The 55,680-nt window shown below is 66.0% G+C and carries 53 protein-coding genes and 2 tRNA genes (1 of these 55 cut by a window edge); 43 read left to right on the forward strand and 12 right to left on the reverse strand.

Going from position 1 to position 55,680, the window contains the following annotated elements:
- The 6 genes from AC3A4T_RS05930 to AC3A4T_RS05955 all read left to right on the forward strand — a co-directional run.
- On the forward strand, positions 1-121 hold the end of the coding sequence (locus tag AC3A4T_RS05930; protein WP_487674554.1) for an NAD-dependent epimerase/dehydratase family protein. It extends 896 nt beyond the left edge of the window; the window shows 121 of its 1,017 coding nt (coding positions 897-1,017); its start codon lies beyond the left edge, outside the window; its stop codon occupies positions 119-121.
- A gap of 83 nt (positions 122-204) precedes the next feature.
- Complete coding sequence (locus tag AC3A4T_RS05935) at positions 205-1,029, forward strand: MBL fold metallo-hydrolase (protein WP_487674555.1); 825 nt, start codon at positions 205-207, stop codon at positions 1,027-1,029.
- 120 nt (positions 1,030-1,149) lie between these two features.
- On the forward strand, positions 1,150-1,833 hold the full coding sequence (locus AC3A4T_RS05940; protein WP_487674556.1) for a TetR/AcrR family transcriptional regulator: 684 nt from the start codon (positions 1,150-1,152) through the stop codon (positions 1,831-1,833).
- Positions 1,834-1,850: 17 nt separating this feature from the next.
- Positions 1,851-2,879 (forward strand): HlyD family secretion protein, encoded by a 1,029-nt coding sequence (locus AC3A4T_RS05945; protein WP_487674557.1) that lies wholly within the window; start codon positions 1,851-1,853, stop codon positions 2,877-2,879.
- A 71-nt stretch (positions 2,880-2,950) separates the two neighbouring features.
- Entirely contained in the window at positions 2,951-3,883 is a 933-nt protein-coding gene (locus tag AC3A4T_RS05950) for an ABC transporter ATP-binding protein (RefSeq protein WP_487674854.1), read from the forward strand.
- Positions 3,880-4,968 (forward strand): ABC transporter permease, encoded by a 1,089-nt coding sequence (locus AC3A4T_RS05955; protein ID WP_487674558.1) that lies wholly within the window; start codon positions 3,880-3,882, stop codon positions 4,966-4,968. Before AC3A4T_RS05950 ends, AC3A4T_RS05955 begins: the two co-directional genes overlap by 4 nt.
- Positions 4,969-5,043: 75 nt before the next feature.
- Here the strand turns inward: AC3A4T_RS05955 and AC3A4T_RS05960 are convergent, their stop codons facing one another.
- The gene (locus AC3A4T_RS05960; protein WP_487674559.1) at positions 5,044-5,487 is read right to left on the reverse strand and encodes a hypothetical protein; all 444 of its coding nucleotides are present in this window, start codon (positions 5,485-5,487) and stop codon (positions 5,044-5,046) included.
- Between the two features lie 192 nt (positions 5,488-5,679).
- Between AC3A4T_RS05960 and AC3A4T_RS05965 the strand changes: the two genes are divergently transcribed.
- The 3 genes from AC3A4T_RS05965 (at position 5,680) to AC3A4T_RS05975 (ending at position 9,494) form a co-directional block, all read left to right on the forward strand.
- The gene (locus AC3A4T_RS05965) at positions 5,680-6,087 is read left to right on the forward strand and encodes a hypothetical protein (RefSeq protein WP_487674560.1); all 408 of its coding nucleotides are present in this window, start codon (positions 5,680-5,682) and stop codon (positions 6,085-6,087) included.
- Positions 6,088-6,259: 172 nt separating this feature from the next.
- Positions 6,260-8,077, forward strand: coding sequence for a DUF1800 domain-containing protein (locus AC3A4T_RS05970; protein ID WP_487674561.1), 1,818 nt, complete (start codon positions 6,260-6,262; stop codon positions 8,075-8,077).
- 22 nt (positions 8,078-8,099) lie between these two features.
- The gene (locus tag AC3A4T_RS05975) at positions 8,100-9,494 is read left to right on the forward strand and encodes a DUF1501 domain-containing protein (protein WP_487674562.1); all 1,395 of its coding nucleotides are present in this window, start codon (positions 8,100-8,102) and stop codon (positions 9,492-9,494) included.
- Positions 9,495-9,793: 299 nt separating this feature from the next.
- Here AC3A4T_RS05975 and AC3A4T_RS05980 read toward each other — a convergent pair whose 3' ends face one another.
- Positions 9,794-10,324 (reverse strand): N-acetyltransferase family protein, encoded by a 531-nt coding sequence (locus AC3A4T_RS05980; protein WP_487674563.1) that lies wholly within the window; start codon positions 10,322-10,324, stop codon positions 9,794-9,796.
- A 35-nt stretch (positions 10,325-10,359) separates the two neighbouring features.
- Positions 10,360-11,772: a tRNA (N6-isopentenyl adenosine(37)-C2)-methylthiotransferase MiaB gene (miaB, locus tag AC3A4T_RS05985; protein ID WP_487674564.1), complete on the reverse strand. Its 1,413-nt coding sequence runs from the start codon at positions 11,770-11,772 to the stop codon at positions 10,360-10,362.
- 169 nt (positions 11,773-11,941) lie between these two features.
- Here miaB and AC3A4T_RS05990 point away from each other — a divergent pair, with 169 nt between their 5' ends.
- From AC3A4T_RS05990 to AC3A4T_RS06015, 6 genes are all read left to right on the forward strand, one after another.
- Positions 11,942-12,961 carry a lytic transglycosylase domain-containing protein gene (locus AC3A4T_RS05990; protein WP_487674565.1) on the forward strand — a complete coding sequence of 340 codons (1,020 nt, stop codon included), beginning with the start codon at positions 11,942-11,944 and terminating at the stop codon, positions 12,959-12,961.
- Positions 12,962-13,377: 416 nt separating this feature from the next.
- Entirely contained in the window at positions 13,378-13,998 is a 621-nt protein-coding gene (gene petA / locus AC3A4T_RS05995; RefSeq protein WP_487674566.1) for a ubiquinol-cytochrome c reductase iron-sulfur subunit, read from the forward strand.
- 3 nt (positions 13,999-14,001) lie between these two features.
- Positions 14,002-15,261 (forward strand): cytochrome b, encoded by a 1,260-nt coding sequence (locus AC3A4T_RS06000; RefSeq protein ID WP_487674567.1) that lies wholly within the window; start codon positions 14,002-14,004, stop codon positions 15,259-15,261.
- A gap of 160 nt (positions 15,262-15,421) precedes the next feature.
- Positions 15,422-16,081, forward strand: coding sequence for a cytochrome c1 (locus AC3A4T_RS06005; protein WP_487674855.1), 660 nt, complete (start codon positions 15,422-15,424; stop codon positions 16,079-16,081).
- 174 nt (positions 16,082-16,255) lie between these two features.
- Entirely contained in the window at positions 16,256-16,891 is a 636-nt protein-coding gene (locus tag AC3A4T_RS06010) for a glutathione S-transferase N-terminal domain-containing protein (protein WP_487674568.1), read from the forward strand.
- Positions 16,892-17,225: 334 nt separating this feature from the next.
- Positions 17,226-17,717 (forward strand): ClpXP protease specificity-enhancing factor, encoded by a 492-nt coding sequence (locus tag AC3A4T_RS06015; protein WP_487674569.1) that lies wholly within the window; start codon positions 17,226-17,228, stop codon positions 17,715-17,717.
- Between the two features lie 285 nt (positions 17,718-18,002).
- Here the strand turns inward: AC3A4T_RS06015 and AC3A4T_RS06020 are convergent, their stop codons facing one another.
- From AC3A4T_RS06020 to AC3A4T_RS06030, 3 genes are read right to left on the reverse strand one after another with little or no spacing between them, the layout of a single operon-like run.
- Positions 18,003-18,326 (reverse strand): DUF3301 domain-containing protein, encoded by a 324-nt coding sequence (locus tag AC3A4T_RS06020; protein WP_487674570.1) that lies wholly within the window; start codon positions 18,324-18,326, stop codon positions 18,003-18,005.
- 40 nt (positions 18,327-18,366) lie between these two features.
- A complete protein-coding gene (gene nadC, locus AC3A4T_RS06025) occupies positions 18,367-19,245 on the reverse strand; it encodes a carboxylating nicotinate-nucleotide diphosphorylase (RefSeq protein WP_487674571.1) in 879 nt (292 codons plus the stop codon).
- The gene (locus tag AC3A4T_RS06030; protein WP_036101886.1) at positions 19,242-19,511 is read right to left on the reverse strand and encodes a Trm112 family protein; all 270 of its coding nucleotides are present in this window, start codon (positions 19,509-19,511) and stop codon (positions 19,242-19,244) included. The genes nadC and AC3A4T_RS06030 overlap by 4 nt, the downstream gene beginning before the upstream one ends.
- A 64-nt stretch (positions 19,512-19,575) precedes the next feature.
- Here AC3A4T_RS06030 and purE point away from each other — a divergent pair, with 64 nt between their 5' ends.
- The 3 genes from purE to AC3A4T_RS06045 are packed head-to-tail and all read left to right on the forward strand — an operon-like array spanning position 19,576 to position 21,823.
- Positions 19,576-20,115: a 5-(carboxyamino)imidazole ribonucleotide mutase gene (gene purE, locus AC3A4T_RS06035; RefSeq protein ID WP_487674572.1), complete on the forward strand. Its 540-nt coding sequence runs from the start codon at positions 19,576-19,578 to the stop codon at positions 20,113-20,115.
- Positions 20,112-21,251: a 5-(carboxyamino)imidazole ribonucleotide synthase gene (locus AC3A4T_RS06040; protein ID WP_487674573.1), complete on the forward strand. Its 1,140-nt coding sequence runs from the start codon at positions 20,112-20,114 to the stop codon at positions 21,249-21,251. The genes purE and AC3A4T_RS06040 overlap by 4 nt, the downstream gene beginning before the upstream one ends.
- A complete protein-coding gene (locus AC3A4T_RS06045; protein ID WP_487674574.1) occupies positions 21,248-21,823 on the forward strand; it encodes a hypothetical protein in 576 nt (191 codons plus the stop codon). Before AC3A4T_RS06040 ends, AC3A4T_RS06045 begins: the two co-directional genes overlap by 4 nt.
- A gap of 59 nt (positions 21,824-21,882) precedes the next feature.
- On the opposite strand, the gene AC3A4T_RS06050 is transcribed toward AC3A4T_RS06045, so the two are convergent.
- A complete protein-coding gene (locus tag AC3A4T_RS06050) occupies positions 21,883-22,050 on the reverse strand; it encodes a hypothetical protein (protein ID WP_487674575.1) in 168 nt (55 codons plus the stop codon).
- A 236-nt stretch (positions 22,051-22,286) separates the two neighbouring features.
- Positions 22,287-22,865, reverse strand: coding sequence for a superoxide dismutase (locus AC3A4T_RS06055; RefSeq protein WP_036101893.1), 579 nt, complete (start codon positions 22,863-22,865; stop codon positions 22,287-22,289).
- A 192-nt stretch (positions 22,866-23,057) separates the two neighbouring features.
- On the opposite strand from AC3A4T_RS06055, the gene grxD reads away from it, so the two are divergent.
- The 7 genes from grxD (at position 23,058) to AC3A4T_RS06090 (ending at position 31,450) form a co-directional block, all read left to right on the forward strand.
- Complete coding sequence (grxD, locus tag AC3A4T_RS06060) at positions 23,058-23,378, forward strand: Grx4 family monothiol glutaredoxin (protein ID WP_487674576.1); 321 nt, start codon at positions 23,058-23,060, stop codon at positions 23,376-23,378.
- Entirely contained in the window at positions 23,375-24,133 is a 759-nt protein-coding gene (locus AC3A4T_RS06065) for an SDR family NAD(P)-dependent oxidoreductase (RefSeq protein ID WP_487674577.1), read from the forward strand. Before grxD ends, AC3A4T_RS06065 begins: the two co-directional genes overlap by 4 nt.
- A gap of 28 nt (positions 24,134-24,161) precedes the next feature.
- Entirely contained in the window at positions 24,162-24,755 is a 594-nt protein-coding gene (locus tag AC3A4T_RS06070; RefSeq protein ID WP_036101900.1) for a MarC family protein, read from the forward strand.
- Between the two features lie 449 nt (positions 24,756-25,204).
- A complete protein-coding gene (locus tag AC3A4T_RS06075) occupies positions 25,205-28,492 on the forward strand; it encodes a TonB-dependent receptor (protein WP_487674578.1) in 3,288 nt (1,095 codons plus the stop codon).
- Positions 28,493-28,695: 203 nt separating this feature from the next.
- A complete protein-coding gene (gene ppnN / locus AC3A4T_RS06080) occupies positions 28,696-30,078 on the forward strand; it encodes a nucleotide 5'-monophosphate nucleosidase PpnN (RefSeq protein WP_046655992.1) in 1,383 nt (460 codons plus the stop codon).
- Positions 30,079-30,166: 88 nt separating this feature from the next.
- Positions 30,167-30,243 (forward strand) — tRNA-Asn (locus AC3A4T_RS06085).
- A gap of 550 nt (positions 30,244-30,793) precedes the next feature.
- Positions 30,794-31,450 carry a hypothetical protein gene (locus AC3A4T_RS06090; RefSeq protein WP_487674579.1) on the forward strand — a complete coding sequence of 219 codons (657 nt, stop codon included), beginning with the start codon at positions 30,794-30,796 and terminating at the stop codon, positions 31,448-31,450.
- Between the two features lie 545 nt (positions 31,451-31,995).
- Here the strand turns inward: AC3A4T_RS06090 and AC3A4T_RS06095 are convergent.
- The gene (locus AC3A4T_RS06095; RefSeq protein ID WP_487674580.1) at positions 31,996-32,529 is read right to left on the reverse strand and encodes a GspH/FimT family pseudopilin; all 534 of its coding nucleotides are present in this window, start codon (positions 32,527-32,529) and stop codon (positions 31,996-31,998) included.
- Positions 32,530-32,754: 225 nt separating this feature from the next.
- Here AC3A4T_RS06095 and AC3A4T_RS06100 point away from each other — a divergent pair, with 225 nt between their 5' ends.
- From AC3A4T_RS06100 to AC3A4T_RS06135, 8 genes are all read left to right on the forward strand, one after another.
- Positions 32,755-33,273 (forward strand): GspH/FimT family pseudopilin, encoded by a 519-nt coding sequence (locus AC3A4T_RS06100; protein WP_487674581.1) that lies wholly within the window; start codon positions 32,755-32,757, stop codon positions 33,271-33,273.
- A gap of 44 nt (positions 33,274-33,317) precedes the next feature.
- Positions 33,318-33,755 carry a type IV pilus modification protein PilV gene (gene pilV / locus AC3A4T_RS06105; protein WP_487674582.1) on the forward strand — a complete coding sequence of 146 codons (438 nt, stop codon included), beginning with the start codon at positions 33,318-33,320 and terminating at the stop codon, positions 33,753-33,755.
- Positions 33,752-34,978 (forward strand): PilW family protein, encoded by a 1,227-nt coding sequence (locus AC3A4T_RS06110; RefSeq protein ID WP_487674583.1) that lies wholly within the window; start codon positions 33,752-33,754, stop codon positions 34,976-34,978. Before pilV ends, AC3A4T_RS06110 begins: the two co-directional genes overlap by 4 nt.
- A gap of 8 nt (positions 34,979-34,986) precedes the next feature.
- The gene (locus AC3A4T_RS06115) at positions 34,987-35,508 is read left to right on the forward strand and encodes a pilus assembly PilX family protein (protein ID WP_487674584.1); all 522 of its coding nucleotides are present in this window, start codon (positions 34,987-34,989) and stop codon (positions 35,506-35,508) included.
- A gap of 10 nt (positions 35,509-35,518) precedes the next feature.
- The gene (locus tag AC3A4T_RS06120; RefSeq protein WP_487674585.1) at positions 35,519-39,319 is read left to right on the forward strand and encodes a pilus assembly protein; all 3,801 of its coding nucleotides are present in this window, start codon (positions 35,519-35,521) and stop codon (positions 39,317-39,319) included.
- Positions 39,320-39,331: 12 nt separating this feature from the next.
- Positions 39,332-39,769: a type IV pilin protein gene (locus AC3A4T_RS06125; RefSeq protein WP_487674586.1), complete on the forward strand. Its 438-nt coding sequence runs from the start codon at positions 39,332-39,334 to the stop codon at positions 39,767-39,769.
- 161 nt (positions 39,770-39,930) lie between these two features.
- Positions 39,931-41,961: an excinuclease ABC subunit UvrB gene (gene uvrB, locus AC3A4T_RS06130; protein WP_487674856.1), complete on the forward strand. Its 2,031-nt coding sequence runs from the start codon at positions 39,931-39,933 to the stop codon at positions 41,959-41,961.
- Positions 41,962-42,068: 107 nt separating this feature from the next.
- Positions 42,069-42,143, forward strand: a tRNA-Val gene (locus AC3A4T_RS06135).
- Here the strand turns inward: AC3A4T_RS06135 and AC3A4T_RS06140 are convergent.
- A complete protein-coding gene (locus AC3A4T_RS06140) occupies positions 42,114-42,317 on the reverse strand; it encodes a hypothetical protein (RefSeq protein ID WP_487674587.1) in 204 nt (67 codons plus the stop codon). The two genes, AC3A4T_RS06135 and AC3A4T_RS06140, sit on opposite strands and share 30 nt — an antisense overlap.
- 897 nt (positions 42,318-43,214) lie before the next feature.
- On the opposite strand from AC3A4T_RS06140, the gene AC3A4T_RS06145 reads away from it, so the two are divergent.
- On the forward strand, positions 43,215-43,382 hold the full coding sequence (locus AC3A4T_RS06145) for a hypothetical protein (protein WP_157477074.1): 168 nt from the start codon (positions 43,215-43,217) through the stop codon (positions 43,380-43,382).
- A gap of 192 nt (positions 43,383-43,574) precedes the next feature.
- Here AC3A4T_RS06145 and AC3A4T_RS06150 read toward each other — a convergent pair whose 3' ends face one another.
- Both AC3A4T_RS06150 and AC3A4T_RS06155 read right to left on the reverse strand, forming a co-directional pair.
- Positions 43,575-44,708: an MvdC/MvdD family ATP grasp protein gene (locus tag AC3A4T_RS06150; RefSeq protein ID WP_487674588.1), complete on the reverse strand. Its 1,134-nt coding sequence runs from the start codon at positions 44,706-44,708 to the stop codon at positions 43,575-43,577.
- Positions 44,705-46,495 (reverse strand): ABCB family ABC transporter ATP-binding protein/permease, encoded by a 1,791-nt coding sequence (locus tag AC3A4T_RS06155; RefSeq protein ID WP_487674589.1) that lies wholly within the window; start codon positions 46,493-46,495, stop codon positions 44,705-44,707. The genes AC3A4T_RS06150 and AC3A4T_RS06155 overlap by 4 nt, the downstream gene beginning before the upstream one ends.
- Before the next feature lie 654 nt (positions 46,496-47,149).
- Between AC3A4T_RS06155 and thrS the strand changes: the two genes are divergently transcribed.
- From thrS to AC3A4T_RS06200, 9 genes are all read left to right on the forward strand, one after another.
- Positions 47,150-49,051, forward strand: coding sequence for a threonine--tRNA ligase (gene thrS, locus AC3A4T_RS06160; protein WP_487674590.1), 1,902 nt, complete (start codon positions 47,150-47,152; stop codon positions 49,049-49,051).
- 73 nt (positions 49,052-49,124) lie between these two features.
- A complete protein-coding gene (gene infC / locus AC3A4T_RS06165; protein ID WP_198339052.1) occupies positions 49,125-49,649 on the forward strand; it encodes a translation initiation factor IF-3 in 525 nt (174 codons plus the stop codon).
- A gap of 497 nt (positions 49,650-50,146) precedes the next feature.
- Entirely contained in the window at positions 50,147-50,344 is a 198-nt protein-coding gene (rpmI, locus tag AC3A4T_RS06170; protein ID WP_027083463.1) for a 50S ribosomal protein L35, read from the forward strand.
- Positions 50,345-50,356: 12 nt separating this feature from the next.
- Positions 50,357-50,716, forward strand: coding sequence for a 50S ribosomal protein L20 (gene rplT / locus AC3A4T_RS06175; protein WP_036101921.1), 360 nt, complete (start codon positions 50,357-50,359; stop codon positions 50,714-50,716).
- Between the two features lie 174 nt (positions 50,717-50,890).
- On the forward strand, positions 50,891-51,289 hold the full coding sequence (locus tag AC3A4T_RS06180) for a hypothetical protein (RefSeq protein WP_487674591.1): 399 nt from the start codon (positions 50,891-50,893) through the stop codon (positions 51,287-51,289).
- 15 nt (positions 51,290-51,304) lie between these two features.
- The gene (pheS, locus tag AC3A4T_RS06185) at positions 51,305-52,315 is read left to right on the forward strand and encodes a phenylalanine--tRNA ligase subunit alpha (RefSeq protein WP_487674592.1); all 1,011 of its coding nucleotides are present in this window, start codon (positions 51,305-51,307) and stop codon (positions 52,313-52,315) included.
- A 98-nt stretch (positions 52,316-52,413) separates the two neighbouring features.
- On the forward strand, positions 52,414-54,843 hold the full coding sequence (gene pheT, locus AC3A4T_RS06190; RefSeq protein WP_487674593.1) for a phenylalanine--tRNA ligase subunit beta: 2,430 nt from the start codon (positions 52,414-52,416) through the stop codon (positions 54,841-54,843).
- Positions 54,844-54,901: 58 nt separating this feature from the next.
- Positions 54,902-55,216 (forward strand): integration host factor subunit alpha, encoded by a 315-nt coding sequence (locus AC3A4T_RS06195; RefSeq protein WP_036101930.1) that lies wholly within the window; start codon positions 54,902-54,904, stop codon positions 55,214-55,216.
- Positions 55,197-55,553: a MerR family transcriptional regulator gene (locus tag AC3A4T_RS06200; RefSeq protein ID WP_036101932.1), complete on the forward strand. Its 357-nt coding sequence runs from the start codon at positions 55,197-55,199 to the stop codon at positions 55,551-55,553. Before AC3A4T_RS06195 ends, AC3A4T_RS06200 begins: the two co-directional genes overlap by 20 nt.
- The last annotated feature ends 127 nt before the right edge of the window (positions 55,554-55,680 follow it).

The following is a 55,680-nucleotide window of genomic DNA, read 5'->3' on the forward strand; positions in this document are numbered from 1 at the left end:
CGACATGACCTTGGACATAACACGCGCCCGCGACGAGCTGGGGTATCGTCCGCGCGTGAACATGGACGACGCCCTCGACAAAACCCTGAGCGAACTGGCGCGCGCCGAGGCCCGCCGGTGAGCGGCGAGGTCGCGTTGACGCTGGCCGCGTCTGGCCATAGTTGCGCCGACCCGCGTCATCTGGGCTTCGAGGCCGGACCAGCGATGCGGTTTCCCGCCGGTTGGGCGCTGATCGAACATCCGGTGCAGGGCGCGATCCTGTTCGACTGCGGCTACGGCCCGAGCGCGCGCGCGGCGATGCGCGGCGGCTTGCGCTGGATTTACCGGCGCGCGATCCATGCCTGTTCGTCCGCGCATACCGATGCCGCGCCGTTGCTGCGCCAGCGCGGCATCGACGCCGAGCAAGTGCGGATGGTCGTGATCAGCCATTTCCATCCCGATCATATCGGCGGGCTCGATCAATTCCGTCGCGCGCGTTTCGTCGCCCATGCCGACGCCTGGAATCACCTGCGCGAACTGAGTTGGTTCGGCCTGCTGCATGCGCAGATATGGAAGGAGCTGCTGCCGGACGATTTCGCCGCGCGCCTGCAATTGCTCGACGAACACGGCCGCCGCCCCTTGCCGGTGGACTGGAGCGGGCTGGGCGAGGGCTGGGATCTGTTCGGCGACGGCAGCCTGCACGTGGTTGCCTTGCCCGGGCATGCGCGCGGCCAGATCGGCCTGGCGGTGCGCACCGGCGACGGTGAACGCGTGGTGCTGGCCGCCGATGCGTTCTGGCGGCGCGAGCAGCTCGACCGCGATCGGCCGTTGCCGTGGCTGACCCAGCGCCTGGTAATGGACGATGCCGCCGCTTACCTCGACACCGTGCGCCGGCTCGCCCGGTTCCGCGACAGCCACCCCGGCGCCTGGGTGATCCCCTCGCATTGCGCCGACACCCTGGCCGCGTGGCGGCAACGGCATCCGTCGGCGGTGCTGGATGAGGCCACGGGCGAGGGCGATTTGGCGGCGCAAGAGATCGTGACCGGCTGAAATGGCCGATGCCCGGCAAGGTCGCCGAGGCCCAGCGTTCGATCAGTCAGGCAGCGGGTCATCCGACCGCTCATCGGTTGCCGCTTGCGAACTAATTAATCATTGAATTAAATATGTCGCATGGATGCCCCCACCCCCACCAAGCGCGGCCGCCCGCGCAAGACCGCCGCCCCCAAGCGCGCACCGGGCCGTCCGGCCGCGGCCGACAATCCCGACCTGCGCGCGCGCCTGCTCGATGCGGCGATCGCCTGCTATGTCCGCCACGGCATCGCCGCGACCTCGCTGCGCGCGATCGCCACCGAGGCCGGGGTCAACCCGGCGCTGCTGCACTACTACTTCGGCGATAAACAACAATTGCAGGAAGCGGTCAGCAGCGAGCGCCTGGTGCCGGTGTTCCTGAGCCTGCGCGATGGCCTGATGGGCGAGGGCAAGGACGTGTTCGACCTGATCGGCGGCTTCGTCGCCGGCATCGGCCGCATCGTCGCCCTGCATCCCTGGCTGCCGTCGCTGTGGGTGCGCGAGGTGCTGTGCGAGGGCGGCGCGTTGCGCGAAAGCATCCTGTTCCAGCAGATCGGTCCGGTGCTGCCGCGGATGATGGCCAAGCGCTTCGCCCAGGCCCAGGCCGAGGGCCGGATCAACGCCGATCTGGACCCGCGCCTGCTGATGGTCAGCCTGATCGGGCTGACCCTGTTTCCGGCCGCGAGCGCGCCGATCTGGCGGCATATGTTCGACGCGGACGATCTCGATCTGGACGCCCAGCGCCGGCATGCGCTGGCCTTGCTCGACCGGGGATTGACGCCATGAGAAGCGAGGGCGCTTACATGAAAACCAAGTCGGTCATGGATCCCGCGGATCGCGGTCCGGTCGGTTCGACGCGAATCGCTTCGCGCCCGAGCGCGAAGACGAAAGCCTGGCTGCTCGCAGCGTTCGCCGCGACCCTGCTCGGCGCCTGCGCCAAGCACGAACCGCAGGCGCTGGGCACGCTGGAATGGGATCGGGTGACCTTGCCCGCGCCGGCCGCGGAAAAAATCGTGCAGATCGATGTGCGCGAAGGCCAGCGGATCAAAGCCGGCACCCGCGTGCTGCAGCTCGAACTCGACCGTACCCGTTCGCAATTGAACGCCGCGCAGGCGCAGGCGCGCCAATCGGCCGATGCGCTGGCCGAACTCGAAGCCGGCCCGCGCAGCGAAACCATCGCCCAGGCGCGAGCCAACCTCGCCGCCGCGCAGGCGCAGCAGCGCGACGCCAGCGCCTACTACGCGCGGGTGCAGCCGCTTGGCCGGCGGCAGTTGATCGCCGCGGCCGAAGTCGATCGCGCGCGCGCCGCCGCCGGCAACGCGCAGGCGCAGGTAGGCGTCGCCCAGGCCGCGTTGCTCGAACTCGAACACGGCACCCGCCGCGAACAGATCGCGCAGGGCCAATCCGCGCTCGCCGCGGCCCAGGCGCAAGCGCAGGTGCAGGCGGTGACGTTCGGCAAACTCGATGTGCTCGCGCCGCGCGACGGCGTCGTCGACAGCCTGCCGTACAAACTCGGCGATCAGGCCCCGGTGGGTTCGCCGTTGGCGGTGATGCTGGTCGGCGCGCGCCCGTATGCGCGGGTGTACGTGCCCGAACCGATCCGCCAGGACGTGCGTGTCGGGACTCAGGCGCGGGTCTACATCGAAGGCCGCGAGCAGGCTTGGAACGGGCGCGTGCGGATGATCCGCAGCGAGTCCAGCTTCACGCCGTACTACGCGCTGACCGGCGAAGACGCCGCGCGCCTGAGTTATCTGGCCGAAGTCGAACTGAGCGACGCGAAATCCGCCGATCTGCCGGCCGGCTTGCCGGTGCGGGTCGAGTTCGCGCCATGAGCGACGCCGCGCTCGCCGACTCCGATCGCACGCCGGCCGCCGATCAAGCGCCCGCGATCAACGCCCGCGGCATGAGCAAGCAGTTCGGCGAATTGCGCGCGGTCGACGACGTCGACCTGACCGTGCCGCGCGCCTGCGTGTACGGCTTCCTCGGCCCGAACGGTTCGGGCAAGTCGACCACCATCCGCATGCTGTGCGGTTTGCTGACGCCGAGCGCGGGCGAGATCGAAGTGCTGGGCCTGAAAATTCCCGAACAGGCCGAAGCGCTGCGCCGGCGCATCGGCTACATGACCCAGAAGTTCTCGCTGTTCGAAGACCTCACCGTGCGCGAGAACCTGGAATTCCTCGCCGCGGTGCAGGACATTCCGAAAGCGAAAGCGCGCCAGCGCATCGACGAACTGGTCGAGCAATACCATTTCGCCGATCGCCAGAAACAGCTCGCCGGCACCATGAGCGGCGGCCAGAAGCAGCGCCTCGCCTTGGCCGGCGCGGTGATTCATGGCCCGGAACTGTTGTTCCTGGACGAGCCGACCAGCGCGGTCGATCCCGAATCGCGCCGCGACTTCTGGGAAAAACTGTTCGAACTCGCCGACGCCGGCACCACCTTGCTGGTGTCGACGCATTACATGGACGAAGCCGAACGCTGCCATCGCCTGGCGATTCTCGACCAAGGCCAGCTGGTCGCCGACGGCACCCCGGCCGAATTGACCGGCGCGCTCGCCGATCGCGCGATCGAAGTGCGCGCCGCGCAACCGCGCAAGGCGCAGCGGGTGCTGGTCGGACTGCCCGGCGTGCTCAGCGTCGCCCAGGTCGGCAACAGCCTGCGCGTGCTGCTGGCCGATGCGCACACCGCCGAGCAAAGTCTGGAACAGGCGTTGCGCGACGCCGGACTGCCGGCCGAAGTCGACAAGGCCAAGCCCAATCTCGAAGACGTGTTCGTCTCGGCCACCCGCGGCCACGAACCGCCGACGCCGGTCCAGCAAGCAACGAAGGCCACGCCATGAAACTGCGCCGTCTGTGGGCGATCGTGCTCAAGGAAATCCGCCAACTGCGCCGCGACCGCATCACCCTGGCGATGATCGTGATGATCCCGGTCGGGCAGCTGGTGTTGTTCGGCTACGCGATCAACCTCAATCCGCGCGGCCTCAATGCCGCGATCGCCGATCAATCCAACACCGCCGCCTCGCGCGCGCTGGTCATGGACATGCTCGCCACCGGCGTGATCGCGCCGGTCGCGCAGGCGCGGACCCCGCAGCAACTGGTGGAAATGCTGCGCCAGGGCCGGATCAGCGTCGGCGTGCATGTGCCGCCGGATTTCGAGCGTCGCCGCATCGACGGCCGCGAAGTCGCCCAGGTCATGGTCGACGGCAGCGACACGGTGGTGCAGAGCGCGGCCGCGCAACTGGCGCAGTTGCCGATCGACAGTTCGGTGACCGCGCCGCGCAAGGTGGCGCCGATCGGCGTGGTTGCGTTCTACAACCCGCAGCGGCGTTCGCCGGTCAACATCGTGCCGGGCCTGATCGGGGTGATATTGACCATGACCATGGTGATGTTCACATCGGTGGCGATCGTGCGCGAACGCGAGCGCGGCAACATGGAATTGCTGATCACCACCCCGGTCAGTCGCACCGAACTGATGATCGGCAAGGTGTTGCCGTATGCGGTGATCGGCCTGATCCAGACGACCGTGGTGTTATTGCTGGGTACGTGGTTGTTCGCGGTGCCGATCAAGGGCAGCGTGCTCGACGTCTATCTGGCCGCGGTGCTGTTGATCCTGGCCAATCTGGCTTTGGGCCTGATGATTTCGACCAAGGCCGCCTCGCAGTTCCAGGCCATGCAGATGACGGTGTTCATCCTGCTGCCGTCGATTCTGCTGTCGGGTTTCATGTTCCCCTACGCCGGCATGCCGGTGGCCGCGCAATGGCTGGCCGAAGTGTTGCCGATGACCCATTTCCTTCGCTTGATCCGTGGGGTGATGCTGCGCGGCGCGAACCTGTGGGAACTGTGGCAGGACGTGCTGTATCTGTCGGTATTCATCGCGGTGATGATGAGCGCGGCGGTGACGCGTTTCAGCAAGCGTCTGGATTGATCGCCGCGAATGCGCGTCGTGTTCAATCCGGACGCCGCGGATGCGGCGCCCGGATGGATTCATGCCGCCGCGCGCTCAGCGCGACTTGGTGGAGCTGACGCCCTTCTCGCTGATGCTCTTGCCCGCGGGTTCGGTGACCAGGCCGAGGCTGCCCCTGGCGTCGAACGACGCCGTGGCGACGTCGGCGGCCCTGGCCGGCGCGGCCTGCACGTCGCGAACCTGCGCCGCGGTCGCGGCACCGGCCTGCACCGCGCGGGTCGGCCGCACGCCGCCCGAGGTGCTGCCGGGATCGACGCCGATGTCGCCGGTGACTCTCAGTGTGGCCGGTTTGCACGGCGATCCCACCACCAGCTTGCCTTCCCAGCGGCCGTTGCTGCCCGGCGGAATCGGCTTGCCGTCCTCGCCGACGCAGCCCCAAGAGCCATCGGGGTTGTGAACCACGGTGCCTTCCTTCGCCCAGGCCGGACCGGTGACGATCGCCAACAACAAACCGATGCAAAGCAGTGCGTACTTGCTCATGGCGTTTTTTCCTTAAAACTGCGGAGGGTGTGGGGTGGACGTGTTCTATCACCCGCGACCGGCGCAGCAAGACCTGCCGAAATAAGTTGTTAACTTAAAGTTAATTGCGCGGACAGGCCGCGTTCACGCTGCGTCGAACGCCGTAACGCGGCGGCCCAAAAACGGATTGCGTCGAAGAGAGAGGACACCGCGATGGAAACGAATTCACGCAAGGTTTCGGGCTCGCGCTTCAATGCGAACCCGATGCGCGAGTCGAAGCGCGCACTGCCCGTGGTGCTGGCGTTCGCGGCCGTGGTCGCGCTGATTGTCTGGTCGATGTTGCGCGAGTACCGACTCAGCGGCGATGAGTTCAAGCGCGTGCTCAATCCGGCCGTCGGCAATTCCTACGGGTACTGGCTGCTCTACCGTCGCGACCGCGGCTTGTACTGTTTCAAGACTCCGCATCCGATCTACTTTCCCGATTGGCGTTACTGCGTGCCGCAGACCGAGATCGAACTCATCCGCGACGGCAAAGCGGTCGAGGTGAACGACTATCTCGGCGTCGGCGACGTGGTGCTCAAGCCCGATCGCTATCCCGGGGCGAAACGCGAAGTGCTGTGAGCCGGCCGTAGCGATCACGCGCCGGCGATGACGATTGTCACCGGTATCGGATTTCGTGATTTCCGATCCGGATTCCCGGCGTCGGCATGACACCGAGTGTGTCGCCAATCAAGCTTCGGCCTCGAGCGCGCGCCTAGCATCGAGCGCGAACTGCCAGCCTGTGGGGGCCGCAATGAACTCGATATTTCTGCGCGCTGCGTGGATGGGCATGCCGCGCGTGTTGTTGGTGCTGGGCCTGATCGTCGCCTTGCGCGCAGTGACGCCGACACCGGATTACGCGGGCCCCTATCCGGGAGCGGCGGACCGAGCGGACGGCTCGGCAAGCGCATCAGGCGCGGCACCCGCGCCGCGCGTAGTGTCGGACACCGTGGCCAGCGACGCCGAAGCGGCGCGCTTCCTGTCGCAGGCGACCTTCGGCCCGACCCTGGAAGACATCGCGCGGCTGCGGCAGATCGGTTACTCGGCCTGGATCAACGAACAGGTCGGTTTCCCGGTGTCGTCGCAACTGACCTTCATGAAGAACGCCGCGCAGCGCACCGGCGACAGCGTGCGCCGCGACTGGCGGCTGGATGCGTGGTTCGTCAACGCGCTCGGCGGCAAGGACCCGATCAAGCCCACCGTGGTGCATCGCGATCAACTGCGGCAGCGGGTGGCGTTCGCGCTCAGCGAAATCTTCGTGGTGTCGGATGCGAGCTCGGATCTGCTCGGCAATGCGCCGCATGGGATGACCCATTACTACGACACGCTTGCGCGCGATTGCTTCGGCAATTTCCGCACCCTGCTGGAAGACGTGACCCTGCATCCGGTGATGGGCATCTACCTGTCGATGATGCAGAACCAGAAACCCGACCCGGTCAACAACATCCGTCCCGACGAAAACTACGCGCGCGAAGTGTTGCAGTTGTTCAGCGTCGGGCTGGTGCGGCTCAATGCCGACGGCACGCCGCTGCTGGACGCGAACCAGCAACCGATCCCCGCCTATGACCAGGACACGGTCAAGGGCTTCGCCCATGTGTTCACCGGCTGGACCTTCAACGGCTGCCAGGCGCAGGGCTATTTCGATTGCTATTACTACGATTCCAGCGCGCCGGCCTGGGTCACGCCGATGGAGAACCAAGCCGCGTATCACGCCTCCGCGCAGGCGAAGCAATTGCTGAACTACACCGGCGTGTCGCTGCCCGGCGGCGTACTCGCGGCCGGCGGCAGCGGGCGTGGCGATCTGGACGCGGCGCTCGACAATATCTTCCAGCATCCGAATGTCGGGCCATTCATCGGGCGTCAGTTGATCCAGCGGCTGGTCACCAGCAATCCGAGTCCGGCCTACGTCGGCCGCGTAGCCGCGGCGTTCAACGACAACGGTCAGGGCGTGCGCGGCGATCTGCGCGCGGTCGTGACCGCGGTGCTGATGGACGCGGAGGCGCGCGATCCGGCCTCGCAGCCCGAGCATTTCGGCAAGGTGCGCGAGCCGATCCTGCGCCTGACCCATCTGTGGCGCGCCTTGAAAGCGAAATCGAAGTCGGGCTTTCTCGACGAGTTCTGGACTCTGGACGGCAACCTCGGCCAATCGCCGATGTACGCCTCATCGGTGTTCAATTTCTTCAGCCCGCGCTACAGCCCGATCGGCGAGCTCTCGCAACTGCAACTGGCCGCGCCGGAACTGCAACTGGCCACCGACTACATGCTGCCGGCCAACGAAAGCTATCTGATGCGCAAGATCTTCGATGCGTATGTCGGCAATCCCGGCGGCATCGGCGACGACGAGATCGCGATCGACCTCAGTCGCGACGTGGCGCTCGCGACCAATCCGGGCGCGCTGATCGATCGCTACAACACCTTGTTCCTGTCCGGGCAGATGAGCGCATCGATGCGCCAGGTGTTGCTGGAACGGCTCAACGGCATGCCGGCCAACACCACCGCGGCCAAGCGCGAGCGGGTGCAGGAAGCCTTGTACCTGATCGTCAACTCGCCCGAATACGTGGTGCAGAAGTGATGCGTCCCTGGAGGGCACTGTGATGAAACGTCGTGAATTCCTGCGCAATGCGATCCTGACCTCGCTCGGCGGCGCCGGCCTGTATTCGGCGCTCGGCAATCTGCGCCTGGTCGAGGCGGCGACGCGCGCCTACGGGCCGGCCAGCTTCGACGACTACAAGGCGCTGGTGTGCGTGTTCCTGTTCGGCGGCAACGACTCGTTGAACATGGTGATTCCGCGCGACAGCGACCATTACGCGCAGTACCGCAGTGCCCGCGCGACCCTGGCGGTGGAGCGGGATCAATTGCTGCCGCTGCTGCCGCAAACCGGCGGTGGTGCGTCCGACGGGGCCGACTACGGATTGCAGGCATCGACCGGCGGCGAGGACACCGTGGGCATGAGCGGTCTGCAAGGCCTGTTCAACAGCGGCCACGCGGCGGTGCTGGGCAATGTCGGCACGCTGATCCGGCCGACCCGCAAGATCGATTACCTCAATCACGCGGTCGAGCTGCCGCCGCAGTTGTTCTCGCACAACGATCAGCAGCAGTACTGGCAGGTGTCGCGCACCGGCGATGGGCGCAACCTGGGCTGGGGCGGCCGCATCGCCGATCTGCTCCACGACGCCAATCCCGATGCGTTCATTCCGATGTCGGTGTCGCTGAATTTCGAAAGCATCCTGCAGCGCGCCGGCAACGGCAGCCAGTATGTGATCGGCAACGGCGGGCCGCGCTATTTCAGCCGGTTCGAATGGGACGGCGACAGCCGGCGCGCGTTCCTGGCGCTGATGGCGCCGAACGCGCAGCCGCATGCGTTCGGTCGCAGCTACGCCACGTCGTTCCGGCGCGCGCGCGAGAACGCCGATGCGGTCGGCACCGCGCTGGATTCGTCCTCGGACCTGCAGACCGTGTTTCCGAACAGCGACCTGGCCGAGCAGCTCAAGATGGTCGCGCGCATGATCAAGGTGCGCGAGGTGCTGGGCCTGAAGCGGCAGGTGTACTTCGTGTCGATGGGCGGCTTCGATAATCACGATCGTCTGCTCAGCGAACAGCCGGCGCTGCTGTCGCGGCTGTCGCAGGCGCTGACCGCGTTTCACGCCGCGACCGTCGAACTGGGCGTGGCCGACAAGGTCACCGCGTTCACCGCCTCTGATTTCGGCCGCACCCTGTCGTCGAACGGCGACGGCTCCGATCACGGCTGGGGTGGGCACCACTTCGCCGTCGGCGGCGCGGTGCGCGGCGGGCGGTTCTTCGGCACGATGCCGACCCTGGTCAACGGCGGCGACGACGACGCGGGCTGGGGGCAGATCATTCCGACCACCGCGGTGGATCAGTATGCGGCGACGCTGGCGAAGTGGTTCGGAGTGGCGGATGCGGATCTGGATCTGATTTTCCCGAACCTGGGGAATTTCGCGGTGCGCGATCTTGGGTTTATGGCTTGAGCGTTCGGGCTTGCGACCTAGCCTGCATTGCTGGTGGCCCTCCAGGCCGTCATTCCCGCGAAGGCGGGAATCCAGCGACTTTGAGCGCACTTGCACGAAGGTTTGCGGAAGCTCGCTTCATGAGCTGACTCAGCAAATGGATATGCGAACTAAAGTGACTGGATGTTCGGCTTTGCCGAAGTAAAGCGGAGCCCGCGTTCGCGGGAATGACGGTAGGTGGGTTTCGGCGGGTCTGGCACCATCAACAAGCCCGTGGCTGCGATCGCAACCACAACGACAGCCAAAAGCAAAGCCGTTCCTCAAAGCACCCGATGCATCACCAGCACATCGACCATTCCTAGCAGGTCATGCCGGAACGCGCCCGGCACCCGCCCGACGATCGCGAAGCCATGCTTTTGCCACAGATGCACCGCGGCGCTGTTGCTGCTGACCACGTAGTTGAACTGCATCGCCAGGAAGCCGGCGTCGCGGGCCTGGGCCAACGAGTGTTCGCATAGCGCGCCACCGATGCCCTGGCCCCAGGCGCGTTCGGCGACCATGTAGCTGGCGTTGGCGACGTGGTCGCCGCGGCCGAGTTGGTTGGGGCCGAGTTTGTAGCAGCCCAGGACTTCGCCCGCTTCGGATTCGGCGATGAAGCTGCGATACGGCGGCGAGGTCCACATCGCCTGCGCGCGCTGCATCGACAGATCGGGCGGGTAGTTGTAGCTCTCCCCGCGCGTCAGCACTTCGCCGAAGATCGGCCAGATCCGCGGAAATTCGTCGGCGCCGATCTCGCGAATGACAACATCGGGTACGGCTTGCTTACGAATAACCGCGTCGCGAATGACCAAGTCGCGCTCCATGCCTTTGCTCTGACGCCCGCGACTCACGCCGCGGCTTGATCGCCGCTCAACTGAATCCGTCCGCGCAGCGAATTCGACAAAGCCTGCGTGATCAGCACGTCGACGAACTGGCCGATCAGCCGCGGCGGGGCCGGGAAATTCACCGAGCGCATGTTCTCGGTCTTGCCGGTGAGTTCGTTCGGGTCCTTGCGCGACGGGCCTTCGACCAGCACGCGCTGGACGCTGCCGACCATGCTTTGCGAGATGCGCAGCGAATTGGCGTTGATCGTCGCCTGCAGACGCGACAGGCGCGCATGTTTCTCGGCGTCGGTCACGCTGTCCTCCAGATCCGCGGCCGGGGTGCCGGGGCGGCGCGAGTAGATGAAGGAGAACGACTGGTCGAAACCGACGTCCTCGATCAGCTTCATGGTCTTTTCGAAATCCGCGTCGGTCTCGCCGGGGAAACCGACGATGAAGTCCGAGGAGATCGAGATGTCCGGACGCACCGCGCGCAGCTTGCGGATCTTCTGTTTGAACTCCAGCGCGGTGTAGCCGCGCTTCATCGCCGACAGGATGCGGTCGCTGCCGGCCTGCACCGGCAGGTGCAGGTAGTTCGCCAGTTGCGGCACGTCGCGGTAGGCCTCGACCAGCGAATCGCTGAATTCCAGCGGGTGCGAGGTGGTGAAGCGGATGCGGTCGATGCCGTCGATTTCGGCGATGGTGCGGATCAGCAGGCCCAGGTCGGCGATCTCGCCGTCTTCGCCGTACGGCCCGCGGTAGGCGTTGACGTTCTGACCGAGCAGATTGACCTCGCGCACGCCCTGCGCGGCGAGTTGCGCGACTTCGACCAGCACGTCCTCGAACGGACGGCTGACTTCTTCGCCGCGGGTGTAGGGCACCACGCAGAACGAGCAGTACTTGCTGCAGCCTTCCATGATCGAGACGAACGCGCTCGGCCCTTCGGCGCGCGGCTCGGGCATGCGGTCGAATTTTTCGATCTCGGGAAAACTGATGTCGACCTGCGGCAGGCCGGTGTCGCGCTTGGCGCGGATCAGCTCGGGCAGGCGGTGCAGGGTCTGCGGGCCGAACACCAGGTCGACGTAGGGCGCGCGCTTGACGATCGCCGCGCCTTCCTGCGAGGCGACGCAGCCGCCGACGCCGATGATGACCTGGCGATCGCCCTGCTTGTGCTGCTTCCAGCGGCCGAGCTGGCTGAACACCTTTTCCTGGGCCTTCTCGCGGATCGAGCAGGTGTTGATCAGGATGACGTCGGCTTCGCTGGCGTCGGTGGTGAGCTCCAGGCCGTCGCTGGCGGCGAGCACGTCGGCCATCTTGGCCGAGTCGTACTCGTTCATCTGGCAGCCGTGGGTCTCGATGAAGAGCTTCTTGGCGCCCGGCATGGAAGGGCGGGCGGCGTCCGCGGCGGGCGCCGTGGGCAGGGGATGCAGGTCGGTCATGGCGGTCCGGGTCCGGGAAGGGCGGCGGTTAATCCGCGCCGGAGTGGCTAGGTGCAGCGGGGCGTCAGTGTAGCCGCTAGCCGGCGCGGGTGGGTCCAGGACGCGCCGCAGGTCACGTTTTCGAATCAAGGGCTTGGCAGGCCCGGCCGGGCAGGGGACACTCCGCCGAATGAGGGGGAGCTCGCTGCTGTTGGGACTGGTCTGCCTGTTGGCGTTCGCGCCGGCGGGTGCGGGCACCATTTGGCGTTGCGAGACCGCCGCCGGCGAGCGCAGCTACGTCAGCAAGAAGGTCAAGGGCGCGACCTGCACGGTCGCCAGCTCCTACAGCAATGCCGCCCGCCGGCCGCGCAACCCGACCCCGGTGTCGTACGCGCCGCCGGCGCCGGCGATGGGCGCGGTCACCGCCGGCGCGGGAACGGGCGGGGTGCCGGTGTCGGCCCATAACAACCCGCCGGCCACGTTCAACGGCGCGGCCGCGACCATGGCCGCGGCCGGGCTGCGGCCCGGCGCGGCCGCTCCGACGGCTGGGGATGCAGGCGCCAGCGCGGCCGCGATCGCGCCGGTCAGCGCGCCGGTGCAGATTCCCAAACCGCAGCAAGCGCCGACCCGGCTGGTCCAGGGTCAGGTCTATTCCTATATCAAGGATGGCGTGCGCCACTACACCAGCAAGCGGCCGCAGGGGCTGGCCAACGCCAGCGCGGTGCGGACCATCCGCTACAGCTTCATCGAGACCTGCTTCGCCTGCGCCAGCCAACCCGGGGTCAACTTCGGCACGCTGCGTCTGAACACGGCGGCGTTCTCGGCCGAGATCGCCGCGGCCGCGCGCCAGCACGGGGTCGAGGAAGCGATCGTGCGCGCGATCATCCACGCCGAATCGGCCTACAACCCCAATGCGATTTCGCGGGTCGGCGCGCAGGGGCTGATGCAGCTGATGCCGGCCACCGCGCGCCGGTTCGGGGTCGGCAATGCCTTCGACGCCAACCAGAACATCCAGGGCGGGGTGCAGTACCTGGCCTGGCTGCTCAAGCGCTTCAACGGCGACCTGACCCTGGCCGCGGCCGGCTACAACGCCGGCGAGGGCGCGGTCGACAAGTACCGCGGGGTGCCGCCGTACGCCGAGACCCAGCGCTATGTGCAGCGGGTGGCGGTGCTGGCGCAGCGCTATCGCTCGGCGGTGGTCGCGCGCTGAATGCGGTTTCGGTCGGCCGACCTGAGTCGTCGAGTTCCGGCCGATGCGGTTCGTGGTCGCGTGCAAGGCCGCCGTCGAGGCTGAAATACCGGCGATGCGGCCGATCGCGCACCGCGCGGCGGCGCGATGCCCACGCAACCCGTGCCGGGTGCGGTGCCGTTCTCCCGCTGCTCCTGCCCGCCCTTGACCGATTAAACGCGAATAAGCCGCCTTTTGCGGCCCCGACGGCGGATATCGCCGCCGCCGCGAGCCACCGCGTCGTGGTTTTGCAATACCGCCGATTGTCGCGCCCTTAACGGTTCCGCTACACTTCCCCGTCTTTTGTGCCGCCAGCCTTTCGCCAGTGGTTAAGCAGTTCCCCATGGTGCCCGGTCGGTGCGGCGTAACTTCGAATTGCAGCTTTCGCGGAGTGCCGGATGGCCAACCAAGGGGTCCACGATCCTATTAACACGGGCCGACGTCGGTTCCTGACGGCGACCACGGCAGTGGTCGGTGCGGTCGGGGCCGGTTTTGCGGCGGTACCCTTCATCAAGTCCTGGAACCCCAGCGCGCGCGCCAAGCTCGCCGGCGCGCCGGTGACCGCGGACATCAGCGCCCTGGCCGAGGGCCAGCGCCTGGTCCTGGAATGGCGCGGCCAGCCGATCTGGATCGTCAAGCGCTCCGACGCGATCCTCAAGGCGCTGCCGACCCTGGACGGGCATCTGCGCGATCCGAAGTCCGAAAATCCGGATCAACAGCCGGCCTACGTCCGCGAAGCCAATCCGGAACTGCGTTCGATCAAGCCCGGCATCTCGGTGCTGGTCGGCCTGTGCACCCACCTGGGCTGTTCGCCGGAAATGAAGGCCGAGATCCGGCCCGAAGCCTTCGACCCCGAGTGGAAGGGCGGCTACTTCTGCCCCTGCCACAAGTCGCGTTTCGACATGGCCGGCCGAGTGTTCCAGGGCGTGCCCGCGCCGACCAACCTGCTGGTGCCACCGCACTACTACGCAGACGACAACACCATCATCATCGGCGTTGATCCGAAGGGAGCGGCGTAAGTCATGTCCAACATCCTTACCCGAACCGCCAACAACGTTTTCGATTGGGTCACCGCTCGCGCGCCCGGCATGATGCCGGTCTACCGCAAGCACATGACCGAGTACTACGCGCCGAAGAACTTCAACATCTGGTACTACTTCGGCTCGCTGGCGCTGCTGGTGCTGGTCAACCAGATCGTCACCGGCATCTTCCTGACGATGCACTTCAAGCCGTCCGCGGCCGAAGCGTTCTCGTCGGTCGAATACATCATGCGCGACGTGGAGTGGGGCTGGCTGATCCGCTACATGCACTCCACCGGCGCATCGCTGTTCTTCATCGTCGTCTACCTGCACATGTTCCGCGGCCTGCTGTACGGCTCGTACCAGAAGCCGCGCGAGCTGGTGTGGATCCTCGGCATGCTGATCTATCTGGTGCTGATGGCCGAAGCCTTCATGGGTTACGTGCTGCCGTGGGGCCAGATGTCGTTCTGGGGCGCCAAGGTCATCATCTCGCTGTTCGGCGCGATCCCGGTGATCGGCAACGGCCTGACCGAGTGGATCATGGGCGACTACCTGCCCGGCGACGCCACCCTCAACCGCTTCTTCGCCCTGCACGTGATCGCGCTGCCGCTGGTGCTGTTGCTGCTGGTGGTGCTGCACCTGGGCGCGCTGCACGAAGTGGGTTCCAACAACCCCGACGGCGTCGACATCAAGAAGGGCCCGAAGGGCAACCGCTGGGACGCGAACAAGCCGCTCGACGGCATTCCGTTCCACCCGTACTACACGGTCAAGGATCTGGTCGGCGTCGGCTTCTTCCTGATCATCGCCGCGTTCATCATCTTCTTCGCCCCGGCGATGGGCGGCTGGTTCCTCGAGCACGACAACTTCACCGAGGCCAACCGTCTGGTGACGCCGGAGCACATCAAGCCGGTGTGGTACTACACGCCGTACTACGCGATGTTGCGCGTCATCCCCGACAAGCTCGGCGGCGTGATCGTGATGTTCGCGGCGATCGCGATCCTGTTCCTGGTGCCGTGGCTGGACCGCTGCAAGGTCAAGTCGGTGCGTTACCGCGGCTGGATCAGCAAGTTCATGCTGATGCTGCTGGCGGTGTGCTTCGTGTGGCTGGGCAAGATCGGCGCCGGTCCGGGTACCGACCCGGTCGAGACCATCATCGGCCGCGTGCTGACCTTCCTGTACTTCGCCTTCTTCATCACCATGCCGCTGTGGACCAAGCTCGACAAGACCAAGCCGGTGCCGGAACGGGTGACGATGCATGACTAACTCCAGTACCCAGGTCCGTCTGCAAGAGTCCGCGGCGGTTGCCGCCGACTTTCCAAACAGCCAGCCTCTGCAGAAGAATCGCATCGTGAAGAAGCTCGCCACCTTCGTCGCCGGACTGCTCGTGTCGGCCACCGCCTTCGCTGCCGGCGGCGGCAACCTGATGCAGTCGGAGACCGACCTGAGCAACCGCGCCTCGCTGCAGCGCGGCGCGCAGCTGTACATGAACTACTGCTCGGGCTGCCACTCGCTCAAGTACCTGCGCTATTCGCGCATGGCCGAGGACCTGGGGCTGACCGAAGAAGAGGTGATGAACAACCTCAACTTCACCGGCGCCAAGTTCGGCGAGCAGGTTCAGGTCAACATGACCGCCGAACACGCCAGCCAGTGGTTCGGCAAGATGCCGCCGGACCTGAGCGTGATCGCGCGCGTGCGCGGCAGCGACTGGATCTACACCTACCTCAACGAGTTCTATCTCGACGAGACCCGTCCGCTGGGCTGGAACAACAAGCTGTTCCCGAACGCCTCGATGCCCAACCCGCTGTGGGAACTGCAGGGCCTGCAGCACGCGGAATACGGCGAGCTCGACAAGGCCACGGGCGAACGCCCGGTCCGTGCGCTCAAGGTGACCCAGCCCGGCAAGCTCGACGCCGAAGGCTTCAAGACGGCCACGCGCGACATCACCACATTCCTCGAGTACGCCGGCGAACCGGCCGCCCTGAAGCGCCAGAGTCTCGGCGTTTGGGTGATCCTGTTCCTGGCGTTGTTCACCTTCATCGCGTATCTGTTGAAGACCGAGTACTGGCGCGACGTGGAGCACTGACGTCGTTCGACTGGAAAACCCACGCCACAAGCGTGGGTTTTCCGCTAGGGTGTCGGCTCCACCGAGTCGACAGCCTTGGCAAAGTCCAATGCAGGCTCGAGGCCGTGATGACCTTCCACAGCGGGTGGGGGGCGTCTTGCGACTGGCGGATTCCGGTCGTTGGAGAGGTCGATGATGGCGGCGAGCCCCCGTATGCGTAATGCACTGACTCTGTTTTCGTCCACCGATTGCGTGCTGTGTCATCGCGTCCGGCTGGTACTGGCGGCCAAGGGCGTCACCTACGACCTGATCCCGGTCGACCCGCAGAATCCGCCCGAAGACCTGGTCGACCTCAATCCCTATCACTCGGTGCCGACCCTGGTCGAGCGCGATCTGGTGCTGTATGCGGCCAGCGTCGTGTGCGAGTACCTGGACGAGCGCTATCCGCATCCGCCGCTGATGCCGGTCGATCCGCTGTCGCGCGCGCGTCTGCGCCTGGCGATGCTGCGGCTCGAGCACGACTGGGTGCCGCAGGTGCAGGCCATCCAGATGGGCAACAAGGCCCAGGCCGAGGCCGCGCGCAAGCGGCTGAAGGAACTGCTGACCGCGTCGGTGCCGCTGTTCAAGGCCAGCAAGTTCTTCCTGAACCCGGAAATGAGCCTGGCCGACTGCGCCATGGCGCCGATCATCTGGCGCCTGCCGTCGTTGGACGTGCCGTTGCCGAAGGACGGCAAGGCGATCGAGGACTACGGCAACCGGATCTTCCGCAACCCCGGTTTCACCCGCAGCCTGACCGACCAGGAGCGCAAGCTGCGCGAGTTGCCGGGTTGAAGGCCGGGATTGGGGATTCAGATTCGGGATTGGGAAAGCGAGAAGCGGGTTCGCGGCGACGGAGATTTCGTGGGTGGAGCTTCAGACTCGATGTCTTTAGTTCCGAATGCGCCGCAGCGTCGTTGTTCTGAATATCAATCCGTCTGAAATCCTTGCCGGATAGATGAAGCATCAGTTGCGCGGGCAGGACAGGCATCGCTTCGTTGTCGCCGGACTCGCCCCTAATGCAGTCAGCTCGCAATCCGCCGCCGACGGGCGTTCGTCGCCGAACGCGGCGCCGCGTGAATGCGCTCCTGGCCGCCTGCCGGCCGGTGCTTTAGCTTAAAATGCGTATATGACCGAAAGCAGCACGCCGATGACCAGCCACCGCCCCTATCTGTTGCGGGCACTGTACGAATGGATCGCCGACAACGGCATGACCCCGCACCTGCTGGTCGATGCCACGCGCCCGGCGGTGCAGGTGCCGGCGCATGCGGTCAAGGACGGCAAGATCGTCCTCAACGTCGCCGCGCGCGCGGTCTCGCATCTGGAAATGGGCAACGACCTGATCCGCTTCAGCGCCCGCTTCGGCGGCGTCAGCCATGCGGTCTCGGTGCCGGTCGGCGCGGTGCTGGCGATCTACGCCCGCGAAACCGGTCAGGGCATGGCCTTGCCGGAAGACAGCAGCATGGAAGAGTCGGCCTTGGACGAAGGCCAGGACGAAACCGAGACGGGTTCGCCGCCGGTGTTGAGCGCGGTGCCGAACGATCCGGCGCCCGAGGGCGACGACGACGGCCCGCAGCCGCCGTCGCCGCGTCGCGGCGGGCATTTGCGGATCGTCAAGTAAGTCTTGCGGTTTCCTTCCCTCGCTTACGGCGAATGATTGAAGGAAAGGCGGAGCCGCGAAATTGCCCTTGGACTACTTCGCCGCAGAGGCGGAGGGCTGCGTCGCGGCCGAAGGTCGAACTGTCTTGCTTGATCGATGCTGCGTGCCCTCACCCCAGCCCTCTCCCGCAAGCGGGAGAGGGCGACAGATGGAGATGCGAGGTAAGTGAGCTGCCGCTGCTTTTTCCTTCTCCCGCTTTGCGGGAGAAGGTGCCCGAAGGGCGGATGAGGGCGCGGCCCGAAGCGCCTAGTGCAGCTGCGACGGCTCGCGCGTGATCGGCCCGCTGAACGCGATCAGCCGCTCGCCGCGCAACACCAATCGGCCGACATGGCGGTCTTCGCCGTCGATCGAATAATCGAAGCGGAAGGTGCGCTCGAAACCGAGCCAGCCGTTCTCGCGCCGGATGACCTTCAGCCCGATCGCGTGCACGCTCTGATCGAGCCATTGCACCCCGGCCGCGCGGCAGGCGTCGCGGCCGACCGCTTCGGCGCGTTCGGCGGCGGCGCGGCCGGCGCTCCAGAACGAGAACGCGGCGGCGCCGAATATCATCAGGAAGATCAGGCTGGGCATGGCGAATGTCTGGCGGCGGCGAGGGGCAAAGCCAAGGGCCTCAGCCCGGCGGCGGACCGAGTTTCAACGAAAGATCGATCGCCCGCACATGTTTGGTCAGGCCGCCGATCGAAATGCAGTCGACCCCGTCCTCGGCGATGGCGCGCAGCCCGGCCAGGTCCACGCCACCGGAGACTTCCAGCGGAATGCGCCCGTCGAACGGCGCGGCGCGCGCTATCCGCACTGCTTCGCGCCGGGTCGGCGCATCGAAATCGTCGATCAGGATGCGGTCGCAGCCCTCGCTCAAAGCTTCGCGCAGCTGCTCCAGCGATTCGACCTCGACGATCAGCGGCAACTGCGGATGCTTGGCGCGTGCTCCGCGAATCGCCGCGGTCAGCGAACCGGCCGCGCGCACGTGGTTTTCCTTAAGCATCACCGCGTCGTACAAACCGATGCGATGGTTGACCCCGCCGCCGACCCGGACCGCGTACTTCTGCGCCAGGCGCAGGCCGGGCAGGGTCTTGCGGGTGTCGAGGATGCGCGTGCCGGTGCCTTCGACCGCCGCGACATGGGCCGCGGTGGTGGTGGCGGTGCCCGACAGGGTCTGCAGGAAATTCAGCGAGGCGCGTTCGGCGCTGACCAAGGCGCGGGACCGGCCTTGCAAGGTCGCAAGCACCGTGCCCTTGGCGACCCGGTCGCCTTCCTCGACCCGCCAGTCGATCCGCACGTTCGGATCGAGCGCGCGATGGCAGGCATCGAACCACGGCCGTCCGCACACCACCGCGTCTTCCTTGCACAACAGGTAGGCGATGTCGGCCGAATCCGGCAGCAGGTCGGCGGTGACGTCGCCGCCGCCGAGGTCTTCGGCCAGCGCGTCAGCCACGTCGGCCTCGATTTCGGCCGAGGGCGGCGGGGTCAGGTCGCGGACGGGCGCGCTCATGCGCTCGGGAAGTCGCTGACTTGGGCGGTGGCGATGGCGTTTTCCGAATCCAGCAGCGGAATGCCGTCGTCGACGATGTAGACGATCTTGCGGTCGCGGGTGATCAGCGCTTCGCGCAGCGCCTCGGATTGGGCCTCGCCGCCGCCGCGGACCAGGCCGCCGGCCGCGATCGCGGCGTTGAGCGCCTGCAGGCCGCGGCTTTCCAGCGGGAACAGCGGTTGGCGGGTGGTGGGGCAGACGAGCAGGTCGAGCAGTTTGCGATCCATACGGTGCGGTGCCGGTACGACGGGACAGGGCGTTAGAATACGTCTTTGCGCCAAGGCACGCCCCATGTCCCCAGCCCAGTCTTCCGCTTCTTCGTCCGACTCCCCGTCGAATGCACCGCCGCCGCTGGTCGGCATCGTCATGGGCTCGCGCTCGGACTGGGAGACCATGCAGCACGCCGCCGCCAAACTCGAGGCGCTGGGCGTGCCGCACGAAGTCCGGGTGGTTTCGGCGCATCGCACGCCGGACGTGTTGTTCGAATACGCCGACACGGCGGCCGCGCGCGGCTTGCGCGCGATCATCGCCGGCGCCGGCGGCGCGGCGCATCTGCCGGGCATGCTCGCGGCGAAGACCGCGGTGCCGGTGCTCGGCGTGCCGGTGCAGTCCAAGGCGCTCAACGGCATGGACTCGCTGTTGTCGATCGTGCAGATGCCGGCCGGCATCCCGGTCGCGACCTTCGCCATCGGTAATGCCGGCGCGGCCAACGCGGCGCTGTTCGCCGCGGCGCTGCTGGCGTCGGAACACCCCGCGATCGGCGCGGCGTTGAGCGCGTTCCGCGCGCGCCAGACCGACGACGTGCTCGCCCACGACGACCCGCGCCAATGACCACCGTCGGCATTCTCGGAGGCGGGCAGCTGGCCCGCATGCTCGCGCTTTCCGGCGCGCCGCTGGGCTTGCGTTTCCTGGTGCTCGACAGCGCGCAAGACGCGTGCGCCGGCCAGTTCGCGCCGATGGTGGTCGGCGATTACACCGATCAGGCCGCGCTCGACCAGTTCGCCTCGAACATCGACGTGGCCACCTTCGATTTCGAAAACGTGCCGGCCGAGTCCGCGCACTGGCTGGCCGAACGCCGGCCGGTGTTTCCGAGCCCGCGCGCGCTGGCGGTCGCTCAGGATCGTCTGGCCGAAAAAACCCTGTTTCTCGATCTCGGCATCCCGGTACCGGATTTCGCCGCGATCGGCACGCGCGAATCGCTCGACGCGGCGCTGCTCAAGATCGGCACGCCGTGCATCCTCAAGACCCGCCGCCTGGGCTACGACGGCAAGGGCCAGTTCCGCATCAAGACCCCGGCCGACGCCGACGCGGCCTGGGCCGCGCTGGGTCCGCAGGCCGACAAGGTCGGTTTGATACTCGAAGGTTTCGTCGCGTTCGAACGCGAGCTGTCGGTGGTCGCCGTGCGCGGCCGCGACGGCGAATTCCGCGCCTGGCCGATCACCGAGAACTGGCATGTCGACGGCGTGCTGTCGGCAAGCCTGGCGCCGGCGCGCGTCGACGACGCGCTCAGCGCGACCGCGATCGGCTACGCGAGCAAATTGGCCGAAGCGCTGGATTACGTCGGCGTGTTCGCGCTGGAACTGTTCTGCCGCGACGGCGTGCTGCTGGCCAACGAACTCGCGCCGCGCGTACACAACTCCGGCCACTGGACCATCGAAGGCAGCGAAACTTCGCAGTTCCAGAACCACCTGCGCGCCGTGCTCGGCCTGCCGCTGGGCGACACCCGCGTGCTCGGCCACGCCTGCATGCTCAACTGGATCGGCGCGATGCCCGATGCGAACGCGGTGCTGAGCGAAGCCGGCGGGCATTGGCACGATTACGGCAAGTCCTCGCGCGAAGGACGCAAGGTGGGACATGCGACCTTGCGCGCGGATTCGCCGCGGGAACTCGCCGACGCGCTGCGACGTGTCGGCGATTCGCTCGGCCGCCAGGAACAGGTCGCGCCGGTCATCGCACGGCTGGGATGACGGCCGCGGGTTGGTTTCATCGCCCGCCGCGCAGGCCGTGGTGGCTGGCGAAATACGGGACGGCGTTGTTCGCGACGCTGCTGATCGGCGGCATCGGCGTGTTGTTCGTGTACGACATGCCGATGAACGTCGGTTATCACAAGGCTTTCGCTTGGCTATGGGCGCCGTGGCTGCTCGTCGTGGCGGCGTTCGCCGCCCGCTACTGGCCCTGGTTGCGCTCGGGCCGGCCGGGTTGGAGAGGCCCGCTGCTGGCGGTCGTCATGTGGCCGATGTTGATGCTGGCATCGGCGCCGTATCTGTTGCTGATCAATTCGTTCGCCGACCACGGATGGGCCGTTTATCGCGGGCCGGTGATCGATAAACACATCGCCGGTGTTCGTTCGCGCGCATCGGTCGTGACGATTCGCGATACCGGCGGACGCGGCGAACTGTCGGTCGCGCTGGCGCCGGCGGATTACCAACGCGCCCGCATCGGTCAGATCATGCAGTGCCGCTACCGCATCGGCGTGTTGCGCATCCCATTTCGCTGGCGCCGTGCCGATTTCGGCCCGGCTTGCGCACGGGTGGACTAGCGAACCCCCATCAAGACGTGGGACGGAAGCGGTGGATCGTCACGCTGTGTGGCCGAGCGTCAAAGACGGGTCTGATCCGCCACCGCTTTCGCCTCGCACGCCTGCGCTGAGGCGAGCTTGCGCATCTGCAGCATCAAGCCGATCAGATACGCCAACGAATACACGATCAGCACCGCGGCCAGGCCGAGGGTGAGCGGACTCGGCCAACGCAGCAAGTGCGTTCCCACGCCGTCCTGCGGCCGGATCGCTGAGTCTTCCCGATAACCCCCTGTAGGAGCGGCGCAAGCCGCGACCGCGAGGTTGCCGGTTGCGGCGCAAGTAGGTAGCGGGCGTCGTTGTCGGACGTTCGCGGTCGCGGTTCGCGCCGCTCCTACAGGTAGGCCATGCGGCACCAATCTGGCAATCCAAAACAAAAACGGCCGGGTTGCCCCGGCCGTTTCGGTAACGCGATGACGCCGTCGGCTTACTTCAGGTTCGCAGCCACGAAGTCCCAGTTGACCAGGTTCCAGAACGCCTCGACGTACTTCGGACGCGCGTTGCGGTAGTCGATGTAGTAGGCGTGTTCCCACACGTCGCAGGTCAGCAGCGCGGTGTCTTCGCCGGTCAGCGGGGTGGCCGCGTTCGGGGTGCTGACCAGGGCCAGCGAGCCGTCCGGACGCTGCACCAGCCAACCCCAGCCCGAGCCGAAGGTGCCGACGGCGGTCTTGGTGAACTCTTCCTTGAACTTGGCGAAGTCGCCGAAGGCCTTGTTGATCAGTTCGGCCAGCTTGCCGGTCGGCTCGCCGCCGCCCTTGGGCGACAGGCAGTTCCAATAGAAAGTGTGGTTCCAGATCTGCGCGGCGTTGTTGAACATGCCGCCCTGGGACTTCTTGATGATCTCTTCCAGCGACAGCGAGGCGAACTCGGTGCCTTCGATCATCTTGTTGAGATTGTCGACGTAGGCCTTGTGGTGCTTGCCGTAGTGGTAGTCGATGGTCTCGCCGGAGATGGTGGGTTCGAGCGCGGTGCGGTCGTAGGGCAGGGCAGGCAATTCGATGGCCATTGGCGGGCTCCTAGATTCGAGAGGGGGCTGGCTAGCGGAGGGGCGCCGCGGCCGCTGTTCCGCCGCCGGGACGATGGAGTTCCGGGGCCGACGCGTCGGCGACGCCATGAAGGCTTACAATTCATATTCTATCCCCACGTTTCGTTGCCTAACCGTCAAGGTCGGCAACAAACCTCGTCAGGAGCAGTACCCATGTCCGTTATGGAACGGATCCAGGCCGAAGTCGAAGCCCATCCGATCGTCCTTTTCATGAAGGGCACCGCGCAGTTCCCGATGTGCGGCTTCTCCAGCCGCGCGGTGCAGGCGCTCAAGTCCGCCGGCGCGACCAAGCTGCATACCGTCAACGTGCTCGAAGACGCCGAAGTGCGCGCCAATCTGCCGCGTTATTCGAATTGGCCGACCTTCCCGCAGTTGTTCATCCACGGCGAGCTGATCGGCGGGTGCGACATCACCCTCGAGCTGTTCGAGTCCGGCGAACTGGCGCGCATGATCAGCGAGACCCAGTCGCAGTGAGTTCGACCGCCACCAACGCCGCGGGCGATGCCCACGCGCCGCACGCCCTGGCCGGGCGGGTGGTGCTCGTCACCGGTGCCAACGGCGGGCTGGGTTCGGCCGCGGCCGGCGCCTGCGCGGACGCGGGGGCGACGGTGGTGCTGCTCGGCCGCAAGCTGCCCAAGTTGAACAAGGTCTACGACGCGGTGGCCAAGCGCGGTCCGGAGCCGTTGCTGTACCCGCTGGACCTGGAAGGCGCGCAGCCCGACGACTACGCCGAAATGGTCGCGCGCATCGACAGCGAGCTGGGCCGGCTCGACGGCGTGCTGCACTGCGCCGCCGATTTCCCCGGCCTGACCCCGCTGGCGCAGACCGACCCGGCCGCGTTCGCGCGTGCCGTCCACGTCAACCTGACCGCGCCGTGGTGGCTGTCGCAGGCCTGTCTGCCGCTGCTGGCCAAGGCGCCCGATGCGGCGCTGGTGTTCGCGCTGGACGACCCGCAACGGGTCGGTCAGGCCTATTGGGGCGGCTATGGCGCCGCCCAGCACGCGCTCGCCGCGCTGGTCGGCATGCTGCATGCCGAACTGCTCAATTCCAGCATCCGCGTGGCCGGACTGCGACCGGGCCCGATGCGCACCCCGCTGCGCGCGCGCGCCTATGTGGAAGACAGCGACCGCGCCGCGCGCGATCCGTCCGCGTACGCGCAGGCGTGTGTGAGCTTGTTGTCGGCCGACGGCGCGGTGCATCGCGGCCAGGTCTGGTCGCCGGTTCCGTGACTGCAACGCTGACAACGGCTGCGCCGCCATGACCATCGCTTCGGCGGCGCTGCTGCTGTTCATCATTCTCGATCCGCTCGGGAACATTCCGGTGTTCCTGAGCCTGCTGCGCGGGCTGCCGCCCAAGCGCCAGCGGATCGTGCTCGCGCGCGAATTATTGATAGCGCTCGGCGTGCTGATGCTGTTCCTGTGGGGCGGCAAGTACGCGCTGGAGCTGATGCACCTGCGTCAGGAATCGGTCTCGATCGCCGGCGGCATCGTGCTGTTCCTGATCGGCATCCGCATGATCTTCCCGCCGCCGGAAGGCCTGATGGGCGAGATCCCGGACGGCGAGCCCTTCATCGTGCCGATGGCGATCCCGCTGGTCGCCGGCCCTTCGGGCATGGCCGCGGTGATGCTGATGGGCAGCAACGACCCCGCGCGCCTGGGCGACTGGAGCCTGGCGCTGATGATCGCCTGGGGCGCGACCGCGGCGATCCTGTTCTCGGCGACCTTGTTGTACAAGCTGCTAGGCCGCCGCGCCCTGATCGCGATCGAGCGCCTGATGGGCATGCTGCTGGTGGCGATTTCGGTGCAGATGATCCTGGACGGGTTCGCGGCGTTTTTGCCGGGGCCGCCTTGAGCCGGGATTCGGGATTGGGGATTCGGGATTGGTAAGAGCAACAGCTGAGAGGCCCGCCGTGAGGCGGGCCTTTTCATGCGGCAGGCGGGTGGCTCGGCTTTCCACCGAATCCCTAATCACGAATCCCCAATCCCGAGCGGGCGCCCATACGCCCCAGCACGCAACCAGGCACCCCAAGGGCGCCCGCTTATACAACTTTGCCGTGCGTGCCGGTTCAGTTGTGGCCGCCATCACCGTGTGACAAGGCTTGATGCCGGTCACGTCTCTGTCACACAGCGTCCCTAGCCTGTTAAACTGCTGTTAACCCGGCGGGCCACTGGTCGCGCGGGTAGGGGCTAGCCAATCCAAATCTTCGTGCAAGGCTGCGGCGCAGAGCTGCGCCTGCCGATAATCCGCCACGCATTTCACGTCCTGAGGCCACCGTAATGACCCATCCGAACCGCGTCCGCATGTCCAAGCTCACGCTTGGCCTGCTCGCCGTACTCGCCACCGCTCCTGTCTTCGCGCAGTCCACCTCCGCTGGCGTCGCCGGTCGCATCACCAGTGCCGATGGCCAGCCGGTCGCCGGTGCCGTGGTGACGATTACCCACTCCGAGTCGGGCACGGTCAGCCGCGCTACCACCGGCGACGACGGCCGCTACAACGCGCGCGGTCTGCGCGTCGGCGGTCCCTACACGATCACCATCAGCAAGGACGGCGGCGGCACCGCCACCCAGGATGGCGTGTACCTCAGCCTCGACCAGGTCGGCAACGTCGACGCGCAGCTCGGCCAGGTCGCCACGCTCGACGCGGTCCAGGCGGTCGCGTCGGCTTCGCTGAAGACCTTCAACGCCGACAACAAGGGTCTGAGCACCAACCTGTCGCGCGTCGAAATGGACCGCATGCCGTCCCCGGACCGCTCGATCCAGAACATCGTCCGCGCCGATCCGCGCATCGTCATCACCGACCGCGACCGCGGCGCGTTCTCGGCCGCGGGCCAGAACTTCCGCTACAACAGCATCACCATCGACACCGTCAACGCCGGCGACCCCTTCGGCCTGAACGACAACGGCCTGCCGACCAAGGGCACGCCGATCTCGCAGGACGCGATCGAGAGCTACAACATCTCGACCGCCAACTTCGACGTCGCCACCCGTCGCGGCGTCGGCGCGTGGGTCAACGCGGTCACCAAGAGCGGTACCAACGACTTCCACGGTTCGGTGTACTACACCTACCAGAATGCCGACGACATGATCGGCAAGAACGAAGCCGACCGTAAGTGGACCGGCTTCACCAAGGACTCGACCATCGGCGCCACCCTCGGCGGCCCGATCATCAAGGACAAGCTGTTCTTCTTCGCCTCGTACGAAGAAAGCACCAAGACCAGCCCGGGCGCGATCTGGGGCCCGCAGGGTTCGGGTTCGACCAATGAAGTCATCGGCCTGAGCCAGGCCCAGGTCGACGCGATCAGCGCCGCCGCGTCCGCCAAGGGTCTGACCCCGGGCAGCTCGTCCTCGGCCAACGCCGACATCGAAGCCAAGCGCGGCCTGATCAAGTTCGACTGGAACATCAACGATTTCCACCGCGCCAGCTTCCGCATCAGCCGCACCGAAGAGCTCGAGCCGATCATCGTCCAGGGCAACACCTCGCGCCTGAACCTGTCGAGCAACTGGTACGTGTTCGACAAGACCAGCACCTCCTACGCGCTGAGCCTGTACGACGACTGGACCGAAAACTTCTCGACCGAAATGTCGATCGGCTACAGCGACTTCAAGCAGACCCGCGGCCCGCTGACCGGCGGCTACCAGCCGGAAGTGACCGTGCGCACCAGCGGCGCCGACACCGGCCCGGCCGTGGTCATGGGCACCGAGTTCTCCAGCCAGGCCAACGATCTGGCGGTGAAGTCCTGGAACGCCTACTTCGCCGGCAGCTGGTTCATCGGCGACCACGTGGTCAAGGCCGGTCTGGACTACCAGAGCGACGAGCTCTACAACCTGTTCCTGCAGAACTACAACGGTTCCTACGAGTTCAACTCGATCGCCGACTTCCAGAACGGCACCTACCGCCGTTACCGCGTCAACGTGCCGGCGCCGGGCTACAGCCTGGGCAACGTCGCGGCCGAGTTCAAGATGAAGCAGTACGGCTTCTTCCTGCAGGACACCTGGCAGGTCAACGACAAGCTGTCGGTCCAGTACGGCGTGCGTTACGACATCCCGAAGATCGATCGCGATCCGACCTTCAACCCGTGCTTCGCCGCCGCTCCGGGCACCACCGGCGACCTCGGCCCCTGCGGTCTGCGTCGTAACACCGGCACCGCCAACGTCAACTCGGCGTTCGGCGGCTACGGCTTCAGCAACCAGGGCACGATCGACGGCAACGGCGCGATCCAGCCGCGCTTCTCGTTCAACTACGCCTTCGACACCGAGCGCTTCACCCAGTTGCGCGGCGGCGCGGGTGTGTTCATCTCCAACACCCCGGCGGTGTGGGTGGCGAACCCGTACTCCAACAACGGCGTCGCGGTGGCCAGCTACGACATCAACCGTCGCCGCGTGGCGACCGATCCGGCGTTCAGTTCCGACCCGTTCAACCAGAACCTGCCGGGTTCGCTGACCAAGCCGGGCCTGGGCAGCACCCAGATGAACGTGAGCGTGGTCGATCCCGACTTCGACATCCCGAAGGTCGCCAAGTACACCCTCGGCCTGGATCACCAGCTGCCGTGGTGGGACATGGTCGTCAGCGCCGAGTACCAGTACCTCGACACGCTCAAGGGCATCAGCTACCAGAACATCAACCTGGGCGCGCCGACCGGCGTGCTGCCGGACGGCCGTCTGAGCTACGCCCGCTTCCCGAACCAGGCCCCGGGCAGCGCCAACACCACGCGTTGGAACGCCAACCCGTCGTTCGGTCAGCAGGTGATCTATCTGACCAACACCGACAAGGGTCATTCCGACAGCTTCACCCTGTCGTTGAAGAAGCCGTTCGCCGACAACTGGAGCGCGATGATCGGCTACACCTTCAGCCGCGCCACCGACGTCAACCCGGGCACGTCCTCGGTCGCCAACTCGAGCTTCCAGAACCGCTCGTGGATCAACCCGAACGACGATTACGAGTCGATCTCGAACTACTCCATCCCGAACCGCATCATCGCGTCGGTGACCTGGGAGAAGGCGTTCTTCGGCGACTACAAGACCAACGTCTCGGCGTTCTACGACGGCCATAGCGGCGCGCCTTACAGCTGGGTCTTCGGCAACGACGTCAACGGCGATTCCTACACCCGCGATCTGGCCTACATCCCGGCCGGCCCGAACGACGTGTCGTGGGCGCCCGGCGTGACCGATGCGATGAAGCAGTCGTTCTTCGATTACATCGCCCAGAACCCGGAACTGGCGCGTTACCAGGGCGATATTTTCAAGCGCAACGCCGGCCGCGCGCCGTGGGTCAACCAGCTCGATCTGTCGATCAGCCAGGAAATCCCGGGCTTCATGAAGGAGCACAAGGGCCAGATCCGTCTGGACATCTTCAACGTGCTCAACATGATCGACAAGAGCTGGGGCGTGGAGCGTCGCGCCGACTTCCCGCTGGAGCGTCGCCTCGCCGACGTGCGCGGCGTCGACGCCAACGGCAAGTACATCTACGACATCTCCACCGCGACCTACAACGTCGGCGGCAAGTACACCCCGGCGCGTCTGCCGGTCAACGAAAGCTTCAACCCGTCGCAGCGTTGGTCGCTGCTGCTGACGCTGCGCTACACGTTCTGATCGGCACCGCCGACGCGAACCAGTGAAACGGCCGGGGGCGACCCCGGCCGTTTTTCTTTTTATGGGGCCGTGGGTTTCGCGGCCGGACAGGGTGGGGCGGCACGGCCGCGGACCGGTCCGGCGCGCGCCACGGCCGCCGCAGCCGCAGAGCAAACTGCTAGAGTCCTCCCCACTAATCGATGAAGAAAACAGAGAAAAACGCAATGACCGCACCTTCCATTCCGGCCGTCCTGCCGACGGTCAACGCCCGCATCTATCCCAAGGGCGGGCTCGACGTTCTGTCCCGCGACGAGGTCGCGCGCCTGCGCGACGCGTCCACCGGCATGCACGACCTGCTGCGTCGCTGCGCCCTGGCGGTGCTGACCAGCGGCAGCGCTTCCGACGACCCGCGCGCGGCGCGTGAGCTGTATCCCGATTTCGATATCGAAGTGCATCAGCAAGACCGCGGCATGCGCATCGACCTGGTCAAGGCGCCGGCGATGGCTTTCGTCGACGGCGACATCATCCGCGGCGTCGCCGAACTGCTGTTCGCGGTGGTCCGCGACCTGGCCTACACCGCGATCGAGCTGGGCAAGGGCGGCGGCCGCGATCTCGACAGCAGCGACGGCCTGACCGACTCGGTGTTCGGGCTGCTGCGCAACGCGCGCATCCTGCATCCGGCCGACCCGAACCTGGTGGTGTGCTGGGGCGGCCACTCGATCTCGCGCGACGAGTACATCTACACCAAGCAGGTCGGCTACGAGCTGGGCCTGCGCGGGCTGGACATCTGCACCGGCTGCGGCCCGGGCGCGATGAAGGGCCCGATGAAGGGCGCGACCATCGCCCACGCCAAGCAGCGCAAGCGCAACATGCGCTACATCGGCATCACCGAGCCGGGCATCATCGCCGCCGAATCGCCGAACCCGATCGTCAACCACCTGGTGATCATGCCGGACATCGAGAAGCGCCTGGAGGCCTTCGTCCGCATGGGCCACGGCATCATCGTGTTCCCGGGCGGCGTCGGCACCGCCGAGGAGATTCTCTACCTGCTCGGCATCCTGCTGCGCGAGGAAAACGCAGGCCTGCCGTTCCCGCTGATCCTGACCGGCCCGACCGCGTCGGCGCCGTATTTCGAGCAGATCGACAAGTTCATCCGCCTGACCCTGGGCGACGCGGCGACCTCGCGCTACGAGATCATCGTCGGCGACCCCGAGCAGGTCGCCAAGCGCATGAGCCACGGCATCCGCAAGGTCCGCGAGTACCGCATCGAGCAGAAGGATTCGTTCTTCTTCAACTGGTCGATCGACATCCCGCTGACCTTCCAGCGCCCGTTCGTCCCGACTCACGAGGCGATGGCCGCGCTGGACCTGCACCACGGCCGCAAGCCGCACGAACTGGCGGCCGATCTGCGCCGCGCGTTCTCGGGCATCGTCGCCGGCAACGTCAAGGAGGACGGCATGCGCCGGATCGAGGAATTCGGCCCGTTCGAGATCCACGGCGACCCGGACATGATGCAGTCGCTGGACGAGTTGCTGCGCGCCTTCGTCGAGCAGCGCCGGATGAAGATCGCCGGCGAATACCGCCCGTGCTACCGCGTGGTGACCTGAGCCGGGGTCGCTGAAAAACCGGGGTTTTTCACTTTTTTGCACAAGAGTGTTGACGCCGGTCGACTCAGTAAGCATCATATGCAGCCCCGCCCGAATAGCTCAGCCGGTTAGAGCACTTGACTGTTAATCAGGGGGTCGTTGGTTCGAGTCCAACTTCGGGCGCCAGTAATACCAAGGGCTGCGAGCAATCGCAGCCCTTTTTTGTTTCTCACAAATTCCGCCACTTCTCCCAAATTATCGGGCCGGCTTCGTGGTTTTCGGCTTCGCGCGGACATGGCGCTTGATGATTTCATATCCTGGCGACCCACAAGCCGGCCGCTTCAGCGCCGGTCTCTCTGTCGCTGCCGGCCTGGGGCGCGGCTCGGCGGCCGCTACAGTGTGACCGTGGCGAGTCGGCGCGCGGCCAGCACTTTGGTCGATGTCGCGGGCGCCTTGTTGCGGCACGATCGCGGCAATTGAGTCGATACCGGCGCTTCGTCTGCTCCATCGCATGACGCGGCGCGAAAGTGCGGGGCATTTGTCAGTGGCTACCTCCTGCAGGATCTGGTGTCCGTACTCGGGTAAGCGCATAAGCCAGAAGATGGGTCGGCCTCAAACTCCATATTTCGCCACGACGCAGGTTTGGCGAAACGTCGGTCCATGCCGGTGTACGCTTTTCCAGATGGTGCCCACCGTGGCTCGGTAGTGCCGTTAACGGGTTAGCTGAGGATATCGCATGCTGGGAAAAGTAACGGGACTGCTCTCACGGCTGGAACTCGGCAAGAAGAACGATCATGAGCGCGCACAAGTGGGCGATGAAATCACCCTGCCGCAGTTGCCACTTGAGTCGCTACGGGCCGGAACGATTGCGTTGGAGTCGATGATGCTCAAGTCGCTCTCCCAATCGGTGACGACTTTGCAGATATCCACGCGGGACGAAATGTGGTGTGCCGCTAACATCATGGAAATGCCCAGGACCTCGGCCGATTCCGAGCTCGAAGCCTTGGTGATGCTGGTTACCCGGCGTCTGTATTGGCTGGAGGAATGGGAAATCATTGAAACCCGGGTGGAGGACTTTGAAGGGTTTGCCGATCTGTGGCTCACTCCATTGTTTCGTGAAAGCGAACTGGTGGCGGTATCCGGAGCCAAGGCCCAGGATCTGATCAATGGGTCCCTTGAGTCCGTGCGCGAGTGCGCGTTGGAAAGGGCAAACCATGCATGCGCAAGCGAATTGCACATCAATGGGCAAAAGGCCGGCCTCAGTCGAATAGAAGAGAGGCCGGGCTCGCCTGTGCTTTGCGGCCTGTTCTTATCATCGAAGTGGAATTCAGTCGACGTGTTTTACGTAACGCCAGAGACTTATGGGATCTACGATTGGGGCACTGGTGCGTAGGCGCTTTGATCGCCTGGTGGAAATTTATCGATCGCTGAGTGGTTACGACGCACTAAATGCTCGCGCTTCATATCGGCATGGCGCTGGGTCAACTCATAGTCGGTGAAGCCATAGCCGCTAGCCGGCGCGTACCGGAACAGCCAAACGTCCAAAATCAGAGTTAGATCCTCTGAATATTACGGAGCTTCAACCCTGGGCGCCGCTTTTTAAGCGACTTGCTTTACATGTATTAGCCACTTAGCGTTACTTAGTCAGCTGGCCGTAATCAGGTGGCGTTGGTTCGAGGTCCAACTTCGGGCGCCAAATACGAAAACGGCCGCGAGCAATCGCGGCCTTTTTCATTGGCCGCGGTTTTTCATCGGCGACGGCTTGCGCCGATCGCGCCGCGCGCCGACTGCCTGGTTTTTCGTCGCGGTGGTTGTCGCAGCGACGACGCGTCGAATCGATGGCGCGCGGCGCGGCCGAACTCGCCAAATCCGACTCCGCTCATAGCTCGTTAGCGCTTGCCTGCCGACCGGGCCGGACCGGCCCGCGCACTGCCGCAGTTACTCGAGTTGGCAATCCTGCGCCGCGCGCAGGCTCGCGGGACGCTCGCTGATCCGGCCTTCCTCGGTCAGCGCCAGGGCGACCGCCTCCTGCGGGCAGCGCAGGTCGCACAAGGTGAAGCCGATCGCCGAGTCCGGGCGGCCGTCGTGGGGCCGGAACCGGATCCGGGTCTGGCGGCGGGCGCTGCACAGGCGCAGGCCGTCGAGCAGGGGCGGGGTCTTGTGCAGCAGTTCGTCGCCCTCGTCGAAGCGGGCGTTGCCGTTGCGATCGGCGAAGCCCAGCCAGCCGTGGCTCCAATCGGTGTCGTCTGCGCAGGCGAAGCCCTCGCGGGACGGGCATAGCCAGACGGTGCTGGCGTGCTCGGCGGCATACTGGTGGGCCTGCTCGACGCTGTCGGCCAGGCCGCTGCGCACCGCGGCGACGCGGGAGGTGCCGGCCAGGGCGCCGAAGATCGAACTGGCGACCAAGGTCAGCACGCCGGTGCAGACGATTGCGAAGACGAACTCGAGCAGGGCGAAGCCTTTGTTTCGCATGGCCATTCCTTGGCGGTCGCGGGGTGGACAGAGTCGCCGGCGCAGACTGTGATCGGAAGCAGGTGGCGCCGCGTTCGTGGGTAGGGGCCCAGGCGTGACCGGTGTCGGAGTATTCCTAGGCACAAAACCTTTGACCAACTCCGCCCGACCGCTCGTCGGTGTGGCACCTTTTCTAGGTAATTCCGACTGTTAGCATCCAGGCGTCCTCTGGGGAAGAGAAGCGCTATGGCTCTGCGTCGGTCCGCCGGCTTCACATTGATCGAACTCTTGGTGACGATCGCGATCGCCGCGATTCTGCTCGCCCTGGCACTTCCTACCTTCACCGAATCCATACGCGCCAACCGCGTTTCCACCGCGACCAACCAGATGCTGGCGACGCTCAACTTCGCCCGCTCCGAAGCAGTGCGCAGCAAGAGCAGTGCGCGTATCTGCCCGAACAACAACGGAACCGGCTGCGGCAGCGACTGGAGCGCCGGCCTGTTGATCTGGACCGACGAGAACGGCGACGGCGCGTTGACCGCGAACGAGATCAAGCGGGTGGTCGATCCGCAGAACAGCATCGATTTCACCCCGCCGACCGGCGTGACCCAGATCAGCTTCGACGAGCGTGGCCGCACCCTGGACCGGGCCACCTATTCCTTCGCCCTGCAGGCGCACGAATGCAAGCCCGGGGTCTATAACCGGCGCTCGTTCGCGATCAACCGGATCGGCCGGGTCGCGGTGACCAAGGAGACCTGCCAGTGAATGTCTCGGCGGTACGGCGGCGCGCGCCGCGAAGCTCCGGTCGGATGCGCGGCCTGAGCCTGATCGAAGTATTGGTGGCCGTGCTCGTGCTCGGTCTGGGGCTGCTCGGGTTGGCGATGCTGCAGGCGACCAACCTGCGTCTGGCGCAGAGCGCGAACCAGCGCACGATCGCGACCAATCTGTCGAGCGATCTGCTCGACGACATCCGTTCCAACCGCTTGCTCGCGGCGCAGTACTCCGGCACGTACAACGCGTCGTCGGTCGCGGCGAATACCTCGTGCGCGGTGCTGAACACGGTCACCCCGGATCAGCGCAAGACCGCGTTCACCTGTCGCATGCGTGAGGCGTTGGGTGAAACCGGGGTGGCGATAGTGGACGTGCGCACCGACAAGACCGTCAACATCAGAATCCGATGGGGCGATGCCCAACGCTGGGATCCGACCAAGCCAGTCACCGAATTCGAAATGGACAGCGCGCTATGAACCGTCGTCTGCAAGCAGGCTTGTCCTTGATCGAACTCATGGTGGCGTTGCTGCTGAGCACCGTGCTGGTGCTGGGATTGATCGAAATCTTCTCGGCCTCGCGCGCCTCGTACCTGATGGCGCAGGGGCTGTCACGCGCGCAGGAAAGCTCGCGTTTCGCGATCGATTCGCTGCAGCGCGACGTGCGCATGAGCGGTCACTTCGGTTGCGTGTCCGACCAGGCGCACTTCTACGCCGGCAACGGCAAATTCGGCGAGTTGTTCCTGTCCGACCGCGCCGATTTCAGCGCCATTCCGGCCGAACGCGAGGCTCTGCGTTTCGATTATTCGATCCGCGGCTACGAAGCGCTCGCCAGCGCGCCGAACGACAGCGTCGCGATCAGCGCCACGCCGACTCCGGGTGCGTCGGCCGACTGGTCGCCGGCATTGCCGAACGCGTTCCTGACCGGTACCCAGCGTCTGCAACCCGCTCCGATCCGCGGCAGCGACATCCTGATGCTGCGGTTCCTGTCGCCGGAAAGCGCCGAAGTCACCGGTTTCACGACCGGTAATCCCGCCACGATCCTGGTCAACGCCGCGCAATGGCCGGTATTGACCGCCGCCACGCCCACGCCGGGCATATTCGGCATCGCCGACTGCCGTTCGGCGGTGATGTTCCAGGCCAGCGCGATCACCAACGCAGCGGGCACGGTGCAGATCACCGTGCGCAACACCGGCGTGAACCAGATCGCGTTCGACGGTTCCGACACCTTCGCTTCGGGCCAGGCGCGTCTGTATCGCGCCGAGAGCTTCGTCTACTACATCGGGCTCAATGAGGTTGGCGAGCCTTCGCTGTTCCGCGCGCGCCTCAACGTGCCGCCCGGCGCGGGCGCGGTGGAACTCGACACCGGCCTGGCCGAGGAAGTGGTCGAAGGCGTGGAGAACATGCAACTGCTGTTCGCCCAGGACATCGTCACCAATCCGGCGCAGGCGCCCACCGGCGTGATCAACGGCATCCGCACCGCGGCCGGCCTGTTGCCCGACAGCCAAAGCCAGGCCGGCTGGCAGCGCGTCGGCGGCGTCCAGGTGGGCTTGCTGGTGCGCGGCAACGACCGCGCCGCGGCCGCGCAGAAGACCGCGCCGACCCGCTCGCTGGGAACCCGTCTGCAACTGCCCGCGGACGGACGCTACCGCAGCGTCTACGAAACCAATATCGCCCTGCGCAACCGGCTGTACGGAAATTGAGGCCCACCATGACTATCGTCCGTAGCCGTCGTTCCGCCGCCATGAGCCCGCTGCGCAGGCAGCGCGGCGCCGTGCTGTATGTCGCCTTGATGATGCTGGTGCTGCTGGCGCTGATCGGCATCACCGCGTTGCAGGTGACCGGTCTGCAGGAGCGCATGACCTCGAGCTACCGCTCGACCAACAATGCCTTCCAGAACGCCGAGGGCCGCGCGCGCAGCAATGAGGCGGATCTGCAGCGTCAGGTGCAAAGCGGTGGCGCCGAGGTGATCGCCATCGACGAACCTTTCTGCGTGGCCGGCTTCGATCCCAGCGGTTGGGCGCGCACGATGAAGTACTCCGATCCGTTGCCGGCGAAGCTGAGCCATACCCGCCGCATCGACGAATGCGTTTCCGGCGGCACCGGCATCGGCATGGGCACCGTTCCGATCAGCGAGAACACCAACCTGATCTTCCAGGTCACGGCCTATGCCGTGGACCGCGGCACGAACCCCGGTTCGGACGCCGTCATCGACACCATCTTCGTACCCTGAGGGTTCCGCCATGGCATCCCCCCGCGTTTATTTCGCGATCCCGCTGATGCTGGCCGCCGCCGGCGCCGGGTACTGGCTGTACAACGCCAACGCCCTGCAAGCCGACGGCACGTTGGCGCAGGCGCCTTTGAATTCGAGCGTCACCATTCCGCCGGCCTTCGTCATGGCGGTCGACGACTCGGGCTCGATGACCTTCCAGACCCTGTTCCCAGGCGCCGACGGCGCCGCGTTCTGGGAGTACGACGCGCGCGCGACCAACGGCTATTTCACCGGCAGCGGCGCCAACGCGCGCCTGCGCACCCAAGCCGATGGCTTCGATTCGCGCGGCTATCACCACACCATTCCGTCGGTCGGCTATCGCATCGACACCTCGCGGGTGGCGATCGCGCCGATCGACAATTTCGGCTTCGCCCGCTCGCCCGACTACAACCCGGCGTATTTCAGTCCGCTGGTGACGTATTCGCCTTGGAAGCGGCCCAACGGGGCGAACGAGATCGTCGATTATCCGCAGGCCAATGTCGGCGCGACCCGGGTCAATCCCGATTCGGCCACGCCCACCATCGGCCTGGCCTCGGACTGGTCGGCCAACAACAACGATGAGCGCTTCTACGTGCCCAACGGCGCGACCTTGCCGCGCAACACCGTGTATTGGATCGATCAGGCCTGCGGCGGCCTCAGCGGCTCGAACAATTGGCGCACGCTGAACAACGCGGTGACCTTGAACGCGAACTGCAACGTCGCCATCCGCTACTACCCGGCTACGTTCTATCTGAAGACCGCGACCGTGGTGCAGCCGCCGGGAACGCCGGCCGCCGAACTGTTCGGCTATACCGGCACGCCGGTCACCGCCACCAATGCCTGCGGCGACGGTTGCAATCTGTACCGCTACGAAATCCGTCCCGGCAATTTCGGCAGCGCGGCCCAGTACAACAAGGCGATCCAGAATTTCGCCAACTGGTTCAGCTTTTACGGCAACCGCGTGCGCGCGATGCGCGCCGCGCTGACGCTGTCGCTGGAAAAGACCGAGAAGATGCGCGTCGGCATGTTCACCATCAACAGCGGCGGCGGCAGCTACAACTACGCCAACGTGACGATGCGCGACATGTCGGTCGCGACCGACAAGGCCTCGCTGTACAACGACCAGTTGCTCAAGATCGGCGCCAGCGGCGGCACGCCCAACCGTTGGGCGGTGCAGCACATCGGTCGCCAGTTCAAGCGCACCGACGCCGGCGCGCCGGTCAAGTTCGCCTGCCAGATCAACGCCGGCATGCTGTTCACCGACGGCTACAGCAATACCGACGGCCCGGCGGTCGGCTCGCAGGACGCCGACATGCCCGCGCCGTTGGCCGACGCGTTCCCGAACACCCTGGCCGACACCGCCGCGTTCTACTACAAGGACACGCTGCGCACCGACCTGGGCCTGGGCAAGGTGCCGGTGCCGGAGCAGTGCAAGACCACGCCGAACGATCCCAAGCTCGATTGCCGCGCCGATCCGCACATGAACTTCTATGGCGTGACCCTCGGCGCCAAGGGCGAGATCTACGGCCGCGCCTACGATCCGGTCACCAACACGCCCAATCCCTACGCCGGATATCAGCCGCCGTGGCGCGCGTATCAGAACGATGCGCCGAGCACGGTCGATGAAATCTGGCACGCGACCATGAACGCGCGCGGCAAGTTCATCAACGCCACCACGCCGGCCGACATCACCTCGGCGATGCGCGAGATCCTGGCCTCGGTGGGCGCGGCGAACACGCCGTCGGGTACGATCGGCCTGACCGGTTCGCGCATCGGCAACAACACCTTGTCGGTGGAGCCGACCTATCAGTCGGCCAACAACGGCACCGACTGGTTCAGTCGCCTCAACGCGTCCAAGGCCACCCACGACGCGGTGACCGGCACGATCACCTTCACCAATCTGTGGGAAGCGTCTTCGGGCCTGGAAACGGGCAGCCGCACGATCAACTTCGGCAAGACCCTGTCGGGCAACGTGGTGCCGCTGGTCAGCGACTTCACCGTCGCCGCGCTCGGCGGCAGCGATACCGCCGTGCTCGCCGCGCTGTGCAGCGATGCCCTGCAGAACTGCGCCGGCAAGTTCAACCGCATCCCGGGCGGCGTCACCGGCACCGAAGCGGTCGCCTACCTGCGCGGTTCGCGCGCCAACGACGGCAACAACGGCGGCAAGCTGCGCAAGCGCACCACGCTGCTGGGCGACATCGTCAACTCGACGCCGCTGGTTTCGGCCAAGGGCGACGACTACGGTTATCGCGGCCTGCGCACCAGCGCGGGCGCCGCCGACGCGCTCAACTACGCCAACTACCTGCGGACCAAGCAGAACACCCGCAGCGCGTTCGTCTACGTCGGCGCCAACGACGGCATGTTCCATGCCTTCAACGGCGACACCGGCCGCGAAGTGTTCGCCTACATCCCGGCCACGTCGGTCGGCCACATGGGCAATCTGTTGTTCCCATATCGCCCCGAAGACCGTAACGATCAGGTATTCCAGCATCGCTATTACGTCGACGGTCTGGCCACGGTGTCCGACGCGCACGACGGCAGCGCCTGGAAGACCGTGGTCGCGGCCAGCGTCGGCGCCGGCGGTCGCGGCGTGTTCGCGCTCGACGTGACCGACCAGAACACCCTGCGGGTGCTGTGGGAGATCAACGACAAGGTGTCCGACGCCAACGGCGGCAAGGACATCGGCAGCGTGCTGGGCAAGATCGCGATCGTGCCGGTCAAGCTCAGCAGCGGCGTGGTCAGGTGGAAGGCGGTGTTCGGCAACGGCTACGAAAGCGTCAACGGCAAGGCCGTGCTGTTCCTGGTCGATATCGCCACCGGCGCGGTGGACCGGATCCAGGCGCAGGAAACCGATGCGCCGCTGCCGACCCGGACCAAGAACGGCCTGGGCAACCTGGTGGTGATCGACCGCTTCGACGGCACCGGTACGACGGTCGGCCGCGATGGCTACGCCGACACCGCGTACGCGGCCGATCTCAACGGCGCGGTGTGGAAGTTCGACCTGCGCAATAACACCGTGGCCAATGCCAACAAGCCCTTGTTCATCGCCCGCAACAAGGACAACTTCAACGAGCGTCAGCCGATCGTCGGCGGCCTGGAAGCGACCATGGCCGGCGACAACGTGATGGTGTTCTTCGGCACCGGCGCGTTCTCGTTCACCGGCGATCCCAGCGATCGCACCATGCAGACGATTTACGGCGTAATGGACCGCGGTTCGCAGGTGGCCGGTCGCAGCGAACTGCAGCGCCAGTACATCCTCGAGCAGACCACCTCGCAGGGCCTGCAGGTGCGCATGATCACCGGCGAGCGCCTGGATGCGACCAAGAAGGGCTGGTACCTCGACTTGGGCGTGGATGCCGGAAGCGCCGGCAACCCGGTCGGCACCGGCGAGCGCTCGGTCGGCAACCTGCGGCTGCAGAACGGCATCCTGTTCTTCCCGACCTACGACCCGACCAGCACCGACGGCTGTTCGACCGACGGCAACAACTGGCTGTACGGCCTGGATGCGCTCAGCGGCGGTTCGGCGCTGGCCAATGCCAAGGTCAATTCGGCGCTCGGCAACAATCTCGGCGCCGGGGTCGGCGCGGCCAAGCTCAACGGCGGTTCGGCGCCGGTCAAGGACGTGGTCGTGGTGGCGACGCCCAAGAGCGACATCCTGCCGGCGAACGCGACCGAGGAGCAGATCGCCCAGGCGGTGGCGTCGAAGTGCTCGATCATGGTGCAGACCTCCGGTTCGCAACCGCTTTACCTGCCACGTCCCTGCGGTCGCCAGTCCTGGCGCCAGATCCGATAACGAGGAAGCGACATGAAGCAGTTTCACTACAGGGGCGCACGATCGATCCGGGGTTTCACCCTGATCGAACTCATGGTCGTGGTGGCCATCATCGGCATCCTGGTCGGCATCGCGGTGCCGACCTACCAGGACAGCGTGCGCAAGAGCCGTCGTGGCCAGGCCAAGGCCGATCTGGCCGAGGTTGCGCAGGCGATGGAGCGCTACTACACGGTCAATAACAGCTATGTCGGCGCCAATCTCGCTGACATCGCCATGACCCAGTCGCCGAAGACCGGCGATGCGCGTTACACGATCTCGTTCTCCGGCGCCACGACCGCGAGCACCTTCGTGTTGAGCGCGCAGCCGGTGGGCGGGCAGGTAGGCGACGATTGCGGCACCTTGACCCTGAGCAATACCGGCGCGAAAACGCCGGATGCGCAGACCATGCCCGAATGCTGGAACCTGCAATAACCTGACCGGTTCAGCTTGCGGCCCGCTCCTTCACCGGGGCGGGCCGTTTGCATTGTGCGAACCCCGGCCAGCGCGCCGCACGCGCCCTCAGACAGCCGCCATTCTCACCCGCTGAGACCGAGTTGGATAAACTGCCCGATTCGCATCGCTCGGGTAGCACGATGGACGACAGTCAGCAGTCCGCCGGTTTCCAGCTGGTTTCGCCGTATTCGCCAGCCGGCGATCAGCCGCAGGCGATAGAAAAACTGGTCGCCGGCTTCGAAGGCGGCCTCGCGCAGCAGACCTTGCTCGGCGTGACCGGCTCGGGCAAGACCTACACCATCGCCAACGTGGTCCAGGCGGTGCAGAAGCCGACCCTGGTGATGGCGCCGAACAAGACCCTGGCCGCGCAGTTGTACGGCGAGTTCAAGGCGTTCTTCCCGCATAACGCGGTCGAGTACTTCGTCAGCTACTACGATTACTACCAGCCCGAAGCCTACGTGCCGTCGAGCGACACCTTCATCGAGAAGGACAGCTCGGTCAACGAGCACATCGAACAGATGCGGTTGTCGGCGACCAAGGCCCTGCTCGAGCGTCGCGACTCGCTGATCGTGTGCACCGTCTCGGCGATCTACGGCCTGGGCGATCCGAACGAATACTTCCGCATGGTCCTGCACATGGTCCGTGGCGAGCGCATCGACCAGCGCGAGCTGATCCGCCGCCTGACCGAGATGCAGTACACCCGCAACGACACCGAACTGCGCCGCGCGACCTACCGCGTGCGCGGCGAAGTCATCGACGTGCATCCGGCCGAAAGCGATTCGCAGGCACTGCGCGTGGAGCTGTTCGACGGCGAGATCGAGAACCTGACCCTGTTCGATCCGCTGACCGGCGAAACCCTGGAACGGGTGCCGCGCTTCACCATCTACCCCGGTTCGCATTACGTCACCACCCGGCGCACCGTGCTCGATGCGATCGAGACGATCAAGGAAGAGCTGCGCGAGCGTCTTGAGTATCTGTACGCCAACAACAAACTGGTCGAAGCGCAGCGCCTGGCCCAGCGCACCCAGTTCGATCTGGAGATGCTGGCCGAGGTGGGCTACTGCAACGGCATCGAGAACTACTCGCGGCATCTGAGCGGGCACATGCCCGGCGAGCCGCCGCCGTGCCTGTTCGACTACCTGCCGCCCGACGCGCTGCTGGTGGTCGACGAATCGCACGTGACCATTCCGCAGATCGGCGCGATGTACAAAGGCGACCGCTCGCGCAAGGAAACCCTGGTCGAGTTCGGTTTCCGCATGCCCTCGGCGCTGGACAACCGGCCGTTGCGCTTTGAAGAGTGGGAAGGGCGCTCGCCGCGCGCGATCTACGTCTCGGCCACGCCCGGTCCGTACGAGCTGAAGAAATCCGAAGGGCAGATCACCGAGTTGGTGGTGCGGCCGACCGGCCTGATCGATCCGGTGGTCGAGATCCGCCCGGTCGCGACCCAGGTCGACGATGTGCTCGGCGAGATCCGCGAGCGCGTGGCGATGGGTGATCGCGTGCTGATCACCACCCTGACCAAGCGCATGTCGGAAAACCTCACCGAATACCTCGGCGAACACGGGGTCAAGGTGCGCTACCTGCATTCGGACATCGATACCGTGGAGCGGGTGGAAATCATCCGCGACCTGCGCCTGGGCAAGTTCGACGTGCTGGTCGGCATCAACCTGCTGCGCGAAGGCCTGGACATGCCCGAGGTGTCGCTGGTCGCGATCCTCGACGCCGACAAGGAAGGCTTCCTGCGTTCGACCGGCTCGCTGATCCAGACCATCGGCCGCGCCGCGCGCAACCTGCGCGGCAAGGCGATTCTGTACGCCGACCGCATCACCAATTCGATGCAGCGCGCGATCGAGGAAACCGACCGCCGCCGGCAGAAGCAGGTCGAGTACAACGAAGCGCACGGCATCACCCCCAAGTCGGTGGACAAGGCGGTGGTCGACATCATGGAAGGCGCCCGGGTCGATCCCGAAGCGCTCAAGGCGCGCGGCAAGGGCCGTCGGGTGGCCGAGGACGCGGCGGACGTCGCGAGCCTCAGCCCGGCCCAGTTCGCCGCCAGGATCAAGGCGCTGGAGCAGCAGATGTACCAGCACGCCCGCGATCTGGAGTTCGAACAGGCCGCGGCGGTGCGCGATCAACTGCGCAAACTCAAGGACGCCGGACTCGGCGCCTGAGCCGGCCGGCCCGGCCCGCACGGCGACGACAAAAAGGCTTGTCGCTCGCCGCGCGCTGGGCTAAACTGCGCCCCCTTCGCCGGGGAATTGCAGTAATACGGCGATGCGGGCGGTTAGCTCAGCGGTAGAGCACTACCTTGACATGGTAGGGGTCACAGGTTCGAACCCTGTACCGCCCACCAACCGATCTCCGGGCTGTTCGCGCCGGAAGAGGTTGGGACAAACGAAGCATCCAGAAAACCGTCGCCTCGAAGCGGCGGTTTTTCGTTTTGGCCGTCGCTTGAGCCGTTCGGCGCCTGTGCACGCCCACGCGGGCCGCGCACGCCGATGCCGGCATGGCCACGCAACTCGATCACTGCGCGCCTTGGGCTTGAGGCGGCGCATGTGCCGCGGCTGATTTCCGCGACTTTCCTTGTGCCGGCTCAAATCGTGTCCGACCCGCAATGGCGAACCGATCCGCCGCGCTTGCGAAGGCGATCTCGCCGATCCCCATCATCGTTTCGCTTCGGCGGCCATGGCGTTGCGCGGAGGCGAACCCGCGCAGCGAGCGCAGGCGAATCGAACGCCGGCACTCGGCGGCGCGCGGATTGCCGCGTTGCGACCGAACGCTTCGCATCGGTCGGTATCCGCGCCGCTTGCGGCGAGACGGCATCGCCACGGCAGGGCGGCGACGCCAGGTTCCATAGACGACACACACGCGAAGGAAGCCGCGATGCCGCCGAGTAAGCCGCTGCGGTCCGGCAGTCGTCATTCCGGCTTCGGACACGCGGCTGAATCGCGCGGTCGTGGTCGGCCGCTTCGCGCGCCCGGGCGCTCCGTGCCGGCGGCGGTCGCGGTTCGCGCGACGGGCGATGCCGCCTCGAGAGCGATGGCTTCAACGCGTCGTCGCATCTCGGTCGAGTCGCGATGCGAGCACGGCGGATGCTCGCGATTCTCCGCATATTCCAGACAATTGAAACGCCGGCGCCGCAGCCGGACCTGAACTCGCATGCATTCGTCGAAACTGCTCGTCGAGATGCTCCGGCGACCCGCCGCCGCCGCGCGATCGCATGGTCAAACTAGCCTCGTATGCCGAATTCGATGTGCGCAAATTGCGGTCAAAGATCAGCTAAGACACGGATTGTTTGTGGGTTTCTTGAGTTGCATCACACTGATCCGCTGTCGAAACCGCATGCGATGTCTTGTTAAGCCTCTGCGTTGCTTCCTATGCTCAAGCTGCGGCCATCCCGCCGCGCATAGCTAAGGAGTAGGCAATGTCGCAGAACGAACAGACCCGCTTGATCGGCCGCATGGTCGCCATCGAGGTTTCGATGTCCGAAGACGCTGGTAACGAAGTCTCTTTCGCCGCCGCGTCGACGTTTGTCCGCACCAAGCCGTTCAACGAGATCGATCGCGCCGACAACGGTGATCAGATCCCGTAATCCGCGCACCCCGGATTATCAAGACGATAGAGCCGGGAGGCATGCCTCCCGGCTCTATTTGCATGCGGCATCGGTCGGCTTGCGGATTGCCCGTGGCCAGATGCCGCGCAAGCCGCCGCCCCCGCTCGCGCCGAACGCTTCGGCCCCGACGGCGGGAGCGGGCGACGCGGAACGCCGCCGCCCGCCGCACGCTCACTCGCGCATTTCGAACGAACGCGGCAGCGCGAGGTGCAGGTGCTCGGCCGGATCGACATCGCCGCGCTGCTCCATCGAATCCCAGTACTCACGATATCGGTACACCGGCTGGCGCCAGTCGTAGACGAAGTTCGGGTCGCGGCTCTGGCTGAACTGCACGAAGCAGTCGAGCAACTGCAGTTCGGGGTTGACCCCCTCCAGCCACAGGAACTGGCCCATCTCGTTGACTTCCAGGAACATGTACTCGCCCTGGGTGGTGACCACGAAGTCGATGCAGCCGAACACCAGGCCCATCCGCGCCATCAACGCCAGGCAGCGTTGTTCGATCGCTTCGGGCAGCGCGTAGCGCTCGTAGCCCATGGATTCGCTGAAATCGTTCGCGCGCCAGTCGACCAGGTAACCGCCTGAATTCTGCGATTTGATCTGCGCGGCGATCACCGTGCGGCCGATGACCGTGACCCGCAGTTCGTAGCTCTTGTCGAGCAAGGGCTGATAGATGCCCGGCGCGTTGGACAGCGAGGCATCGTTGCCGAGCAGTTCCTCGCTGATCGCCGCGGTGTAGGTGGCCATCGCCTTTTCGTCCGAGACCCACGATGCCCCGGTCATCGGCTTGTAGATCAGCTTGCCGCCGTGCTCATGGAAAAACGCGCGGATCGCGGCCGGGTCATTGGAGATCAAGGTGCTCGGCACCGGCAGGCCGACATCGGCCGCGACTTTCAGCTGCGCCGCCTTGCGGTCGGCGCGCGCCTTGGCCGCGACCGGGTTGATCCAGAAACGCGGGCTCTCGTCGAGCAGGCCGACGGTCGCGCGGATGAACTCGTTGGCCTCGGTCTGGGCGAAGCGCGTGTCGGCCGGATGCAGGTCGGGCGATGCCTGCGGCAGATACCAGCGCCGCAGCCACACGGTGTCGATGTCGTGCGAGCCGAAGTCGCGATGATGGCGCGCGCAATGCAGCGTCACCTGGGCCGGATCGGCGTTCGCGCCGGCGCCGTCCACGCGCAGGCTGACCCCGTGTTTCTGCGGGAAATCGTGGGTGTACCAGACGTGTACGGTCTCGCCTTCGTGTTCCAGCGCCCAGGCCACGGCGCGCGCGTGGATGTCCCAGGGATCGCTGACTATCAATGTCGTCATGACAGGTCCTGTGTCGTAACGGTGGAGGAGGGTGGGGTGTTGGGTTCGGATTCGCCGGTGTCGTGTCCGCGCTGCTGCATCGCCCATAGCGCGGCGTAGCGGCCCGACGCGGCCAGCAGCGACGCGTGGCTGCCGCGCTCGACGATGCGGCCGCGTTCGAGCACCAGGATTTCGTCGGCGCCGACCACGGTCGACAGGCGGTGCGCGATCACCAGGGTAGTGCGGCCTTGCGCGGCCTGATCGAGTTCGCGCTGGATGCCGTGTTCGGTATGCGTGTCCAGCGCCGAGGTCGCTTCGTCGAAGATCAGGATCGCCGGCCGCTTGAGCAAGGTGCGCGCGATCGCGATGCGCTGTTTCTCGCCGCCCGACAGTTTCAGCCCGCGTTCGCCGACGTTGGTTTCGTAGCCTTGCGGCAGGGTCTGGATGAACTCGTGGATATGCGCGGCGCGGGCGGCGTCGAACACTTCCTCGCGGCTGGCGTCGGGGCGGCCGTAGGCGATGTTGTAGTACAGCGAATCGTTGAACAGCACCGTGTCCTGCGGGACCACGCCGATCTGCCGGCGCAGCGAATCCTGGGTGACTTCGCGCAGGTCCTGGCCGTCGACGGTGATGCGACCGCCGGCGACGTCGTAGGAGCGATACAGCAGGCGCGCCAGGGTCGATTTGCCGGCGCCGGTGCTGCCGACCACGGCCACGGTGCGGCCGGCCGGAATCACGAAGTCGATCGCCGCCAGCACTTCGCGTTCGCCGTAGTTGAACGAGACTTGCTCGAAGCGCACTTCGCCGCCGGACACGGCCAATTCCGGCGCACCGTCGCGATCGCGCACCTCGACCGGTTCGTCGAGCAACGCGAACATCCGCTCCAGGTTGGCCAGGGTCTGCTTGGTCTCGCGGTAGATCATGCCGAGGTAACTCAGCGGCGCGGCCAGTTGCAGCAGGAACGCGTTGACCAGCACCAGATCGCCCAGGCTCATGCGTCCGGCGACCACGCCGTCGGTCGCGCGCCACAGCAGCAAGCTCAGGCCGGTGGCGATGATCGCGGCCTGACCGATGCCGAGCAGCGACGCGGCCTTGAGGCTTTTGACCCCGGTGTCCTCCAGGCTGCGCAGGCGCTGGTCGAAACGTTGGGCTTCGAAGCGTTCGTTGTTGAAGTACTTGACCGTTTCGTAGTTCAGCAGCGAATCCACCGCGCTGGCGTTGGCCTCGGTATCGGCCTCGTTCATGGCCTTGTAGTAGCGCTGGCGCCACTCGGTCATGCGCACGGTGAACAGCAGATAGGCCGCCAGCGTGCCCAGGGTGATCGCGGCGAAGCTCATGTCGTAGCGGCCGACCAGGATCGCGGTGACCAGCACGATCTCGATCACCGTGGGCACCACGGTGTACAGCGCGGTATCGAGCAGTTCCGAAACCGAGGACATGCCTCGCTCGAGATCGCGGATCACCGCGCCGGTGCGCCGGTCCATATGGAAGCGCAGGCTCAGCATGTGCACATGCGCGAACACCCGCAGCGCGACCTCGCGCGAGGTGCGCGCCAGCACCCGCGCGAACACGATGCCGCGCAGCTCCTGAAACACCGACGACGCCAGGCGCAGCGCGCCGTACGTGCACAGCAACAGCACCGGCACGGTCAGCGGGGTGGGTTTTTGATCCAGCGCGTCGATCAACTGCTTGAGCAGCAGCGGGACGCCGGTGGTCGCCAGCTTGGTCGCCAGCACCAGGCTCACGCCCAGCACGACCCGGCCGCGGTAATACCAGATCGTCGGCCACAGCCGACGAATCAGCGTCATCGCGCCGGCGCCGCCGCGGGACGGAGGCGAAGAGGGCGCTGCGGTGTCCGGCGCTGGGGTGGGAGGAATGGCGTCCGCGCTCATCCCTGGCCCGGCTGAGTGGGCTTCGCGCGCGTGTCGTGGCAACGGCCGCGTCCGTCGCGGCTGGCTTTGTTATGTCCCATCACGCCCCAAGCAGATGGCTTCCCTGTGCGGTTTACGGTACCGGAAGGCTGGGTTATTGCCTATCGGCGGCATTCGTCGGCGCCAGGCCGATCGTGTACGGGCATCACAGTGCCGGCGATTGCGCCGGCGGTTGACTTGCCCGGCGGCGTCCCCAACTATTGGCGTCTGCGACACGGCATCCGGCCGTGTCCCGAATCGAGGTGGCCCGCGACCGATCGCCGGCCGAGCGTGCGACATGGACACTACCCGCGCCCATCGCTGAACCGTCGCAGGCTCCCGCAAGCGCAGGCGCCCTCGCGGCGCTTTTTTCTTGTCCGCCGATTCGCTCAACCCACCCGCCGGCCGGTCCGTAAACGACCTGCGCCGTCGTGCCACCGCTCCGATTGCCCGATCCCGGGTCGTCGAACCCGCCGTGCAGCCGATCCCAGGTCGGCGCCAGCCGATGCGGCCACCTCATCGCCACGCCTGCCCAATCAAGACCTCAACGCCATGATCGCCATTACCCTTCCCGACGGCAGCCGCCGCGAATTCGAAAACCCCGTGTCCGTGATGGACGTCGCCGCCTCGATCGGCGCCGGCCTGGCCAAGGCCACCGTCGCCGGCGAAGTCGACGGCAAGCTGGTCGACGCCAGCGACCGCATCGACCACGACGCCAGGCTGCGCATCATCACGCCCAAGGACCCGGAGGGCGTCGAGATCATCCGCCACTCCTGCGCCCACCTGGTCGGCCACGCGGTCAAGCAGTTGTACCCGAGCGCGAAGATGGTGATCGGCCCGGTCATCGAGGAAGGCTTTTATTACGACATCTGGTTCGAGCGCCCGTTCACGCCCGAGGACATGGCCGCGATCGAAGCGCGCATGGTCCAGCTGATCGACAAGGACTACGACGTGATCAAGAAGGTCACGCCGCGCGCCGAAGTGATCGAAGTGTTCGCCTCGCGCGGCGAGGACTACAAGCTGCGCCTGGTCGAGGACATGCCCGACGAAAAAGCCATGGGCCTGTACTACCACGAGGAATACGTCGACATGTGCCGCGGCCCGCACGTGCCGAATACGCGCTTCCTCAAGGCGTTCAAGCTCACGCGCATTTCCGGCGCGTACTGGCGCGGCGATTCCAAGAACGAACAGCTGCAGCGCATCTACGGCACCGCCTGGGCCGACAAGAAGCAACTCGCCGCCTACATCGAGCGGGTCGAGGAAGCCGAGAAGCGCGACCACCGCAAGATCGCCAAGCAGCAGGACCTGTTCCATCTGCAGGAAGAAGCCCCGGGCCTGATCTTCTGGCATCCGAAGGGCTGGTCGGTGTGGCAGGTGGTCGAGCAGTACATGCGCAAGGTCTACCGCGACAGCGGCTACGGCGAAGTGCGTTGCCCGCAGATCCTCGACGTGTCGCTGTGGCAGAAGTCCGGCCACTGGGACAACTACAAGGAGAACATGTTCTTCACCGAGTCGGAGAAGCGCACCTACGCGCTCAAGCCGATGAACTGCCCGGGCCACATCCAGGTGTTCAACCAGGGCCTGCACAGCTACCGCGACCTGCCGATCCGCTACGGCGAGTTCGGCTCGTGCCATCGCAACGAGCCGTCCGGCGCGCTGCACGGCATCCTGCGCGTGCGCGGCTTCACCCAGGACGACGGCCACATCTTCTGCCTGGAAAACCAGATCGAGGCCGAGGTGACCGCGTTCCACCAGCAGGCGCTGGCGGTGTACCAGCACTTCGGCTTCGACGAGATCCAGATCAAGATCGCGCTGCGTCCGGATTCGCGCCTGGGCGACGATGCGACGTGGGACAAGGCCGAAGGCGCCCTGCGCAGCGCGCTGTCGGCCTGCGGCGTCGAGTGGCAGGAGCTGCCGGGCGAGGGCGCGTTCTACGGCCCGAAGATCGAATACCACCTCAAGGACGCGATCGGCCGCACCTGGCAGTTGGGCACGATGCAGGTCGATTTCATGATGCCCGGCCGCCTGGGCGCCGAATACGTCGATGAAAACAGCCAGCGCCAGACCCCGGTCATGCTGCACCGGGCCATCGTCGGCTCGATGGAGCGCTTTATCGGCATCCTGATCGAGCACCACGCCGGCCAGTTCCCGGCCTGGCTGGCCCCGGTCCAGGCCACGGTCATGAACATCACCGACGCCCAGGCCGATTATGTGGCGGACGTCCGGAAAATCCTTGCAAATCAAGGGTTCCGGGTAGAGGCCGATTTGCGCAACGAAAAGATCGGCCGTAAGATCCGCGAGCACACGCTCGATCGCGTGCCGTACCTGCTTGTGGCCGGCGACCGCGAGAAGGACAATGGCATGATTGCAGTGCGTACGCGGGCAGGGGAAGACCTGGGGACGATGACCGTCGCCGAGTTCGCCTCGCGTTTGAACGCTGAGTCAGCCTTCTAACCGCGCACAGCGTGCAAAAGATCCCGTCCCGGCGGCAGTCCGGGACGGCGTGAACCACTTTGGAGATTCAACAATCAGTACCCCCGAGAAGCCGAATCGTAAGAACCAGGAAATCCGTGTACCGCGCGTGCGCGTGATCGGCAGCGATGGCGAAATGATCGGCGTGCTCACGCGCGACGAAGCGCTGCGCATGGCCGAAGAGGAAGAACTGGATCTGGTCGAAATTCAGCCCAACGCCGATCCGCCGGTCTGCAAGATCATGGACTTCGGCAAGTTCCGCTTCGAGCAGCAGAAGAAGGCCAACGAGGCCAAAAAGAAGCAGAAACAGGTCGAGATCAAGGAACTCAAGTTCCGTCCGGTCACCGACGAGGGCGACTACCAGATCAAGCTGCGCAACATGCGCCGTTTCCTGGAAGAAGGCGACAAGGTCAAGGTCAACATCCGTTTCCGTGGCCGCGAAATGAGCCACCAGGAACTCGGTCGCGAGATGGCGGCCCGGATCGAGGCCGACCTCGGCGAGGACATCGTGGTCGAATCGCGTCCGCGCCTGGAAGGGCGGCAGATGGTCATGATGATCGCGCCGAAGAAGAAGATCTGAAGCTCGAATGCAGCAGCCCCCGGCAACCCCGGGGGCTGTTTCTTTGTGGGCGATGGATGCGTGGCCGTGGGTGCGACGCGGTCCTGTCCGGCGCACCGATCCGATGCGTCGGTGATCGCCGGCGCCGCGCAAAACGCCGCGACGGGCGCCGCCCGCGCCCCAGGTCCCGCGCACTTTCGAGGTGCTGCGCACTCCCAAGGTCCCGCGCACTATCGATGCGGCCAGCCCGCGCGGTTCAGCGCAGCGCGCCGCCTCGGCCGCGTCCGGCGATTCGTCCGCGCATCAAGCCCCTGATTTGCAAGGGGATAGCACCGTAGGCATAATGTGCGGCCCGGTTCTCCGGGTTTGTTGTTTGCTGCATCACGGACCTGTTGTGGATTCCTTTTGAATCAACGACTTACAAGCCGGCAAGGGCAGGACGGAAAGAGTGGCCGCGCTTCATCGCGCATCGTGCCACCGCCCAGGCCAGTGACATAAACCTCCGAAAGGACATCGCAATGCCCAAGATCAAGACCAATCGGGCGGCAGCCAAACGCTTCCGGAAGACCGCTTCCGGCAAGTACAAGTGCGGCCACGCCAACAAGAGCCACATCCTCACCAAGAAAGCGACCAAGCGGAAGCGCAACCTGCGGCAGACGAACCATGTTCGTGCCGAGGACGCTGGCCGTCTGGACCGCATGCTTCCGTATTTGTGAGGAGACTGAACAATGGCACGAGTTAAACGTGGTGTTACGGCGCGTCGCCGCCACAAGAAAATCCTGAAGCAGGCCAAGGGCTACTATCACGCCCGTCGCAAGGTCTTCCGCGTCGCCAAGCAGGCGGTCACGAAGGCGCTGCAGTACGCCTACATCGGCCGCAAGCAGAAGAAGCGCAATTTCCGTTCGCTGTGGATCACGCGTATCAACGCGGCGGCCCGCATCAACGGTCTGAGCTACAGCCGTTTCATGAACGGCCTGCTGAAGTCCGGCATCACCCTCGACCGCAAGGTGCTGGCGGACATCGCCGTGCACGACGCGGTGGGTTTTGCGGCGCTGGCCGAAAAGGCGAAGAGCGCGCTCGCGGCTTAATGCGGATCCCTCCGCGAAAGCCCGCGCCTTGGTGTGCGGGCTTTCAGCGAGGAGCTTAGGCATGGGGAAGGGCGCAAGTCCTTCCCCATTGTCGTTTCTGGACCCGGCAAACAGGCTGCCCGGCGCGGCATCGACCCCAGGAAATATGCGATGAAAGGAATCTCGAACCACCGATTGCCGGCGCTGCTGGGCCTGGCGCTGCTGTCGATGTCGGTGTCGGCGCAGGAACTGGGCGCGCGCCAACAGCGCGAAGCCGATGCGCTCAAGCGGTTCGGTGACGTGATGGGTGGAATGGCGCGCAACGAACAGTGCAAGGTGCTGGACGAGGCGCGCAGCCAGCAGTATTCGGACGACGTGGCCACGATCACCAGGAAGCTGGAACGCCAGGTGTCAGGTGAGAAACTGCTCGGGGTGGTCATCAATGCCTCGGTCGCGACCGCCGCGCCGGAGCATGCCGCGGGCTGCGACGAAGCGACCAGACAGGCCGTCGAGGCGGCCAGCGAACAGGCGAGGGATTGGGCGAACGAGATCCGCCCGGTCCGATCGCGGGACACACAACGCAGAGCAAAGTGAAGGAAACCACAGCACATGGCTGAGATCGAGCAACTGACGCAGCGCGCGCTGGCCGACATCGCCGCGGCCGACTCTCCGGACGCCATCGAAGCGCTGCGCGTTTCGCTGCTCGGCAAGTCCGGCAGCGTCACCGCCCAGCTCAAGCAGCTCGGCGCCTTGCCCGCCGACGCGCGCAAGGCTGCGGGCGAGGCGATCAACAAGACGCGCGACGCGCTGACCGCCGCGCTGGCCGAACGCAAGAGCGCGCTCGACGATGCCGCGCTCGACGCGCGCCTGGCGTCGGAAACCATCGATGTCACCTTGCCCGGCGTCGATGCGGTGCGTGGCGGCCTGCATCCGGTGAGCCGGACCATGGAGCGCATGGCGGACATCTTCGGCCGTCTGGGTTTCGAACTGGCCGACGGCCCCGAGATCGAAGACGACTGGCATAACTTCGAAGCGCTGAACTTCCCGCCGCACCATCCGGCGCGGGCGATGCACGACACCTTCTACTTCCCGCCCGACAGCGCCGGCGAAGCCCGCCTGCTGCGCACCCATACCTCGGGCATGCAGGTGCGCTACATGCTCGAGCACAAGCCGCCGCTGCGCATGATCGCGCTGGGCAAGGTGTACCGCAGCGACAGCGACCAGACCCACACGCCGATGTTCCACCAGTGCGAAGGCCTGCTGATCGACGAGCATTCCAGCTTCGCCGACCTCAAGGGCACCCTGGCCGAATTCGTACGCGCGTTCTTCGAGCGCGATTTCGAAATGCGCTTCCGCCCGAGCTATTTCCCGTTCACCGAACCCTCGGCCGAAGTCGACATCGCCTGGCAGCAGCCCGACGGCAGCACCCGCTGGCTGGAAGTGCTGGGCTGCGGCATGGTCCACCCGAACGTGCTGCGCAACGTCGGCATCGACCCGGAGCGCTACACCGGCTATGCCTTCGGCATGGGTGTGGAGCGCCTGACCATGCTGCGCTACGGCGTCGACGATCTGCGCAGCTTCTTCGAGAACGATGTCAGGTTTCTCAAGCAATTTGCTTGAGAAACCGGGATTCGGGATTTGGGATTCGGGATTCGCAATAGCGAATCCGATCCCGCTCTGCGAATCCCCAATCCCGAATCCCTAATCCCGGCCTTCAAATGAAATTCAGCGAAAACTGGCTCCGCCAGCACGTCCCGACCGCCGCCACGCGCGAGCAGCTCGCCGCGACCCTGACCGCGATCGGATTGGAAGTCGAAGAAGTCACCGCGCTCGGCGCGACGCTGGACGGCGTGGTGGTCGCGCGCATCATCAGCGCCGAGAAACATCCGGAAGCCGATCGCCTGCAGGTGTGTCAGGTCGATACCGGCAACGGCACGGTCCAGATCGTCTGCGGCGCGCCGAACGCGCGCGCCGGACTGGTCGCGCCGCTGGCCACGGTCGGCGCCACGCTGCCCGGCGGGATCGCGATCAAGGCGGCCAAGCTGCGCGGCGTGGAGTCGTTCGGCATGCTGTGTTCGGCCAAGGAACTGGGCATCGACGCCGATGCCTCGGGCTTGCTGGAACTGCCGGCCGATGCCGCGCCCGGCACCGCGCTGGCGCAGTACCTCGGTCTGCCCGACGCCAGCATCGAGATCAAGCTCACGCCCAATCGCGCCGACTGCTTCAGCGTGCGCGGCATCGCCTTCGACGTCGCCGCGGCGACCGGCAGCACCGTGGCCGCGCTCGATATCGTGCCGGTGCCGGCGGTGACCGACTCGGCGCTGCATGTCGAACTCAGCGCCGGCGCGGACGTGCCGCGCTACTGCGGCCGGGTGATCGAAGGCGTCGACGCGACCGCGCCGACCCCGGTATGGATGGCCGAGCGCCTGCGCCGCAGCGGCGTGCGCCCGGTGTCGCTGCTGGTCGACATCACCCAGTACGTGATGCTCGATCTCGGCCAGCCCATGCACGCTTTCGACCGCGACACCCTGAGCGGCCCGGTCGGCGTGCGCCATGCGCGCGCGGGCGAGGTCACCAAGCTGCTCAACGGCCAGGACGCGAGCCTGGACGAACAGTTCATCGCGATCACCGACGGCGAGGGCGCCGCGCAGCGGGTGATCGCGCTCGGCGGGATCATGGGCGGCTTCGACAGCCGGGTGACCGACACGACCCGCAACGTGTTCCTGGAGGCGGCGCATTTCGCGCCGGCCGCGATCATCGGCCGCGGCCGCAAGCTCGGCCTGCACACCGACGCCGGCCACCGCTTCGAACGCGGCGTCGATCCCGAACTGCCGCGTACCGCGATCGAATACGCGACCCGCCTGATTCTCGACATCGCCGGCGGCACCCCCGGCCCGGTGGTCGAGTCGGCGCTGCCCGACCACCTGCCGTATCCGCTTCCGGTCGTGTTGCGTCGCGCGCGTCTGGCGCGGGTGCTCGGCCTGAGCGTCGCCGACACCGATGTCGAACGCATCCTGCAGGCGCTGGGCCTGGCGGTCGAGCGCAGCGACGAAGGCTGGTCGGTGATCCCGCCCAGCCGCCGTTTCGATATCGCGATCGAGGAAGACCTGATCGAGGAAATCGCCCGCATCCACGGCTACGACGCGATCCCGACCACCTTGCCCGGTGGCGCCGCGCGCCTGATCGCGCCGACCGAGACCCGCGTCGACAGCGCCACCGTGCGCCGCCAACTGGCCGCGCGCGACTATCTGGAAGCGATCAACTACGCCTTCGTCGACGCTGCCTGGTTGCAGTTGTGGCAGGCCGAGGCCGGCGCGGTGCCGCTGGCCAATCCGCTCAGCGCCGAGCTCGGGGTCATGCGCACGATGCTGCTGCCGGGTCTGGTCGCCGCGCTGGGCCGCAACGCCTCGCGCCAGCAGGACCGGGTGCGCTTGTTCGAGCTGGGCAATGTGTTTTCGAGCCGGGATTCGGGATTCGGGATTCGGGATTCGGAACAGCAAAGCTTGGCGCCGGTCGAGACGCAGCGGGTGGCCGCGGCGGTGTGCGGGGCGGCGCGGGCGGAGCAGTGGGCGGTCGCGTCGGCGCCGGTCGGCTTCCACGACCTGCGCGGCGATCTGGACAGCCTGGCGGTCAGCGCCGGCGCGCAGCTCGAGTACCGTCCGTCGCAGCCGGCCTGGGCGCATCCGGGCCGTTCCGCCGATGTGTACCGGGTCGACGGCGGCCGCGAGCAGCGGCTGGGCTGGATCGGCCAGCTGCACCCGCGCCTGCAGCGCGCGCTGGACCTGGATCAGGACGTGCTCGCGTTCGAGCTGGATCTCGCGCCGCTGGTCGAGCGCGCCATCCCGAAGGCCGGGGCACAGTCCAAGTACCCGTCGGTGCGCCGCGATCGCGCGTTCATCGTCGCCGATTCGGTCCCCTGGGCGGCCATTCAGGCCACCGTGAAGGCGGCCGCCGGCCCGATCCTGCGTGAGTTGGTGCTGTTCGACCGCTACCAGGGCAAGGGCGTGGAAACCGGATTCAAGAGTCTCGCTATGGGCTTGATTGTGCAGGATGAATCGCGCACCCTGACTGACCGGGATGTGGATGCGGTCGTGGCTGAAGTGACGGCCGCGGTGGAGCGGGAACACGGCGCGAAACTGCGCGCCTGACCCCGATCCGGCATCACTGGCATGGACGTCCCAGCCCGGGCGTCGCGCAGAGGACAACATGGCACTAACGAAAGCGGAAATGGCGGAGCGGTTGTTCGACGAAGTCGGGCTGAACAAGCGCGAGGCCAAGGAATTCGTCGACGCGTTCTTCGATGCGCTGCGCGAAGCATTGGAACAGGGCCGTCAGGTCAAGCTGTCGGGCTTCGGCAACTTCGACCTGCGCCGCAAGAACCAGCGACCCGGCCGCAATCCCAAGACCGGCGAAGAAATCCCGATTTCGGCGCGCACGGTGGTCACCTTCCGTCCGGGCCAGAAGCTGAAGGAACGCGTCGAGGCTTACAGCGGAGGCGAGCATGCTGGATCCGGGCAGTAACCGCGAACTTCCGCCGATCCCGGCGAAGCGCTACTTCACCATCGGTGAGGTCAGCGAGCTGTGCGACGTCAAGCCGCACGTGCTGCGTTACTGGGAAACCGAATTTCCGACCCTCAACCCGGTCAAGCGTCGCGGCAACCGCCGCTACTACCAGCGCCACGAAGTGCTGATGGTGCGGCAGATCCGCGGCCTGCTGTACGAGCAGGGCTACACCATCGGCGGCGCGCGCCTGCGCCTGGAAGGCGAGTCGGCGAAGGACGAATCGGCGCTGAGTTCGCAGATCGTCAAGCAGGTGCGGATGGAGCTGGAAGAGGTGCTGCAACTGTTGCGGCGGTGAAGCTGCCGCAACACGGGATTTGAGATTGGGGATTCGGGATTGGTAGCGGCTTGGGCCGAATCGCTACGAATCCCTAATCCCGTATCCCGAATCTCCGCAGTTACGGCTATACTTGCGGCCCGTTCGC

The organism is Lysobacter sp. Soil_N_51 (genome assembly GCF_057655755.1).

Excerpts from the sequence above, each read along its gene's own strand:
- AC3A4T_RS05935 (WP_487674555.1), top strand. The coding sequence starts at position 205 with ATGCGGTTTCCCGCCGGTTGGGCGCTGATCGAACATCCGGTGCAGGGC.
- nadC (WP_487674571.1), bottom strand. The coding sequence starts at position 19,245 with ATGAGCGCGCCCGTCCGCGACCTGACCCCGCCGCCCTCGGCCGAAATC.
- AC3A4T_RS06125 (WP_487674586.1), top strand. The coding sequence starts at position 39,332 with ATGAAGCAGTTTCACTACAGGGGCGCACGATCGATCCGGGGTTTCACC.
- AC3A4T_RS06145 (WP_157477074.1), top strand. The coding sequence starts at position 43,215 with ATGTCGCAGAACGAACAGACCCGCTTGATCGGCCGCATGGTCGCCATC.
- AC3A4T_RS06095 (WP_487674580.1), bottom strand. The coding sequence starts at position 32,529 with ATGCGAAACAAAGGCTTCGCCCTGCTCGAGTTCGTCTTCGCAATCGTC.
- miaB (WP_487674564.1), bottom strand. The coding sequence starts at position 11,772 with ATGACCGACCTGCATCCCCTGCCCACGGCGCCCGCCGCGGACGCCGCC.
- AC3A4T_RS06090 (WP_487674579.1), top strand. The coding sequence starts at position 30,794 with ATGCTGGGAAAAGTAACGGGACTGCTCTCACGGCTGGAACTCGGCAAG.
- AC3A4T_RS06070 (WP_036101900.1), top strand. The coding sequence starts at position 24,162 with ATGACCATCGCTTCGGCGGCGCTGCTGCTGTTCATCATTCTCGATCCG.
- AC3A4T_RS05990 (WP_487674565.1), top strand. The coding sequence starts at position 11,942 with ATGAGGGGGAGCTCGCTGCTGTTGGGACTGGTCTGCCTGTTGGCGTTC.
- AC3A4T_RS06155 (WP_487674589.1), bottom strand. The coding sequence starts at position 46,495 with ATGACGCTGATTCGTCGGCTGTGGCCGACGATCTGGTATTACCGCGGC.
- AC3A4T_RS06000 (WP_487674567.1), top strand. The coding sequence starts at position 14,002 with ATGTCCAACATCCTTACCCGAACCGCCAACAACGTTTTCGATTGGGTC.
- AC3A4T_RS06010 (WP_487674568.1), top strand. The coding sequence starts at position 16,256 with ATGGCGGCGAGCCCCCGTATGCGTAATGCACTGACTCTGTTTTCGTCC.
- AC3A4T_RS06040 (WP_487674573.1), top strand. The coding sequence starts at position 20,112 with ATGACCACCGTCGGCATTCTCGGAGGCGGGCAGCTGGCCCGCATGCTC.
- AC3A4T_RS06110 (WP_487674583.1), top strand. The coding sequence starts at position 33,752 with ATGAACCGTCGTCTGCAAGCAGGCTTGTCCTTGATCGAACTCATGGTG.
- AC3A4T_RS06020 (WP_487674570.1), bottom strand. The coding sequence starts at position 18,326 with ATGCCCAGCCTGATCTTCCTGATGATATTCGGCGCCGCCGCGTTCTCG.
- AC3A4T_RS06015 (WP_487674569.1), top strand. The coding sequence starts at position 17,226 with ATGACCGAAAGCAGCACGCCGATGACCAGCCACCGCCCCTATCTGTTG.
- grxD (WP_487674576.1), top strand. The coding sequence starts at position 23,058 with ATGTCCGTTATGGAACGGATCCAGGCCGAAGTCGAAGCCCATCCGATC.
- uvrB (WP_487674856.1), top strand. The coding sequence starts at position 39,931 with ATGGACGACAGTCAGCAGTCCGCCGGTTTCCAGCTGGTTTCGCCGTAT.
- AC3A4T_RS05950 (WP_487674854.1), top strand. The coding sequence starts at position 2,951 with ATGAGCAAGCAGTTCGGCGAATTGCGCGCGGTCGACGACGTCGACCTG.
- purE (WP_487674572.1), top strand. The coding sequence starts at position 19,576 with ATGTCCCCAGCCCAGTCTTCCGCTTCTTCGTCCGACTCCCCGTCGAAT.
- AC3A4T_RS05970 (WP_487674561.1), top strand. The coding sequence starts at position 6,260 with ATGAACTCGATATTTCTGCGCGCTGCGTGGATGGGCATGCCGCGCGTG.
- AC3A4T_RS05960 (WP_487674559.1), bottom strand. The coding sequence starts at position 5,487 with ATGAGCAAGTACGCACTGCTTTGCATCGGTTTGTTGTTGGCGATCGTC.
- AC3A4T_RS05940 (WP_487674556.1), top strand. The coding sequence starts at position 1,150 with ATGGATGCCCCCACCCCCACCAAGCGCGGCCGCCCGCGCAAGACCGCC.
- AC3A4T_RS06195 (WP_036101930.1), top strand. The coding sequence starts at position 54,902 with ATGGCACTAACGAAAGCGGAAATGGCGGAGCGGTTGTTCGACGAAGTC.
- AC3A4T_RS06115 (WP_487674584.1), top strand. The coding sequence starts at position 34,987 with ATGACTATCGTCCGTAGCCGTCGTTCCGCCGCCATGAGCCCGCTGCGC.
- pheT (WP_487674593.1), top strand. The coding sequence starts at position 52,414 with ATGAAATTCAGCGAAAACTGGCTCCGCCAGCACGTCCCGACCGCCGCC.
- AC3A4T_RS05975 (WP_487674562.1), top strand. The coding sequence starts at position 8,100 with ATGAAACGTCGTGAATTCCTGCGCAATGCGATCCTGACCTCGCTCGGC.
- AC3A4T_RS05965 (WP_487674560.1), top strand. The coding sequence starts at position 5,680 with ATGGAAACGAATTCACGCAAGGTTTCGGGCTCGCGCTTCAATGCGAAC.
- AC3A4T_RS06100 (WP_487674581.1), top strand. The coding sequence starts at position 32,755 with ATGGCTCTGCGTCGGTCCGCCGGCTTCACATTGATCGAACTCTTGGTG.
- ppnN (WP_046655992.1), top strand. The coding sequence starts at position 28,696 with ATGACCGCACCTTCCATTCCGGCCGTCCTGCCGACGGTCAACGCCCGC.
- pilV (WP_487674582.1), top strand. The coding sequence starts at position 33,318 with ATGCGCGGCCTGAGCCTGATCGAAGTATTGGTGGCCGTGCTCGTGCTC.
- AC3A4T_RS05955 (WP_487674558.1), top strand. The coding sequence starts at position 3,880 with ATGAAACTGCGCCGTCTGTGGGCGATCGTGCTCAAGGAAATCCGCCAA.
- AC3A4T_RS06045 (WP_487674574.1), top strand. The coding sequence starts at position 21,248 with ATGACGGCCGCGGGTTGGTTTCATCGCCCGCCGCGCAGGCCGTGGTGG.
- AC3A4T_RS06200 (WP_036101932.1), top strand. The coding sequence starts at position 55,197 with ATGCTGGATCCGGGCAGTAACCGCGAACTTCCGCCGATCCCGGCGAAG.
- AC3A4T_RS06005 (WP_487674855.1), top strand. The coding sequence starts at position 15,422 with ATGCAGTCGGAGACCGACCTGAGCAACCGCGCCTCGCTGCAGCGCGGC.
- AC3A4T_RS06055 (WP_036101893.1), bottom strand. The coding sequence starts at position 22,865 with ATGGCCATCGAATTGCCTGCCCTGCCCTACGACCGCACCGCGCTCGAA.
- AC3A4T_RS06120 (WP_487674585.1), top strand. The coding sequence starts at position 35,519 with ATGGCATCCCCCCGCGTTTATTTCGCGATCCCGCTGATGCTGGCCGCC.
- thrS (WP_487674590.1), top strand. The coding sequence starts at position 47,150 with ATGATCGCCATTACCCTTCCCGACGGCAGCCGCCGCGAATTCGAAAAC.
- AC3A4T_RS05945 (WP_487674557.1), top strand. The coding sequence starts at position 1,851 with ATGAAAACCAAGTCGGTCATGGATCCCGCGGATCGCGGTCCGGTCGGT.
- rpmI (WP_027083463.1), top strand. The coding sequence starts at position 50,147 with ATGCCCAAGATCAAGACCAATCGGGCGGCAGCCAAACGCTTCCGGAAG.
- rplT (WP_036101921.1), top strand. The coding sequence starts at position 50,357 with ATGGCACGAGTTAAACGTGGTGTTACGGCGCGTCGCCGCCACAAGAAA.
- pheS (WP_487674592.1), top strand. The coding sequence starts at position 51,305 with ATGGCTGAGATCGAGCAACTGACGCAGCGCGCGCTGGCCGACATCGCC.
- AC3A4T_RS06150 (WP_487674588.1), bottom strand. The coding sequence starts at position 44,708 with ATGACGACATTGATAGTCAGCGATCCCTGGGACATCCACGCGCGCGCC.
- petA (WP_487674566.1), top strand. The coding sequence starts at position 13,378 with ATGGCCAACCAAGGGGTCCACGATCCTATTAACACGGGCCGACGTCGG.
- AC3A4T_RS06075 (WP_487674578.1), top strand. The coding sequence starts at position 25,205 with ATGTCCAAGCTCACGCTTGGCCTGCTCGCCGTACTCGCCACCGCTCCT.
- AC3A4T_RS06030 (WP_036101886.1), bottom strand. The coding sequence starts at position 19,511 with ATGGATCGCAAACTGCTCGACCTGCTCGTCTGCCCCACCACCCGCCAA.